At 70.7% G+C, this 57,671-nt stretch carries 49 protein-coding genes (2 of these 49 cut by a window edge); 26 read left to right on the top strand and 23 right to left on the bottom strand.

Annotated elements, in window-relative coordinates; translation table 11 throughout:
• A protein-coding gene (dnaJ, locus tag ACFOY2_RS00510; protein WP_357810567.1) for a molecular chaperone DnaJ crosses the window boundary here: on the bottom strand, window positions 1-662 show its 5' portion. 481 nt of this gene lie to the left of the window's left edge; 662 of the gene's 1,143 nt are visible here — the first part of the coding sequence; it begins with the start codon at window positions 660-662; its stop codon lies beyond the left edge, outside the window.
• Between the two features lie 11 nt (window positions 663-673).
• On the bottom strand, window positions 674-1,687 hold the full coding sequence (gene hrcA, locus ACFOY2_RS00505) for a heat-inducible transcriptional repressor HrcA (RefSeq protein ID WP_379525870.1): 1,014 nt from the start codon (window positions 1,685-1,687) through the stop codon (window positions 674-676).
• A 157-nt stretch (window positions 1,688-1,844) separates the two neighbouring features.
• Here hrcA and ACFOY2_RS00500 point away from each other — a divergent pair, with 157 nt between their 5' ends.
• Genes ACFOY2_RS00500 through ACFOY2_RS00490 form a run of 3 tightly spaced genes read left to right on the top strand, consistent with a single transcriptional unit; the run spans window position 1,845 to window position 4,167 of the window.
• Window positions 1,845-2,678: a hypothetical protein gene (locus ACFOY2_RS00500; RefSeq protein ID WP_379525869.1), complete on the top strand. Its 834-nt coding sequence runs from the start codon at window positions 1,845-1,847 to the stop codon at window positions 2,676-2,678.
• Between the two features lie 17 nt (window positions 2,679-2,695).
• Window positions 2,696-3,502 (top strand): DUF3097 domain-containing protein, encoded by an 807-nt coding sequence (locus ACFOY2_RS00495; protein WP_379525868.1) that lies wholly within the window; start codon window positions 2,696-2,698, stop codon window positions 3,500-3,502.
• Complete coding sequence (locus tag ACFOY2_RS00490; protein ID WP_379525867.1) at window positions 3,499-4,167, top strand: DUF4870 domain-containing protein; 669 nt, start codon at window positions 3,499-3,501, stop codon at window positions 4,165-4,167. The genes ACFOY2_RS00495 and ACFOY2_RS00490 overlap by 4 nt, the downstream gene beginning before the upstream one ends.
• Here the strand turns inward: ACFOY2_RS00490 and hemW are convergent.
• Both hemW and ACFOY2_RS00480 read right to left on the bottom strand, forming a co-directional pair.
• The gene (hemW, locus tag ACFOY2_RS00485; RefSeq protein WP_379525866.1) at window positions 4,164-5,384 is read right to left on the bottom strand and encodes a radical SAM family heme chaperone HemW; all 1,221 of its coding nucleotides are present in this window, start codon (window positions 5,382-5,384) and stop codon (window positions 4,164-4,166) included. The two genes, ACFOY2_RS00490 and hemW, sit on opposite strands and share 4 nt — an antisense overlap.
• A gap of 49 nt (window positions 5,385-5,433) precedes the next feature.
• Window positions 5,434-5,733, bottom strand: a complete 300-nt coding sequence (locus ACFOY2_RS00480) for a hypothetical protein (protein ID WP_379525865.1) — start codon at window positions 5,731-5,733, stop codon at window positions 5,434-5,436.
• A gap of 116 nt (window positions 5,734-5,849) precedes the next feature.
• On the opposite strand from ACFOY2_RS00480, the gene ccmA reads away from it, so the two are divergent.
• Entirely contained in the window at window positions 5,850-6,473 is a 624-nt protein-coding gene (ccmA, locus tag ACFOY2_RS00475) for a heme ABC exporter ATP-binding protein CcmA (protein ID WP_379525864.1), read from the top strand.
• 85 nt (window positions 6,474-6,558) lie between these two features.
• Window positions 6,559-8,061, top strand: coding sequence for a DUF6297 family protein (locus ACFOY2_RS00470; RefSeq protein ID WP_379525863.1), 1,503 nt, complete (start codon window positions 6,559-6,561; stop codon window positions 8,059-8,061).
• Here ACFOY2_RS00470 and ACFOY2_RS00465 read toward each other — a convergent pair.
• Together ACFOY2_RS00465 and lepA are read right to left on the bottom strand one after the other, a co-directional pair.
• Window positions 8,025-8,558 carry a GNAT family N-acetyltransferase gene (locus tag ACFOY2_RS00465; RefSeq protein ID WP_379525862.1) on the bottom strand — a complete coding sequence of 178 codons (534 nt, stop codon included), beginning with the start codon at window positions 8,556-8,558 and terminating at the stop codon, window positions 8,025-8,027. The genes ACFOY2_RS00470 and ACFOY2_RS00465 overlap by 37 nt on opposite strands.
• 115 nt (window positions 8,559-8,673) lie before the next feature.
• A complete protein-coding gene (lepA, locus tag ACFOY2_RS00460; protein WP_379525861.1) occupies window positions 8,674-10,500 on the bottom strand; it encodes a translation elongation factor 4 in 1,827 nt (608 codons plus the stop codon).
• Window positions 10,501-10,556: 56 nt separating this feature from the next.
• Between lepA and ACFOY2_RS00455 the strand changes: the two genes are divergently transcribed.
• The 7 genes from ACFOY2_RS00455 to ACFOY2_RS00425 all read left to right on the top strand — a co-directional run bounded on the left by ACFOY2_RS00455 (window position 10,557) and on the right by ACFOY2_RS00425 (window position 20,032).
• The gene (locus ACFOY2_RS00455) at window positions 10,557-11,546 is read left to right on the top strand and encodes a glycoside hydrolase family 18 protein (RefSeq protein WP_379525860.1); all 990 of its coding nucleotides are present in this window, start codon (window positions 10,557-10,559) and stop codon (window positions 11,544-11,546) included.
• Window positions 11,547-11,677: 131 nt separating this feature from the next.
• Window positions 11,678-11,947, top strand: a complete 270-nt coding sequence (rpsT, locus tag ACFOY2_RS00450) for a 30S ribosomal protein S20 (protein ID WP_357810599.1) — start codon at window positions 11,678-11,680, stop codon at window positions 11,945-11,947.
• A gap of 184 nt (window positions 11,948-12,131) precedes the next feature.
• Entirely contained in the window at window positions 12,132-15,137 is a 3,006-nt protein-coding gene (locus ACFOY2_RS00445; RefSeq protein WP_379525859.1) for an FtsX-like permease family protein, read from the top strand.
• Complete coding sequence (locus ACFOY2_RS00440) at window positions 15,134-17,707, top strand: FtsX-like permease family protein (RefSeq protein WP_379525858.1); 2,574 nt, start codon at window positions 15,134-15,136, stop codon at window positions 17,705-17,707. The genes ACFOY2_RS00445 and ACFOY2_RS00440 overlap by 4 nt, the downstream gene beginning before the upstream one ends.
• Complete coding sequence (locus ACFOY2_RS00435) at window positions 17,704-18,630, top strand: ABC transporter ATP-binding protein (protein WP_379525857.1); 927 nt, start codon at window positions 17,704-17,706, stop codon at window positions 18,628-18,630. Before ACFOY2_RS00440 ends, ACFOY2_RS00435 begins: the two co-directional genes overlap by 4 nt.
• Window positions 18,623-19,315 (top strand): ABC transporter ATP-binding protein, encoded by a 693-nt coding sequence (locus ACFOY2_RS00430; protein WP_379525856.1) that lies wholly within the window; start codon window positions 18,623-18,625, stop codon window positions 19,313-19,315. The genes ACFOY2_RS00435 and ACFOY2_RS00430 overlap by 8 nt, the downstream gene beginning before the upstream one ends.
• Before the next feature lie 327 nt (window positions 19,316-19,642).
• Complete coding sequence (locus tag ACFOY2_RS00425; RefSeq protein ID WP_379525855.1) at window positions 19,643-20,032, top strand: DUF7144 family membrane protein; 390 nt, start codon at window positions 19,643-19,645, stop codon at window positions 20,030-20,032.
• Window positions 20,033-20,281: 249 nt separating this feature from the next.
• On the opposite strand, the gene holA is transcribed toward ACFOY2_RS00425, so the two are convergent.
• Together holA and ACFOY2_RS00415 are read right to left on the bottom strand one after the other, a co-directional pair.
• Complete coding sequence (holA, locus tag ACFOY2_RS00420; RefSeq protein WP_379525854.1) at window positions 20,282-21,253, bottom strand: DNA polymerase III subunit delta; 972 nt, start codon at window positions 21,251-21,253, stop codon at window positions 20,282-20,284.
• Window positions 21,254-21,575: 322 nt separating this feature from the next.
• Entirely contained in the window at window positions 21,576-22,226 is a 651-nt protein-coding gene (locus ACFOY2_RS00415; RefSeq protein ID WP_379525853.1) for a TetR family transcriptional regulator, read from the bottom strand.
• Window positions 22,227-22,317: 91 nt separating this feature from the next.
• Here ACFOY2_RS00415 and ACFOY2_RS00410 point away from each other — a divergent pair, with 91 nt between their 5' ends.
• Window positions 22,318-23,247 carry a zinc-binding dehydrogenase gene (locus tag ACFOY2_RS00410; protein ID WP_379525852.1) on the top strand — a complete coding sequence of 310 codons (930 nt, stop codon included), beginning with the start codon at window positions 22,318-22,320 and terminating at the stop codon, window positions 23,245-23,247.
• A 392-nt stretch (window positions 23,248-23,639) separates the two neighbouring features.
• On the opposite strand, the gene ACFOY2_RS00405 is transcribed toward ACFOY2_RS00410, so the two are convergent.
• Together ACFOY2_RS00405 and ACFOY2_RS00400 are read right to left on the bottom strand one after the other, a co-directional pair.
• Window positions 23,640-26,057 (bottom strand): ComEC/Rec2 family competence protein, encoded by a 2,418-nt coding sequence (locus ACFOY2_RS00405; RefSeq protein WP_379525851.1) that lies wholly within the window; start codon window positions 26,055-26,057, stop codon window positions 23,640-23,642.
• A 415-nt stretch (window positions 26,058-26,472) separates the two neighbouring features.
• Window positions 26,473-26,886: a helix-hairpin-helix domain-containing protein gene (locus tag ACFOY2_RS00400; RefSeq protein WP_379525850.1), complete on the bottom strand. Its 414-nt coding sequence runs from the start codon at window positions 26,884-26,886 to the stop codon at window positions 26,473-26,475.
• 1,236 nt (window positions 26,887-28,122) lie between these two features.
• On the opposite strand from ACFOY2_RS00400, the gene ACFOY2_RS00395 reads away from it, so the two are divergent.
• On the top strand, window positions 28,123-29,547 hold the full coding sequence (locus ACFOY2_RS00395) for a serine hydrolase domain-containing protein (protein ID WP_379525849.1): 1,425 nt from the start codon (window positions 28,123-28,125) through the stop codon (window positions 29,545-29,547).
• A 23-nt stretch (window positions 29,548-29,570) separates the two neighbouring features.
• A complete protein-coding gene (locus ACFOY2_RS00390) occupies window positions 29,571-30,299 on the top strand; it encodes a MerR family transcriptional regulator (protein ID WP_379525848.1) in 729 nt (242 codons plus the stop codon).
• Here the strand turns inward: ACFOY2_RS00390 and ACFOY2_RS00385 are convergent.
• From ACFOY2_RS00385 to ACFOY2_RS00370, 4 genes are all read right to left on the bottom strand, one after another.
• Window positions 30,286-30,459 carry a hypothetical protein gene (locus tag ACFOY2_RS00385; protein ID WP_379525847.1) on the bottom strand — a complete coding sequence of 58 codons (174 nt, stop codon included), beginning with the start codon at window positions 30,457-30,459 and terminating at the stop codon, window positions 30,286-30,288. The two genes, ACFOY2_RS00390 and ACFOY2_RS00385, sit on opposite strands and share 14 nt — an antisense overlap.
• Window positions 30,460-30,721: 262 nt before the next feature.
• Window positions 30,722-31,930 carry an amidohydrolase family protein gene (locus ACFOY2_RS00380; RefSeq protein ID WP_357810644.1) on the bottom strand — a complete coding sequence of 403 codons (1,209 nt, stop codon included), beginning with the start codon at window positions 31,928-31,930 and terminating at the stop codon, window positions 30,722-30,724.
• Window positions 31,931-32,428: 498 nt separating this feature from the next.
• Window positions 32,429-33,841: a GTPase HflX gene (hflX, locus tag ACFOY2_RS00375; RefSeq protein WP_379526434.1), complete on the bottom strand. Its 1,413-nt coding sequence runs from the start codon at window positions 33,839-33,841 to the stop codon at window positions 32,429-32,431.
• 84 nt (window positions 33,842-33,925) lie between these two features.
• Window positions 33,926-34,618 (bottom strand): DUF4097 family beta strand repeat-containing protein, encoded by a 693-nt coding sequence (locus ACFOY2_RS00370; RefSeq protein WP_379525846.1) that lies wholly within the window; start codon window positions 34,616-34,618, stop codon window positions 33,926-33,928.
• 154 nt (window positions 34,619-34,772) lie between these two features.
• Here ACFOY2_RS00370 and aceB point away from each other — a divergent pair, with 154 nt between their 5' ends.
• The 7 genes from aceB to ACFOY2_RS00335 are packed head-to-tail and all read left to right on the top strand — an operon-like array spanning window position 34,773 to window position 42,003.
• The gene (gene aceB, locus ACFOY2_RS00365) at window positions 34,773-36,350 is read left to right on the top strand and encodes a malate synthase A (RefSeq protein ID WP_379525845.1); all 1,578 of its coding nucleotides are present in this window, start codon (window positions 34,773-34,775) and stop codon (window positions 36,348-36,350) included.
• 40 nt (window positions 36,351-36,390) lie between these two features.
• Window positions 36,391-37,839, top strand: a complete 1,449-nt coding sequence (locus tag ACFOY2_RS00360) for an FAD-linked oxidase C-terminal domain-containing protein (RefSeq protein ID WP_379525844.1) — start codon at window positions 36,391-36,393, stop codon at window positions 37,837-37,839.
• 8 nt (window positions 37,840-37,847) lie between these two features.
• The gene (locus ACFOY2_RS00355) at window positions 37,848-39,014 is read left to right on the top strand and encodes an FAD-binding oxidoreductase (protein ID WP_379525843.1); all 1,167 of its coding nucleotides are present in this window, start codon (window positions 37,848-37,850) and stop codon (window positions 39,012-39,014) included.
• Window position 39,015: 1 nt separating this feature from the next.
• Window positions 39,016-40,218, top strand: coding sequence for a (Fe-S)-binding protein (locus tag ACFOY2_RS00350; RefSeq protein ID WP_379525842.1), 1,203 nt, complete (start codon window positions 39,016-39,018; stop codon window positions 40,216-40,218).
• 2 nt (window positions 40,219-40,220) lie between these two features.
• Complete coding sequence (locus tag ACFOY2_RS00345; protein WP_379526433.1) at window positions 40,221-40,985, top strand: IclR family transcriptional regulator; 765 nt, start codon at window positions 40,221-40,223, stop codon at window positions 40,983-40,985.
• A gap of 60 nt (window positions 40,986-41,045) precedes the next feature.
• Entirely contained in the window at window positions 41,046-41,786 is a 741-nt protein-coding gene (locus tag ACFOY2_RS00340) for an IclR family transcriptional regulator (RefSeq protein WP_379525841.1), read from the top strand.
• Window positions 41,787-41,790: 4 nt separating this feature from the next.
• Window positions 41,791-42,003 (top strand): DUF2277 domain-containing protein, encoded by a 213-nt coding sequence (locus ACFOY2_RS00335; protein WP_132596886.1) that lies wholly within the window; start codon window positions 41,791-41,793, stop codon window positions 42,001-42,003.
• Between the two features lie 464 nt (window positions 42,004-42,467).
• Here the strand turns inward: ACFOY2_RS00335 and ACFOY2_RS00330 are convergent, their stop codons facing one another.
• A complete protein-coding gene (locus tag ACFOY2_RS00330; protein ID WP_379525840.1) occupies window positions 42,468-42,956 on the bottom strand; it encodes a hypothetical protein in 489 nt (162 codons plus the stop codon).
• A 93-nt stretch (window positions 42,957-43,049) separates the two neighbouring features.
• Here ACFOY2_RS00330 and ACFOY2_RS00325 point away from each other — a divergent pair, with 93 nt between their 5' ends.
• From ACFOY2_RS00325 to ACFOY2_RS00315, 3 genes are all read left to right on the top strand, one after another.
• Complete coding sequence (locus ACFOY2_RS00325) at window positions 43,050-43,727, top strand: response regulator transcription factor (RefSeq protein WP_357810670.1); 678 nt, start codon at window positions 43,050-43,052, stop codon at window positions 43,725-43,727.
• Window positions 43,724-44,962 (top strand): sensor histidine kinase, encoded by a 1,239-nt coding sequence (locus tag ACFOY2_RS00320; RefSeq protein ID WP_379525839.1) that lies wholly within the window; start codon window positions 43,724-43,726, stop codon window positions 44,960-44,962. Before ACFOY2_RS00325 ends, ACFOY2_RS00320 begins: the two co-directional genes overlap by 4 nt.
• A gap of 63 nt (window positions 44,963-45,025) precedes the next feature.
• A complete protein-coding gene (locus ACFOY2_RS00315; protein ID WP_379525838.1) occupies window positions 45,026-45,391 on the top strand; it encodes a PepSY domain-containing protein in 366 nt (121 codons plus the stop codon).
• A 52-nt stretch (window positions 45,392-45,443) separates the two neighbouring features.
• On the opposite strand, the gene ACFOY2_RS00310 is transcribed toward ACFOY2_RS00315, so the two are convergent.
• From ACFOY2_RS00310 to ACFOY2_RS00285, 6 genes are read right to left on the bottom strand one after another with little or no spacing between them, the layout of a single operon-like run.
• Window positions 45,444-46,214 carry an endonuclease/exonuclease/phosphatase family protein gene (locus ACFOY2_RS00310; RefSeq protein WP_379525837.1) on the bottom strand — a complete coding sequence of 257 codons (771 nt, stop codon included), beginning with the start codon at window positions 46,212-46,214 and terminating at the stop codon, window positions 45,444-45,446.
• A gap of 38 nt (window positions 46,215-46,252) precedes the next feature.
• Window positions 46,253-46,921, bottom strand: a complete 669-nt coding sequence (locus ACFOY2_RS00305) for an HNH endonuclease family protein (protein WP_379525836.1) — start codon at window positions 46,919-46,921, stop codon at window positions 46,253-46,255.
• A gap of 60 nt (window positions 46,922-46,981) precedes the next feature.
• Window positions 46,982-50,239 (bottom strand): 2Fe-2S iron-sulfur cluster-binding protein, encoded by a 3,258-nt coding sequence (locus ACFOY2_RS00300; RefSeq protein WP_379525835.1) that lies wholly within the window; start codon window positions 50,237-50,239, stop codon window positions 46,982-46,984.
• Window positions 50,236-50,478, bottom strand: a complete 243-nt coding sequence (locus ACFOY2_RS00295) for a sarcosine oxidase subunit delta (RefSeq protein WP_379525834.1) — start codon at window positions 50,476-50,478, stop codon at window positions 50,236-50,238. Before ACFOY2_RS00295 ends, ACFOY2_RS00300 begins: the two co-directional genes overlap by 4 nt.
• A complete protein-coding gene (locus tag ACFOY2_RS00290) occupies window positions 50,478-51,683 on the bottom strand; it encodes a sarcosine oxidase subunit beta family protein (RefSeq protein ID WP_379525833.1) in 1,206 nt (401 codons plus the stop codon). Before ACFOY2_RS00290 ends, ACFOY2_RS00295 begins: the two co-directional genes overlap by 1 nt.
• Window positions 51,677-54,073, bottom strand: a complete 2,397-nt coding sequence (locus ACFOY2_RS00285) for a GcvT family protein (protein ID WP_379525832.1) — start codon at window positions 54,071-54,073, stop codon at window positions 51,677-51,679. The genes ACFOY2_RS00290 and ACFOY2_RS00285 overlap by 7 nt, the downstream gene beginning before the upstream one ends.
• Window positions 54,074-54,246: 173 nt before the next feature.
• On the opposite strand from ACFOY2_RS00285, the gene ACFOY2_RS00280 reads away from it, so the two are divergent.
• Window positions 54,247-55,233: a winged helix-turn-helix transcriptional regulator gene (locus tag ACFOY2_RS00280; RefSeq protein ID WP_379525831.1), complete on the top strand. Its 987-nt coding sequence runs from the start codon at window positions 54,247-54,249 to the stop codon at window positions 55,231-55,233.
• 1 nt (window position 55,234) lies between these two features.
• On the opposite strand, the gene ACFOY2_RS00275 is transcribed toward ACFOY2_RS00280, so the two are convergent.
• Window positions 55,235-55,993: an SDR family NAD(P)-dependent oxidoreductase gene (locus tag ACFOY2_RS00275; RefSeq protein ID WP_379525830.1), complete on the bottom strand. Its 759-nt coding sequence runs from the start codon at window positions 55,991-55,993 to the stop codon at window positions 55,235-55,237.
• A 2-nt stretch (window positions 55,994-55,995) separates the two neighbouring features.
• Window positions 55,996-57,671 carry the 3' portion of a tetratricopeptide repeat protein gene (locus ACFOY2_RS00270; RefSeq protein WP_379525829.1) on the bottom strand. Its footprint extends 601 nt past the window's final position, so 1,676 of the gene's 2,277 nt are visible here — the last part of the coding sequence; the start codon falls outside the window, past its right edge; its stop codon occupies window positions 55,996-55,998.

Below are 57,671 nucleotides of genomic sequence, written 5' to 3'. Positions count from 1 at the left end.
ATGCGGACCTTGATCGTGCGGCGGGTGCGTACGCGTCCGTCGCCGGAGCATTCCTGGCACGGGTTGCGGATGATCGTGCCGAATCCGCCGCACTGCGGGCACGGCCGCGAGGTCATGACCTGGCCCAGGAACGACCGGGTGACCTGGGAGATCTCGCCGCGGCCGCTGCACATGTCGCAGGTGTCGGGGTGGGTGCCGGCGGCGGCGCCTGCCCCGTGGCAGACCTCGCAGAGCACGGCGGTGTCGACGACCAGTTCGCGTGTGGTGCCGAACGCCGTCTCGCGCAGGTCGAGTTCGACCCGGATGGTGGCGTTGCGGCCTCGGCGTGCCCGTGAGCGGGGCCCTCTTGTGGCGCCGCCGGCGGTGCCGAAGAAGGCGTCCATGATGTCGCTGAACGGGAAGCCCGCGCCGAATCCGCCGGCTCCCGCGCCCGCACCCGCGCCGGCGAAGGGGTCGCCGCCCAGGTCGTACATCTGGCGCTTGTTCGGGTCGGACAGCACCTCGTAAGCCTGCGTGATCTCCTTGAACCGCTCTTGGGTCTCAGGATCGGGGTTCACGTCTGGGTGCAGCTCACGGGCGAGTCGGCGGTATGCCTTTTTGATCTCGTCCTGACTGGCGTCACGGCGCACCCCGAGGGTGGCGTAGTAGTCGCTGTTTGCCACTTATCGACCTCTTATGATGCAGCCAGGATCTGGCTGACGTAGCGTGCCACCGCTCGTACCGCTCCCATCGTCACGGGGTAGTCCATCCTCGTGGGGCCCAGCACGCCGAGCCGGGCCAGTTGATTATCGCCGGAACCGTATCCGGTGGCGACGACGGACGTGCCGCGCAGGTAGGGATTTTCCGAGCCGATGCGCACGGTGAGCGCGGACGGGGTGTCTGTGGAAGTCTCGCCGAGCAGCCGCATGAGCACGACCTGCTCCTCCAGGGCCTCGAGCACGTCGCGCAGGCCGACGGAGAAGTCGGCGCCCGCGAGGTTGGCGGCGCCGGCGAACACGATCTTCTCGTCGTGCCGTTCGACCAGCGTCTCGAGCAGCACCGACAGGATCGTGGCCACGACGGGCCGGTCTTCGATGGGCAGCCGCTCGGGCAGGTCGGCGACCTGCTCGGGCACGCTGCTCAGGCCGCAGCCGTCGAGGCAGGCGTTGAGCACCGCGCGCAGGTGCGCGATGCGGGTGTCGTCGACCGCCTCGGGCAGCTCGATCACGCGCTGCTCGACGCGGCCGGTGTTGGTGATGAGCACGAGCATGACCCTGCGGTCGTTGAGCGGCACGAGCTCGACGTGCCTGACCGTCGAGCGTGTGAGGGTCGGGTATTGCACGACCGCCACCTGCCTGGTCAGCTGCGCGAGCAGCCGGACGGTGCGGGTGACCACGTCGTCGAGGTCGACCGCGCCGGCCAGGAAGGTCTCGATCGCCCTGCGCTCGGCGCCCGAGAGGGGTTTGACCTGCGAGAGCCGGTCGACGAACAGCCGATAGCCCTTGTCGGTCGGCACGCGGCCGGCGCTGGTGTGCGGCTGCGTGATGTAGCCCTCCTCCTCCAGCGCGGCCATGTCGTTCCTGACCGTCGCGGGGGAGACCCTCAGGTTGTGGCGCTCGGCCAGCGCCTTGGAGCCCACCGGTTCGTTGGTGGACACGTAGTCTTCGACAATGGCGCGGAGCACTGCCAGTTTCCGATCGTCGAGCACGTGCTCACCTCCTGCCTCTGCCCTTTCGGGGAACGCGACGTCTAGCACTCTGTGTTCCCGAGTGCCAAGTGTACGGCTCTCGCCTACAAGGTGCGATAACACTGACTGTCATCCTGCTGCTAGCGACTTACAAGCGACAGGGTTCACACTTGCGCACATGACCGACGATTCACAGCCCCGGCCGTATGATCCGCCGCCCGGGCAGGGCCCTCACCACGGTCAGCCCCAGCCTCCTCCTCCGCCTCCCCAGTACGGCCGGCAACCCGGTTCCCAGCCGCAGCACGGCCCGCAACCGGGTTCCCAGCCTGGCTGGGGGCCTGCGCCGTCGCCCTATGGGCCGCCCGCCGGCTACGGGCCGCCGCCCGAGCAGGGCCAGAGCCCGTACGGGCCGCCGCCCCAGTACGGCCAGTATGGCCAGCAACCCTCGTACCCGCCACGGATCGACGCCAAGGCGGTCAGGCCCAGTCTGTGGTGGGTCGCGCTGGCCTGGGGCATCGCCGTGGTGTGCGGCGTCGCCGGCGTGGTCGTGTTCGTCACCGGCGTGGCCGGCAGCGTGTCCGACCTGGTCCCGACCAAGACGTTCGCGTCTGGACAGACCGTGACGGTGCCGATCGACCCGGCGAACAAGCCCGCCGTCTACGTCGCCAGCGACCAGGCCGTCAACTACCAGTGCGAGGTGTCCGGCGGGGCCAGGCTGGCCAAGACCTCGGGCTCGCAGACGGTCACGGCGGGCAGCTCGGTCTGGGAGCAGATCCTCGTGATCAACGCGCCTGCCAAAGGTGATTACCAGCTCACCTGCACCAACCAGGAGGGCCCCACCGCGGTCTACGGCGTCGGCCGCGAGTTGTCCTCGGCCGCGGGCGGTGTCGCCGGCGGGGTGGTGTCGCTGATGGTGATCGCCGGAATCGGGGTGCTCATCGGGATCGCCGGTACCGTCGTCGTCCTGGTACGCCGGAGCGGCGCCCGCAAGCGCCTTGCGGTCACGGGGTGATTTGCTACGGTCCCCGTGTGTACGAGGGCGATGTACTGGCGGGGAATTGGCGGCGGCCGGGCAAGGGAAAGATCCCGAAAGTGCCCGCCGAGCTGGACCTCGTCGTGGAGGACGCCGACAGCGGCTTCTGCGGCGCGGTGGTGGCCTGTGACAAGGAGGCCGTCACGCTCGAAGACCGGTTCGGCAAGCGCCGGTTGTTCCCGCTCGCGCCCGCCGCGTTCCTGCTGGAGGGCAGGCCCGTGACCTTGGTGCGCCCGGTCGCCGCCCCGGCGGGGCCCCGGCTCAGCGCGTCGGGCTCGATCGCCGTGGAGGGCCTGCGGGCGCGGGTGGCCAGGGAGAGCCGGATCTACGTGGAGGGTGTGCACGACGCCGCCCTCGTGGAGAAGATCTGGGGCCACGACCTGCGGGTCGAGGGGGTCGTGGTCGAATATCTGGAAGGTGTGGACGATCTGCCCGCCATCGTGGCGGAGTTCGGCCCTGAGCCGGGACGGCGGCTGGGCGTGCTGGTCGACCATCTCGTCCCCGGCTCCAAGGAGAGCCGGATCGCCGCCGAGATCACCTCGCCGGACGTCCTGGTGGTGGGCCATCCGTTCATCGACATCTGGCAGGCGGTCAAACCCTCCGTGCTGCGCATCCCGGCCTGGCCCGACGTGCCGCGCGGGGTGCCGTGGAAGGAGGGCGTGATCGCCGCCCTGGGGTGGCGCATGGAGCCCGCGCAGGCCTGGCGGCGGATCCTTGGCGCCGTCTCGACGTACACCGACCTGGAGCCGGAGTTGCTCGGCCGGGTCGAGGAACTGATCGACTTCGTTACGGAGGCATCATGAGTCAGGATCCGCCGCAGACGCAGCCTGACGACGACCAGACACGGCATGTGTCACGTCCTGATATTCCGCCCGGCCAGCCGGACTCGGGTGCCCAGCCGCTCTCGTACGGGCAGCAACCCGGCTCCCAGCCCGGCTACGGCTACGGCTACCAGCAGTCCGGCCCTCAGCAGCCCGGTTACCAGCAGCCTGGCTACCAACAGCCCGGTTACCAGCAGCAGCAGCCGAGCTACGGTCAGCAGCAGGGCTACGGCGGGGCTCAGGGGTACGGTCAGCAGCCCGGCTACGGCCACGGTTACGCCGCCCATCCGGGAGAGCCCTACGTCCCCGGCCGGTTCGGCCCCCGCCCCGGCACCGACGACACCACGATGGCGATGCTCTCGCACCTGCTGGGCCTGCTGGTGTCCTGGCTCGGCCCGCTGATCATCTACCTGATGAAGAAGGACGAGTCCCCCTACGTCAGGGACCAGGCGGCCGAGGCGCTCAACTTCCAGATCACGATGTTCATCGGCTACATCGTGTCGGGGATCCTGGTGGTGGTCTTCATCGGCATCCTGCTCCTGCCGGTGGTCTGGGTCCTGTCGCTGATCTTCCACATCCAGGCGGCCATAGCCACCAACAAGGGCCAGCCCTACCGTTACCCGTTCGCCATCCGCCTGATCACCTAGACCAGGAGGTCGCGGATGAGGGCGTCGGCGAGCAGCCGCCCCTTGAGGGTGAGCACCATCCGGCCGGACCTGAACGCCTCGGGCTCCAGCAGCCCGCGCCCGAGGGCGCCCGCCACGGACGTACGCGCGGCGGGCGCCACCTCGGCGACCGGATAGCCGGACACCAGCCGCAACTCCAGCATCAGCCGCTCTGCCTCGCGGTCGTCGCCGGACAGGACCTCGCGGGCGTGGGCCGGGGAGGCGCCCGATGCCAGCCGCTGGGCGTAGGCGGCCGGGTGTTTGACGTTCCACCAGCGGGTGCCGCCGACGTGGCTGTGGGCGCCCGGTCCTGCGGCCCACCAGTCGCCGCCGGTCCAGTAGAGCAGGTTGTGGCGGCAGCGGGCCGCCTCGGACACGGCCCAGTTGGACACCTCGTACCAGTGGAGCCCGGCCCCGGTCAGCATCTCGTCGGCGATCTGGTAGCGGTCGGCGGCCACGTCGTCGTCGGGCATCGGGAGTTCGCCGCGCTTGATCCTGGCGGCGAGCCTGGTGCCGTCCTCGACGATCAGCGAGTACGCCGAGACGTGGTCGGGCCCGGCCTCGATCGCGGCGGCCAGCGAGGCCCGCCAGTCGTCGTCGCTCTCGCCCGGCGTGCTGTAGATGAGGTCGAGGTTCACGTGTTCGAACCCGGCCTCCTTCGCTTCCCGCACGGCTTGTGCCGCCCTGCCCGGTGTGTGGCGGCGGTCGAGGACCTGCAGGACGTGCTCGCGTGCGCTCTGCATGCCGAAGCTGATCCGGTTGAAGCCGCCGTGCAGGAGTTTGTCCAGGTAGGAGGGGTCGACCGATTCGGGGTTGGCCTCGGTCGTCACTTCGGCGTCCGGCCGCAGCCCGAACTCGGAGTCGATCGCGGTCAGGATCCTGGCCAGGTCTTCCGGGGGCAGCAGGGTGGGTGTGCCGCCGCCGAAGAACACCGTCTCGACCGGCAGGTGGGCCTGGCCCAGGACGCGGCGCGCCAGGCGTATCTCCTCGACGACCGTGTCGGCGTAGTCGCGGTGGGAGGCGCCTGGGCCCAGTTCGGCGGCGGTGTAGGTGTTGAAGTCGCAGTAGCCGCAGCGGGTCACGCAGAACGGCACGTGCACGTAGAAGCCGAACGGGCGCTCGCCGAGGCCGCTCAGGGCGCTGTCGGGCAGTTCGCCGGAGGCGGGTGCGGGATCGCCGTCGGGCAGGGTGGATGGCACGCTTCCAGTTTGCCCGGCTCACAAGAGTGCTCCAGTCCGGGCGTGGCTTCTACCGCCCCGGCCTGAGTTGGGATTCTTCGTGGAAATCGGCCAGTTTCAGCAATGTCTCCAGCGCCGCCTGCCGGGTTTCCTCGACCGAGTCGCCCTGTTCGCCGAAGCATTCGGCCGCCACGTCCAGCAGCGCCGTCACCACCGCGGCGTCGGGGTAGGGGACGTCGACGAGCACCGTCCCGTCGCCGGCCGCCTCCCCTTCCGCTTCCGCGAGGTGGAGGCGGAGCAGCCGCCGAGTCTCCTCGGCCACGGCGACCCCCAACACGGCAGCACGCTCGAATCGCTCAGAAGCACTCACGTCACCCTCCAGTCGCACTGGTGTTCGGGAGTAACAGTAGGCGGCGGCACCGACAGAATCCCCTTGCCCGTCGGGGATCCCGCGCAATATGTCATGAGATGACTAGACTTCGGGCGGTGGAAGAGCTGATCGTCAGCATTGAAGGTCTCGCCGTCGAACTCGGTGGCAATCCGGTGTTGCGGGGGATGGACCTGAGCGTCGCCCCGGGCGAGATCGTGGCCGTGGTCGGTCCGAACGGTTGCGGCAAGTCGACGCTCCTGCGCTGCCTCGCCGGGCTGCAACCCGTCTCCTCGGGCGAGATCCGGGTGTTCGGGCAGCCGCCGGCCGACAACGCCGCCTTCTGGCGGCGCGTGGCGCTGCTGGGCGACGAGCCCGCCTGGTACCCGGGGCTGACCGCCCGCGAACACCTGGAGCTGATGGGAGCCGTGCACACACGCCCCCGGATGGGCGTGGAGGCGGCGCTGGAGGTGTTCTCCCTGGTGGAACGGGCCGACGCCGCCCCGCTGAACCTGTCGACCGGCCAGCGCCAGCGGCTCTCCCTGGCCTGCGCCCTCCTGCGGCCGAGCACGCTGTTGCTGCTCGACGAACCGGAACGCGGGCTCGACGCCGGCTTCCGCGCCCGCCTGTCGGGCCTGCTCGCGGAGTACACCGCCGAGGGCGGCACCGTGATCACGGCCACGCACGACCAGGACCTGGCCACCCACGCCCGCCGGATCGCCCCATCGGGCGTCCCCGCATGAGCCTTCGCATGAGGCGCAGAAACCCAGCGCATGACCGAGCTTGCCGAGGTCATCATGAATGGACAGCGTCTCTCGGAGGCCAGGCGTGACCGGAATTGAAGGCAGTGTGCGGCCGGTACGGGCGTACCTCCGCTCCCGTGGCCGCACCCGGGCGAGCCTGCTCGACCGGTACGTCTCCGGCTTCGGGCTGGCGATGCTCGCAGCCGTGCTGGGCCAGCCGTTCTCCACCGTGATCTCCGGGCTGGCCGGGCCGGTCGAGCCGGGCCGCATGGGTGCGGGGGCCGCGTTGCTCGCGTTGGCGCTGGCCGGCTTCCTGGCCGCCGCCCGCGCCGCGGGGCCGGTGATGGTGCCCGGTTCCGACGCCTCCTGGCTGGTCCTGTCGCCGCTGAACCGGCGCGGCCTGCTCGGGCGTACCGGACGGGTGCTCCTCATGGTCGCGGTCGTGGCGGGCGTGCTGCTGGGGGTTGGGCTGGTGGCGGCGCTCGGCGCGCCCGACCAGCTCGTGTGGCGGCTGCTCGGCGCGCTGGCGCTGGGTGTGTCGGCGAGCGTGGGCGGGATGGCGCTGGCGGTGGTCGGCCAGGCGTCCCAGTCGTGGCAGGTCTGGTTGACGGCCGCGATGGTGGCGCTGCTGGTGCTGGCGGTGGTGTTCGTGACGGGCCAGGCGCGTACGGTGCTGGCCATCGCCGCCGCCGCGCCTCTGACGACGGTGGCCGCCGCCGCATCCGGCGCCGTGCTGGCCTCCGCCCTGCTGGTACGGCAGGCGTGGACGTCGCTGGACCGCATCCCCGCCCATGCCCTCCTGAAAAGCTCCACCCGGGCCGGACACCTGGCCACGGCGACCGTGGGGCTCGATCCCAGCGTGCTGACCTGGGTCGTCGAGGACAACCACTGGAGAGCCAGGACGCTCACGTCGCGGCCGTGGCCTTCGCTGCCCGCGCCTCTCGCGCAGGCCTGGCAGGACTGGCGCCGCGCGGGGCGGCGGCCGGGACGTCTGGCGGTCGTGTTCGGGTCGGCCGCGTTGCCGGCCGTCCTGGCGCAGGCGGGCGGGTCTCCCGTGCAGTTGGGGTTCGCGGTGCTGGTGGGGGCGCTGGCCGTGGCGGTCGCGAACGCCTCCGGGGCGCGCAGGGATCAGGACAACCCGGCGCTGGCGCGGCTGCTCGGAGTGGGCCACCGACCGGCGCTGGCGGCCCGCGCGGTGCTCCCCGCCGTGCTGAGCGGCGCCTGGGCGGCCACGGCCCTGGCCGCCCTGATCCTGACGGGCGCTCTTGCCGCGGGGTCTGGATTGTGGTGGTTGTTCGGGCCGCTGGTCGCTCCGGCGCTGACCGCCGCCGCGTTGCGGATGGCCAGGCGGGACCCGATCGACCATGCGATGCCGGTCATCGACACGCCCGGCGGCGCGATCCCGACCGGCCCGTTGCTCTGGGCGGCCACCGGTGTGGATCTGGCCCTGATCGGGTGTCTGCCGGCCGGGTTGGCGCTGGCGACCCAGCCGGGTGATCTCGGCCCGTATCTGGTGGCCCAGGCGGTGTCCGGTCTGGCGGTCCTGGCCGCCTACATCGTGCGCGCGCGTCCGGGCAAGGCCGGGTAGGGCCGCGCCACGTACACGCCGCTGGGCACGCCCCCGTACGGAATCGAGCGGTCCTTGCGCATTCCGGCCCGCTCGGCCACCTTCCGCGAGCGCTCGTTGGCATCGCCGATGACCGCCACGACGGTCCGGCCGAGCCCTTCCCCGACGTGCAGGGCGGCCTGCGCGAGTTCCAGCGCGTACCCGTGTCCCCACGCCGAGGGACGGAACCGGTAGTACAGGTTGAGCACCTCGTCCCGTTCGACGATCGCGCGCCGCAGCCCGCCGAAGCCGATCACCCGCGACTCGCCCGTCTGCCGCGCGGCCCAGTAGCCGAGCCCGCGTTCGGCCCAGTCGGCCAGCCACAGGTCCAGCATGGCGCGGCTCGATTCCAGGTCAGGGGAAGGACCGGCGGGGTTGTGGACGCTCGTGCGCGGGTCGGAGTGAATCTCGTGGACGGCGATGAGATCATCAGCGGTGACCCGAGATAGCACCATTCGCGCCGTCTGCACCACTTCCATGCTTTCAGGGTAATCGCCAGCATCGGTAGGCAAACGGTATCGATTGGTGGGTATATCGAAGATCCACCCCGCGTCGCGGCTCAGGCCCGAAGAGCCGGCCGGAGCCGCCGCGGCGTCACTTCTTCTTGTCGGTGCCCGAATCGGTGGACAGCGCGGCGACGAAGGCCTCCTGGGGCACCTCCACCCGCCCCACCATCTTCATCCGCTTCTTGCCTTCCTTCTGCTTCTCCAGCAGTTTGCGCTTACGCGAGATGTCACCGCCGTAACACTTGGCCAGGACGTCCTTGCGGATGGCCCGGATGTTCTCGCGGGCGATGACCCGCGCCCCGATGGCGGCCTGGATCGGCACCTCGAACTGCTGCCGCGGGATCAGCTCGCGCAGCTTCTTGGCCATGTCGACGCCGTAGGTGTAGGCCTTGTCCTTGTGGACGATGGCGCTGAAGGCGTCGACGGCCTCCCCCTGCAGCAGGATGTCGACCTTGACGAGGTCGGCCTCCTGCTCCCCCGCGGGCTCGTAGTCGAGCGAGGCGTAACCGCGGGTGCGCGACTTGAGCTGGTCGAAGAAGTCGAAGATGATCTCGCCGAGCGGCAGCGTGTAGCGGATCTCGACCCGGTCCTCCGACAGGTAGTCCATGCCGAGGAGCTGACCGCGGCGCCCCTGGCAGATCTCCATGATCGCCCCGATGAACTCGGCCGGCGCCAGGATCGTGGACTTGGTCACCGGCTCGAAGACCTGCGCGATCTTGCCGCCTGCCGGGAACTCCGACGGGTTGGTGACCGTGAACTCGGTGCCGTCCTCCATGACGACCCGGTAGACCACATTGGGCGCGGTGGAGATCAGCGACAGCCCGAACTCGCGCTCCAGCCGCTCGCGCACGATCTCCATGTGCAGCAGCCCGAGGAAGCCGACCCGGAAGCCGAAGCCGAGCGCGGCCGAGGTCTCCGGCTCGTAGACCAGCGCGGCGTCGTTGAGCTGCAGCTTGTCGAGGGCCTCGCGCAGCTCCGGGTACTCGTCTCCGTCGATCGGGTAGAGCCCCGAGAACACCATCGGCTTCGGGTGCTCGTAACCGGCCAGCATCTGACCGGCGGGCCTGACCGCGGAGGTGACCGTGTCACCTACGCGCGACTGGCGCACGTCCTTGACGCCGGTGATCAGGTAGCCCACCTCGCCGACGCCCAGCCCCAGCTCGGACACCTTGGGCTCGGGCGAGATGACACCGATCTCCAGCGTCTCGTGGGTGGCGTCGGTCGACATCATCCTGATGCGCTCGCGCTTGCCCAGGTGGCCGTCCACGACCCTGACGTAGGTGACCACGCCGCGGTAGGTGTCGTAGACCGAGTCGAAGATCAGCGCACGGGCGGCCGCGTCGGCCACGCCCACGGGCGCGGGCACGCTGGCCACCACGTGGTCGAGCAGCTCGCGTACGCCCTCGCCGGTCTTGCCCGACACCTTGAGCACGTCGGAGGGGTCGCAGCCGATCAGCCCCGCCAGCTCGACGGCGAACTTCTCCGGCTGCGCCGCCGGCAGGTCGATCTTGTTGAGGACGGGGATGATGTGCAGGTCGGCGCTCATGGCCAGGTAGAGGTTGGCCAGCGTCTGCGCCTCGATGCCCTGGGCGGCGTCGACGAGCAGGATCGCGCCCTCGCACGCCTGCAGCGACCTGGACACCTCGTAGGTGAAGTCGACGTGCCCGGGGGTGTCGATCATGTTGAGCACGTGGCCGTCCCACGGCAGCCGCACGGCCTGCGACTTGATCGTGATGCCGCGTTCGCGCTCGATGTCCATCCTGTCGAGGTACTGAGCACGCATGGAACGTTCGTCGACCACGCCGGTGATCTGCAGCATCCGGTCGGCAAGGGTCGACTTGCCATGGTCGATGTGCGCGATGATGCAGAAGTTGCGGATCAACGCGGGGTCGGTCTGGCCAGGCTGAGTGCGCACCGAAGTCCGTTTCGACAGGGTTGAGGTCGAGCAGTCTTTCATGGTGACATGCCCGGGTGATTGCCCGGACCGTCATCCGCCGCGGCCTGCGCCTGCTCGCGCTTGCCTTGGCCATCGTGGTGGCGCTGGTCGGCCTGCTCGCCGCCGCGCTCCGCCTTCAGTTTACCGGTGCCCCGGCCGCCTGGGCGAAGAGCACGGGCAACGATGCCTTGTGGCTCGGCCATGCCTGGGTGGACGGCCGCCGTACCGAGCGTGACGTCGAGCAGCTCGCGGTGCGGCTGCGCGCCACGGGCGTCAAGGACGTGTACGTGCACTCCGGCCCCTTCGACTGGGACGGCCGATTAAATCCCGCCAAATACCCCAACGCCGGAAATTTCGTGAAGTGGATGCGGAAGCATCTCCCTGCCATCCGCATCTCCGCCTGGCTCGGCCAGTCCGTCGACAACGCCCTCGACCTCGACGACCCCCGCTCCCGCGCGAACGTCCTGTCCGGCGTGGCCGCGATCATGCGGCAGGGCTACGACGGCATCCACTACAACTTCGAGCCCATCGGCGACGGCGACACGGAGTTCCTGGACCTCCTCGAACGAACCAGGCAGCACACGAGACTGCTGTCCACCTCCACCCCGCAGATCGAGCCCTACCCGGGCCTGCGCCTGGCCGCCAGGGCCGTCCTGGCGCATGACAAGTACTGGTCGCAGGGCTACTTCACGCAGGTCGTCGACCGCGTCGACCAGGTCGCGATCATGACGTACGACTCCTTCACCCCGCTGCAGTCGATCTACGGCGGCCACGTCGCCCGCCAGGCCAGGCTGGCCCTGGACCTGGTCCCGGACGCCAAGGCCCTCTACATCGGCGCCCCCGCCTACCACGATCACGGCGTACCCTGGGCCGACGCCGCCGAGAGCGTCGCGATGGCGGCCGAGGGAACCCGGCTGGCCCTGTCGGACCACGGCCGCCGCGAACGATTCGGCCTGGCCCTCTACGTGGACTTCGCCGCCACGGAGGAGGACTGGCGCGAGTACACCACCCGGTGGCTAAGGTGAATCCCTGCTGTCGGAGCGTTGATTTGAGTGCCCGCCTGGATTATTGGTAACCTGTACAACTGCGTGTGGCGCGCCCTCTCTCGAGCCCGCGCGCCCCGTCCATCACCTTTGACTTTCACCGAGGCTTCTTCGTGGCGAACATCAAGTCCCAGATCAAGCGCAACAAGCAGAACGAGAAGGCTCGTCTGCGCAACAAGGCGGTCAAGTCCTCTCTGAAGACGGCCGTCCGCAAGTTCCGCGAGGCCGCCGAGCAGGGCGACGTCGAGCAGGCCACGACGCTGCAGCGGGTTGCCGCCCGCCAGCTCGACAAGGCCGTCTCCAAGGGCGTCATCCACAAGAACCAGGCTGCCAACCGCAAGTCCGCGATCGCCAAGCAGGTCGCGGCGCTGGCCGCCAAGTAAGACCGGCGACCCCGGCAGCGAAATGCCGCACCCTCTATGGGGGTGCGGCTTTCTCGTTTTGCGCACCCTTTTGTCACGATTTCGATATCACACCGCCGTATCGGGTGCGTCACCGTTGCAGAGATCGCCTTGCCCTCCGTCTCCGCTCTGCCTGAAGGTGCACTAAACAGGCAAGGGGGCGCATATGCGGGGGCCGTTGGTCGTCAAGAGGGCGTTCAGCGAACCGCTGCTCCTCCTGGCGGCGTTCGGCTCCATCCTGCTGGCCACGACCACGCTCGTCGCGCTGACCATGTACGCCTCCTCGATCGCCGACGCGGGCGTGCGCAGGACGATGGAGACGGCCTCCTACCGCCAGACCGCCGCCACGATCAGCGCGCCCGTGACGGCCGAGACGTTCCCCCGCTTCGACCAGTCGATACGCGCCGAGCTCACCAGGGCCTACGCCGCCCCGCCCGCCGTCACCGTCAGCTTCCGCTCCGACTCCTTCGCCATGCCGGGCCAGGAGGACGAGGAGCGGCCCGAACTGCTCAGGTTCGGCAGCTATGACGGGCTCGACCGGCACGCCAGGCTCGTCTCGGGCCGGTGGCCGAAGACCGGCGGCGACCGCGTGGAGACCGCGATCTCGCTGTCGGCCGCCTCGGCCACGGGGTTCAAGGCGGGCCAGGAGTTCACCACGAAGGGCCGACTCGATCCGCGCCCCGTCCAGGTCCGCGTCGTCGGCGTCTTCCAGCTCGACGACCCGTTCGGCGAGCGGTGGACCGACGAGCACCTGCTCAGCCGGGGCGTGGAGCGCGGCGAGTTCACCACGTACGGGCCGCTCATGGTGGCCCGCGAGACGTTCGTGGGCCGCTTCGCGACCAGCGTCAACGCGACCTGGACCGCCGTTCCCGACCTGCGCGCGCTGACGCCGGAGCGGCTGCGCCCGCTGGCCGGCGCGGTCGACCAGGTGGGCGAGCGGCTCAAGGCCGCCGGGTGCACGAGCTGCGTGACCGCCGGCCACCTGCCCGAGATCCTCACCCAGCTCGACACCGCCTCCCTGGTCGCCCGCTCCACGATGCTGATCCCGGTGCTGCAACTGCTGTTGCTGGCCGCGTACGCGCTGATGCTCACCGCGCGGCTGCTGGCCGACCACCGCCGCATGGAGGTGGCGCTGCTGCGCTCGCGGGGCGCGGGCACGGCTCGGCTGGCGGCGCTGGCCGGGGGCGAGGCGCTGCTGGTGGCGATCCCGTGCGCGGTGGCGGCGCCGTTCCTGGGGCCGCCGCTGCTCGCCCTGATCAACCAGATCCCCTGGATCAGGGCCTCGGGGGTGCGGCTGGCGCCCTCGGCCGACCTCGGCTCCTTCCTCGTGTCGTTCGGCGTGGCCCTGGCCTCGGCCGTCCTGCTGGTGTTGCCGGCTCTGGCGGGCGCGCGGCGTACCTATGTGGAGGAGCAGTCGGCGCGCGGCCGGGGCGGCGGGCGCGGGCTGATGGAACGGGCGGGCGCGGACCTGGCGCTGCTGGTCGTGGCCGGGCTGGCGATCTGGCAGCTCCAGCGCTACGGCGCGCCCGTGACGGCCACGGCAGGGGGCGGGCTGGGCATCGACCCGCTGATCATCTCCGGCCCCGCGCTGGCGTTGCTCACGGGCGGCATGCTGGGGCTGCGGCTGGTGCCGCGCGTCTCGAAGCTGGCCGAGCGGGTGACGTCCGGACGTCCCACGCTCGCCCCCGCGCTCGGCGCCTGGCAGGTGAGCAGGCGGCCGCTCAGGTACGCCGGGCCCGCGCTGCTGCTGACCATGGCGATCGCGATCGGCATCGTGTCCATGGCGACCGCGTCCACCTGGCGGGCCTCCCAGCTCGACCAGGCCCGCCACCAGGCGGGCGCGGATCTGCGGCTGTCGGGGCCGCCTGACGGGCCCGAGCTGGGGGCGTTCGGGCGCGGGAGCGCGTTCACCGCGCTGCCCGGCGTCACGGCGGCCTCCCCCGGCTTCCGCGGGCAGATGGAGGTGGGCGGTGAGAACGCGATGCTGCTCGCCATGGACGCCGGCAAGCTCGGCGAGCTGTTCCACCTGCGTCCCGACCTGTCGGCGCAGCCGCTCGCGCGGCTGTCGCGCGCTCTGCCCGGAGGGCAGGCGGGCCAGGTGGAGCTGCCCGGCCAGCCGGCGACGCTGACCGTGGGGGTGCGGGTGGACGCCGAGCTGCCGTTGCGGGTGGTGCTGTCCGACGCGCTCGGGGTGTGGCGCGAGGTGTCGCTCGGCGTGCTTCGGCCTGGCGCCCACGAGGTCGACCTCGACCTGCGCGCGCTGGCCGGGCGGAACGGGACGATCACCTACCCGCTGTCGCTGCGCGGCCTCGTCGCGGGCTCGCCGCAGGAAAGGGCACGTGTGGAGGTGACCGCTCTGCGCGCCGACGGCCGGCAGGTCGCGGCGCCGCCACCCGCCGTGCCGGCTCTCGCGCCGCTGCCCGTGGTGCTCACCGCGGACCTGTCGGCCGCGCTCAAACTGGACACGGGACAAACCGGGCGGGTCGGGATCGACGGCCGGGTCCTCGAGGTCACGGTGGTGGGCGTCGTCGACACCATGCCGACGACCGCCGCCGGGCAGCGCGCCGTACTCGTCGATTGGGGGACGCTGCAGGCCCACGAGCTGGCCGAGGCGCGACCGCCCAGGCCTGCCACGGAGTGGTGGCTGGCCTCGGCCGACACCGCGCCCGCGATCCGGCAACTCGCGAACCACCCCGAATGGGACGTCACCGCGCTCGACCGGCGGGAGCTGGAGACCAGACTGCAGGACGACCCGCTGGCCAGCGGGCTGCAGGGGGCGCTGATGCTGGGGTTCCTGGCGGCGCTGGTGTTCGCGGCGCTCGGGTTCCTGGTGAACGCGGCGGTCGCGGCGCGCGAGCGGAAGGGCGAGTTCGCGATCCTGCGGGCGCTCGGCGTGAGCTCCCGGCAGGTGCTGGGGCTGCTGGCGGTCGAGCAGGCGTTCGTCATCGGCCTGTCGCTGGCGGCGGGAACCGGGCTCGCCGTGGTCGTCGGCGTGCTGGTGGTGCCGCACATCGTCCTGACCGGGCAGGCGTCGGCGGTCACGCCTGGCGTGCTGCTGGACATCCCGTGGGCGGCCACCGCGGCGATGCTGGCGGCGGTGGCCGCGGTGCTGTTCGCCATCGTGGCCGGGCTGGCGCGCACCACGCGCGGGCAGATCGTGGAGGAACGATGAGGGTCGCCCTGCTCGCCCGCGTGCACCTGGGCACGGTGGCCGTGCTTTTCGCGCTCACGCTGGTCGCCTGCCTGCTGGTCGCCGGGCTGCCCAGGGCGATGCAGGGGGCGTTCGACGACGCGCTGCGCCGCTCCCTCGCGACGGCCTCCGCCGCGCAGGCCGACCTGACCGTGACCGTGACGTCGAGCTCGCGCGAGCAGGACCTGCGCGAACGCAGCCAGTTCGACTCCCTCGACCACCAGTGGCGGCGCATCACGCCTGCGGCGCTGCGCTCGGTGATCGCGAGCACCAGCCAAATGAGCGCCAAGACCTCCCTGACGCCGGTGACCGGGACCGGCGGCAAGCAGTATGTGAACCTCGGCTGGCTGTCCGACGCCGACCGGCGCGTGGACTGGGTGCGAGGGCGGGCTCCCGGCGACCCCGGCACGACGCGCTACAAGGGGCAGACGATCCCGCTGCTGGAGGTCGGCGTCGTCGAGGAGGCCCTGAGCGAGATGGGCCTGCGGATCGGGCAGACCACGACGCTCGGCGAGAGCGGCCACGCCGCCGTGAAGATCGTCGGCACGTTCAAGGCCAAGGATCCTGGCGACCGCTATTGGCAGCGCAATGCCGACATCCTGCACGTCAGACGCATACTGCCGCAGGGCGCACTCGACTTCGAACGCCACATCACCACCCTGACGTCCGACGCCGGGCTGAGCGCGATCAGCGGCGAGGGGCGCAACCTGTCCTACCACTGGATCCTGCCGATCGCCGCCGGGTCCGCGAACGCGCAGGCCGCGCCCGCCGTCAAGACGGCGATCACCGACTTCGGACGGGTCGCGGCGGTCCAGCGCACGCGCGGCGTCCTGCAGACCGGGCTGACCAAGCTGCTCGACGACTTCCTCGCCGCCCTCGCCTCCGCGCAGACCGTCATGTACCTGGTGCTGGGCGGGCTGCTGGCGGTGGCGCTCGGCGTGATCGTGCTGACGACGCGGCTGCTGACCGACCGCATGGACCACACCCTCGCCCTGGCGCGAGCGCGCGGCGGGTCGCTGCGGCAGGTGGCGGGCGCGGCGGCGGCCCTGACGGCGCTCGCGGTGGCGCCCTCGGCCGTGGCGGGGTACGCGCTGTCGTTCCTGGTGCCCGGCCCCGTGCTGCCGATCGTGCACGTCGGGCCGGTGCTCGTGGTGGTCGCCGGCGTCGGCTTCGCCGCCGCGCGGACGGCGCTCGCCCATCGCACGCCGCTGCACGAGCGCCGCGACGACGTGGCCTCGGCCCGGCCAACGGCGCGGCGGATCACGCTGGAGGCGCTGGTCATCGTGCTGGCGCTGGCGGGGGCCTACCTGCTGCGGGCCCGCGGCCTCGACGCCGCCGCGGGGCAGGATCCGTTCCTGCTGCTGGTGCCCGTCGCGCTCACGCTCGCCGCCGCGCTGATCACCCTGCGCTGCTATCCGTACCCGTTGCGGCTGTTCGTCCGGCTGGCCGCGCGCGGGCGGGCGGCCGTACCGTTCCTGGGGCTGACCAGGGCGGCCAGGGCGCGCTCCGCGAACGTGCTGCCGGTGCTGATCCTGCTGCCCGCGCTGGGCGTGTCGGTGTTCGCCGCGGTGATCTCCGACGGCATCGCCGGCACGCAGCGGCTGGCGTCCTGGCAGCAGGTCGGGGCGCCGGTCAAGGTGACGTCGGAGGCCGAGATCCCCGCCGCCGCCATCGCGCGGGTCCGCGCGATGGCGGGCGTGGAGCAGGTGGTGCCCGCGCAGACCGGCCGGGTCCAGGTCGGCTACAGCTCCGAACGGGCCGAGGCCGTCGCCGTGGACGTGGCGCAGTGGCGGCGGGTCCTGGCCGGCGCCCCCGTCGGCCTGCCCGCCCTGCCGGACGGCACCGCGCTGGTCTCCCCCGAACTGCGGGGGCGCGGGACGATCGACGTCGGCTGGCAGTCGCGGATGAAACTCGGCACCCAGGGCGTGATCGAGTCGGTGCCCGGCTTCCACGACAAGGGCAAGTTCATGATCGTGCCGCTGAGCGCGCTGGTGCGGCCGGCCGTGAACGTCCTGCTGATCAAGGGGGACGTCTCGCTCGACACACTGGCCCGGCTGCTGCCCTCGGCCACGCTGGAGTCGCAGGAGGGGGCGCTGGCCGCCATCCGCGACGACCCGCTCACCAGCACGGTCCGTTGGACGCTGCTCGTGGTGACCGTGGCCCTGGCCGGGTACGCGCTGGTCGCCGTCGTGCTGTCGCTGGTGATCGGGGCGGCCGACCGGGCCGTGGCGGTGTCGTACCTGCGTACCCTCGGGCTGTCGGACCGGCAGGCGCAGCGGCTGACCGTACTGGAGATCCTTCCCATGATCCTCGTCACCGCCCTGGTCGGGCTCGGGCTGGGCCTCGGCCTGCCGTCGGCGCTCGGGCCCGGCGTGGACCTGTCCTCCTACGCCGGCGACCTGCCCGTCGGCGACTACTCCCTCGATCTCCTCACGCCGAGCGCGCTGGCGGCCGGGCTGAGCGCCGCCGCCGTGCTCGGCGCGTACGCGCACACCGCCATCAGCCGCCGTCGCGGCCTCGGCGCCGTCCTCCGAGTGGGTGACCTGTCATGAACCCGACCCTGTCCGAGCTGGAAGCCGACGCCACGCGGGAGAAGGCCGCGTTCGGGGGTGACGCGCACATCGTGTGCGACAACCTCGTCCGCATCTACAAGACCGAGGGCGTCGAGGTCGTCGCCCTGCAGGGGCTGGACCTGGTGATCGACAAGGGCGAGCTGGTCGCCATCGTCGGGGCTTCGGGGTCCGGCAAGTCGACGCTGCTCAACGTGCTGTCGGGGCTGGACGTGCCGACCGCGGGCGTGGCCAGAGTGGCGGGCATGGACCTGCTGTCGATGAGCGCCCGCGACCGGCTGCGGTACCGGCGCTCCGTGGTGGGCTTCATCTGGCAGCAGACCGCGCGCAACCTGCTGCCGTACCTGACCGCCAAGGAGAACGTCGAGTTGCCGGCGAAGCTGGCGGGCGGTCGGCGGCGGGGGCAGGGGCGGTCGGTGGAACTGCTGGAGCTGCTCGGGGTCGGCCACTGCGCCAACCACAAGGTTTCCGAAATGTCGGGCGGGGAGCAGCAGCGGGTGGCCATCGCCGTCGCCCTCGCCAACGCCCCGCAACTCATCCTCGCCGACGAGCCGACCGGCGAACTGGACAGCGAGACGTCGGAGCAGGTGTTCGACGCGCTGCGCAAGGCCAACAGGGAACTGGGGGTGACCGTGGTCATCGTGACACACGACCCGCTGGTGTCGGAGCAGGTGGACCGGACCGTCGGCATCCGCGACGGGCGCACCAGCAGCGAGACCCTGCGGCGAGAGGACCCAGAGGGGCAGATCATCGCCGAGGAGTACGCCGTCCTCGACCGCGTGGGACGCCTGCAACTGCCCCGCGACTTCATGAACACCCTGCGGATGGAGCGGCGGGTGCGGCTCGAACTCGAGTCCGACCACATCGGGGTGTGGCCCGCCAGAGAGGAGCCATCGGATGACTGACTCGCCCCTGGTCGAGGTGGACGGGCTGCGCAAGGTCTACAGAAACGGGGCCAAGGAGGTCGTGGCGCTGCGGGACGTGTCGTTCTCCGTGCGTCCCGGTGAACTGGTCGCCATCAGGGGCCGGTCGGGCTCGGGCAAGACCACCCTGCTCAACCAGATCGGCGGCCTGGACCGTCCGGACGCGGGGCGCGTCGTCGTGGCCGGGCACGAGGTCACGGCCATGTCGGAGGACGACCTGCTGTCACTGCGCAGGGACGTGGTCGGGTTCGTGTTCCAGTCGTTCGGACTGATCCCCGTGCTGTCGGCGGCCGAGAACGTGGGCGTGCCGATGCGCCTGCTGCGGACGCCCGCCGCGGACCGGGAGGCGCGGGCACGGATGCTGCTCGCGCTCGTGGGGCTGGAACAGCAGGCCAACCAGCGGCCTTACGAACTGTCCGGAGGGCAGCGGCAGCGGGTGGCGATCGCCCGCGCCCTGGCGAACCGGCCCCGGCTGGTCGTGGCGGATGAGCCGACGGGGCAACTCGACTCGCAGACCGGGCGGCAGATCATGGAGCTGTTGCGGGCGCTCGTGCGGAGTGAAGGGGTCACCGTGCTGGTGACGACGCATGATCCTGGGTTGATCACGTTGGCGGATCGGGTGCTGGAGATCAGCGATGGGGCCGTACGGGAGGCGGCGCTGACATAACACCGCGGGTCCGCCGGGAAGACGTCCTTGAGACCGCACCTCTGCCCCACCCAAAGGAAATCCCTCACCGCCCGCACCCTCCAAGCGAAACACTCCACCGTCCGGCAGAGGCACCTCGGCTCAATCCCCGGCACTCACCCCAAGCCCAAACGCCCCCAAAAATCGCAAAAGCTCCGTCCCATTTCGGTTCGACCGATTCGGTGGTCTGCTGGCGGGGAGGGAGAACGTGAGAAAAGCGACATACGGCTTGAGCCGAGGAGGCGAGCCAAGATGTCCCATGCGCCCCACTATCAGATGCCGGGGCCCCATCAACCAGCATCCGCCTGGGTGGTGGGATTGGCCTACTTCGCCGGAAGCATCATGGTGCTGGTCGGCGTGTTCAGCGTAGTCGCGGGGATCGCCGCCATCTTCAAGAGCAACGTCTATGTCTTCCGCGGAAACTACATCTTCATGTGGAACGTGACCGGATGGGGCTGGGTCCACCTCATCCTCGGCATCCTCGTCTTCCTGGCCGGTCTGGCCGTCTTCTCCGGCCAGCCGTGGGCACGCGCGATCGGCATCGTCCTCGCCGTACTGAGCGCCATCGTGAACTTCATGTTCCTGCCGTACTACCCGATCTGGACCGTGCTGATCATCCTGCTGGACGTCATGATCATCTGCGCCCTGACGATGTACAACCGCGAGGCCGCAGGCTCCAGACGTCCCCCAGTGACATAGAGATCCCGAACGCCCGCGAAAGGAGGGACCGTCAACACTTCAACCAGGACTTTCACCACGGATCCGGGACCTCGATCTGACTCCCCCGCGCACGCCATCCCACAACGCCCAGCCACCCCGCCGAGGCCGTTCCACTAAGGCGGGCCCGGCAAATGCAGCAGACCCGGCAGCGCCCGCACTACCGCAGCCGCCCGACCTGACCCGGCGGCAGCCCGGCCTGGCCCGCGTCCAAAGCCGGCCGCAGCCCCATCAGCGCCCTGTGCGGCTGGCCACGATGACCTGAACCGTGTGCTCCAGCGCGTACGCGGGGTCGGCTCCCCCACCCTTGACCTGCTCATCCGCGCTGGCCACGGCCTGAATCGCCCTCGAAAGCCCTTCCGGCCCCCACCCGTTCAACTGCCGCTTCACCCGATCGACCTTCCACGGCGGCATGCCCACGTGGCTCGCCAACTGCCCGCCCCGGAGGTTACGCGGCGCGCTGCCGACCTTGGCCAGTGACCGCAGCCCACCGGCCAGCGCGCTCACCAGCAGCACGGGAGCGACCCCCGTGCCGAGCGCCCACCGCAACTGCTCCAGTGCCTCGGCCAGCCGCCCCTCGACGGCGGAGTCCGCCACGTTGAACCCGGTGACCTCAGCCCGCCCCTTGTGATAGCGGGCCACGGCTGCCGCGTTGACCGTCTTGTCCTCGGTGTCGAAGACGAGTTGGTTGCAGGCCGCTGCCAACTCCCGCAGGTCGTTCCCCACGGCGTCGAGCAACGCCTGCGCCGCGTCACCCGAGATGTTCCGGCCGGCGCGCTTGAACTCCCCCTTGATGAAGTCGAGCCGTTCCCCAGCCTTGGTGACCTTGTTGACCGTGACCACCTTGGCCCCGGCCTTCTTCACCCCGTCGACCAGCGCCTTGCCCTTCACCCCACCCGGATGCGCCAGCACGAGCACGGTGTCGTCGGACGGCTGCTTGGCATAGGTCACGACCTCGGCGATCACGTCTTTCACCAGGTCCTGCGCCGACCGGATCACCACCACGGACCGGTCGCCGAAGAGCGAGGGCGAGGTCATCTGCGTCAACTCACCGACCGCGACCTTGCCCCCGACCAGGTCATGCACCTCAGCCTGTGGATCGGCCGCCCGCGCCGCCGCGACGACACCACTCACCGTCCGCTCAACCAGCAATTCCTCATCGCCGACGACCAAGGTCACGAGTGCTGGATCGGTTCCCGCCATGTCAGGCAGCATGCCATGCGCCACCGACAACCCGGTACTCAACGAACCATCACCCCGGATCGTTGAGGCCCCCTCCTTCCTGGCAACTCTTGGCCTCGGTCCCAGCCATGCATGCTGGACCGACAGCGTCCGGAGGGACGTGCCACGCGGGCCGGAGGCTTTGCCCACCGATAGCAGGACACGAAGATTATTGGTGCATTTCCTGCCACCGCATCCTCTTGACCTAACACACCGCCACCATCGAAAGGGGATAAAGCGGGACAGGGCCGTTGTTCTTACCGTCCTACACCCGGAACGAAGTGACGGGCCGGCCATCCGTTCGTCAGGTCACGCTGAAGGCGAGCGCATCGGGGAGGGCCGCGAAGACCGACCGCAGCTCGGCCACGAGACCCGCGTGGGTCAGCGCGCCGGGCTTGGCCATCCAGGCCCGTAGCGCGGCGTGGAACGACGCGATCACCAGATCCAGCGCCAGCCTCGGGCGCGGGTCAGCAGGGTCCGTGCCCAGCCTGCGCTGCAGGGTCGCCTCGATGGCCGCGCTGGTGTGGTCGCAGTACTGAAGCCCGTACGCGGCGATCGACGGCGTGCGCTCGGCCAGCTTCCGGCTCTGTCGTACGCGGGCCACCCAGGCTCCGCCGTCGTCCATCCGGGCGAGCGCCGCGAGCAACGCCTCCTGCAGTACTTCCAGGACGGGTACGCCGCCGAACGGCAGGTGCTCGACGTCGTCCCGCAGACCGTTCCACAGAGCCTCCAGGGGAGCGGAGGCGACCTGCTCCTTGCTGGCGAAATTCCGGAAGAAGGTGCGCTTGGAGACCTCGACGGCTTCGCACAACTCGTCAAGGGTCACCTCGTCAAAGCCGCGCTCGGTGAAGAGCACGAGGGCCGTCTCGACCAGCGCGGCCCTGGTCCTGAGCTTCTTACGCTCCCGCAGCGAGAGCGTTCCCGGCGCGGAGGTGGAAGAAAGGTCAGCAGTCATCGCTCCCAGTGTAACTGGAACGCAGATGCCCCCAATAGGCTTATGCTCCTGAGTGGCACTTTGAGTGGATGTCTGAGGAGAGGATCACACCATGCGCGCCCTGATCGTTGATCGTTCCGTCTCCGGTGGCCTGCGGGTGGGGGAGGTACCCGAACCCGTGCCCGCCCCCAACCAGGCGCTGGTCCGGGTCACGGCCACCTCGCTCAACTACGGCGAGGTCAAGCACGGCATCGAGACGGCCGCGGAGGGGACGGTGCTCGGCTGGGATGCCGCCGGAGTCGTCGTCCAGGCGGCGGCGGACGGGTCAGGACCGGCCGTGGGCACCCCCGTCGTGACCCTCGAGGAGAACGGCGGTTGGGCCGAGGTCCGCGCCGTGCGCACCGACTGGATCGGCGTGGCACCCGAGCGCGCGGAGCCGAGCGCGATCAGCACCATCCCGGTCGCGGCCGGCACCGCGCTGCGTGTGCTCCACCGGATTGGGCCCATTCTGGGGCGCAGGATCCTCGTGACCGGCGCCACCGGCGGCGTCGGGCGCTACGCCGTCCAACTCGCCCGACTCGGCGGCGCACATGTGATCGCCTCCACCGGCGACCCCGCCAAGTATGGCGAGGCGTTGCGCGCTCTGGGCGCCCATGAGGTGGTGTCCGGTCCTGCGCAAGCGGGCGGCGGCCTCGACGGCGTGCTCGACATGGTGGGCGGCCCGCAACTCGTGGAGGCATTCGATCAGCTCGGCGAGGGGGGCACGCTGGTGGCAGTCGGGCACTCCTCGGGTGACGGCGAGAGCTTCCCGTTCGGGGCCATGTTCAGCGGACCAGGACGTGACGACCGCTCGATCGTCACGTTCATGCTGCTGTTCTGCGACGGCCTGGGCCGAGATTTGACCTGGCTGGCCCAGCAGGTCGCGGACGGTGTGCTGAGCCCTCAGATCACTTGGCGTGGCAGCTGGAACGACGTGTCCGAGGCGGTGAGCGCCCTCGTCGAACGCCGCCTGCACGGCAAAGCGGTACTCGACCTCACCTGACGGCCCTGCCGGTCTCAGGAGCCGCCTCCCAACAGGTCAGCTCTACGTGATGCGGTCGGCGCCGATCGAAGCAGGTCACGAATGGAGTTGCCCCGGTTCGATGGACCCATCGCGGCTTGTGGCTACGCGGCAGCGTAGTCGGGATCTTGAGCTTTCCTGGATGTGAAGCGGCGTTCGTATTCAGCTGGGCTGAGCTGGCTCGTGGCAACACATCTACCTTGTGGCGGCTTACGGTCAACGGCCAAGTGTGTTGGTGGGTCTGGCCCACTTTTACATGGCCACGGACACTTACCGCACCCACACAAGCGGAGAGCCTGATGCGCACCAGCGTCGCTCGTGGCCAACGCTCGTCCACAGCCACAATCGTCTCCGCGTTCCCCACCCCAGGAGCGTTACGGTCCGCGTGAAACGATCGCCATTCCTCCTTCGCCTTCCACAACCGCCAGATCTCCGGCCTGGTCCGTGCGGTAGATGTCGAGCCCGAGCCGGCGGAGAAGGGAGAGCGTCGACAGGGCCGGGTGGCCGTAGTCGTTGTCGGCGCCCACGCTGATCAGCGCCGCGCGTGCCCCGAGGGACGACAGGAAGGCCGGAGACTGCCTGTTCGAGCCGTGGTGTGGGGTCTTGAGGATGTCGGCCCGTATGGGGATCTGGCGCAGGAGGTCCTCTTGCGCCTCCGTTTCCAGGTCGCCGCTGAGGAGGGCCGAGCCGGCGCGCCAGCGTACGTGGAGGACCACGCTGGAGTTGTTGATCGCGCTGCCCTCCCCGTGCCCGTTCAGTTCGCTCTGGGCGGGGTCGGGAGCGAGCACGGTCAGTTCTGACGGGCCGAATCTCCAGCGGGTGCCGGGTTGCGCCGTCCATTCGGGTATCCGTCGTTGCGCCAGGTTGGCCGAAATGTGGGCGGCGGAGCCGGCTCCGGTTCGCTGCGGGCTGACGAGCACGGCTCCGACGCGTCGGTTCCTGAAGACTCCCGGAAGGCCGCCCACATGGTCGGCGTGCGGGTGAGTGAGGATGAGCAGGGGGACGTCGTCGACGCCGATTCTGCGTAGGCACCTGTCCATGGCTACGGGATCGGGCCCCGTGTCCACCACGACGCCGCTGCCCGGTCCTGCCGCGACGACGAGGCCGTCTCCCTGACCCACGTCGCACATCACCATCAACCACCCCTTGGGCGGCCATGGGCCGGCGATCGGTCGCACGACCAGTACCGCCACCAGGGCGGCACCGGCCGCCGTCATGGCCAGCGCTCGCCAGGCACGACGTCGCAGGATCGGAACCGCGATGGCCACCGTGAGGGCGAGCAGGCCGAGGCCCGGAAGGCCGCCTGGCCATGGCACGGTGGCGAACGGGAGGTTGACGGCCCAGCGGGCGACCATGATGATCCACCCGACGGCGTAACCGGCCGGGACGACCAGCAGGCGCGCGGCATCCGGCCACAGGGGCGCCACCAGAGCCGCTCCGAAGCCGAGCAGGGTCGCGGGGGCCACCGCCGGTGCCACGAGCAGGTTGGCGATCAGCGCGATGGGGGTGAGCTGGCCGGACATCAACACCAGCACCGGGGTCACGGCCACCTGCGCTGCGGCCGGCACGGCGACCGCCTCCGCCATCCAGCGCGGGAGTTTGGCGCGGCGGGTCTTCTGGGCTTGAGGCGCGACTTGATCGAGCCCATCCCGTTCACCACAGTTGCCACGATCTGGATGGCCTGCCGTTTGGGGGTGAACGACCGTCTCTGATGCGTTGTTCTGGTCTCGCGTTGCCGACAGCTTGTCGCGCCAGCGTGGAGCCAGGATGAGGATGCCTGCGGTGGCGGTGACCGAAAGGGCGAAACCGTAGGAGCGGGCCAACTCGGGGACGAACAACACCAGGAAGAGGACGGTCGCCGACAGAGCGGCGAGGCCGTCCTTGGCACGGCCTGTTCCCAAGGCTATGGCGGCGGCCAAACCCATGAGGAGGGCTCGCAGGACGCTCGGGGATGGGCGGGCGACCACGGCGAACGCGAGCATCGCGATGGCGGCGAAGCAGGCCCTCAAGGGCAGGGAGAGGCCGAACAGGCGGGAGAGTGCGAGCGCTGCGCCTGCGACTATCGCCAGGTTCGCGCCGCTAACAGCGTTCAAGTGGCTCAGGCCGGCTTCCTTGAGGTCGGCAGAGACCTGGGGGTCCATGTGTGACACGTCGCCCACCACCAAGCCCGGAAGGAGGCCGCGTTGGTCGGGAGGGAGAGTGCTGGCGGCAGTACGGAGGCCTGATCTGATGGTGCCTGCTGCTTCTTGGAGGTCGGACGGGGGTGTGAGGACTCGTGGCGGGCCTCGCACCAGAAGGAGGGCTGCCACGAGGTCGCCCGGGGTTGGTTTCGCCAGGCGGCCGGTTACTTCGAGGCGTTGGCTCGGGAGAAGGGCACCCCAGCTACGACCGTTGGCGAACACGGTGACGGGGACGTTGACGGATTGGCGGTTGTTGGGCGTCTGGATGGTTGTGAGGGTGGCTGGGGTCACGTAGCTGTCTTGGTCGAAGTGGCGACCTCTGCTGGGGCGGCGTTTGGGATCGTCGGTAAGGACGATCTGGGCGGTGATGTGGGCGTTCTTTTCGGCCAACTCGGCTACTGGACCAGTGGTCAGGGCGTGAACGCGGAAGGCCACCGAGGCTGAGGCGGCAGAGGCGCAGATGAGCGTGGCCACGGCGATATTGCGCCACCTGGTGGGTTTGGGCGGGCGATGGCGTTGGGCGTGAGAGCTCTTCGTGGTGCGACCGACAGTCGTGCGTGTGCGCCAGGCCAGGACTGAGGCGGCGAGGGCTGCTGAAACGGCGACCAGCATGCCTACCGGAGCGGGGCAGATGAACAGGGTAAGGGCGCTGGCCCAGGCGGCAACGGCCGGAAGGATAAGAGGCCAGGCGTAGTCTCGCCGCTCGTTGTCCTGGCTTGAGTCCCAGGCCAGATCGGCATGCGGGTGCGGGCTCGGGCTCGGGTCCAGACCTGGGCTCGAGTGCAGATCCGGGACCGAGCCCTGGTGCGGGTGCGGGACGGGAGCCGAGCGCGGGTCCGGGTCCGGGCACGGGTGTAGGTGTGAGTCCGGGTGCGAACGCAGATCCGGATCCGGGTGCGGGTGTGAGTCCCGGTCCGGGCTCGGGTGTGGGTGTGGGCTCAAGGTCGGGGCTGGGTTTGGTTGCAGGTTTGGGGTTGGGAGCGGGCGTGGGGATGGGTGTGCTCGGGGCGGGTTGGTGGGTTGCATGTCAGATGCGGACTCTTGATTTGATCTCGTCGAACTTTCGTGGGCCTATGCCGCTTACCTCCCGGAGTTGGTCGATGGTGGTGAAGCCGCCGTGGGTGGTTCGGTACTCGGCTATGCGTGCTGCGAGGACCTCCCCCACACCGGGAAGTTGTTCGAGCTCGGTGGTTGTGGCGGAGTTCAGGTCGATGATCGCGGTGGCTGGGTCTGCGGCGGGCGAGCCCGGAGGGGCTGGTGCGGGGGTGGTTCCCACGACGATCTGTTCGCCGTCGATCAGGCGTCTGGCGAGGTTGAGAGAGCCGGTGGATGCGCCGCGTGACACACCTCCGGCCGCTGTTACGGCGTCTGTGACTCGGGCGCCCGAGGGGAGGAGGTAGACACCTGGTTTGCGGATCTTTCCTGCCACATGGACGGTCACTTTGGTGGTGGGAGATGGGGTTGAGGTCGGGGTCGGAATCTGGGTGGGAGTTGGAGGCAAGGGGTGAGGGGTGGGTTGGGAACGCCAGGCGAAGAAGGCTGCGACGGCTATGGCGAGCGCGCCTACCGCAAGGATGACGCGGAGGCCGGGCTTGCCGGGATCGAGGGCTTTGGCAAGGGATGGTGACGCCTGGTGGGAGGTGAGGGCCTTGCGGAATGCCTGGAAGGTGGGTGGAACGGGAGCTGGACCGGCGGATACGGGGAGCTCGGTGGATGCGGCAAATCCGGTGCGGTCGGTGTAGCCAGCGGATCCGCCGGTGGTTCCGCCGTAGCCCCCGTAGTCAGTGGTTCCGCCAGAGCCCGTAGTTCCGCCATGGCCAGTGGATCCGCCGTAACCGGTGGAGGTGGGGACGGCGGCGGGTCCTGGGGCAAGGGGCATGGACTCGTCTGGAGGGGAAGGTACGGGCGGCTCCGGGTGGCGGGATACGGGCGGTTCCAAAGGGGAGGGGATGGCCGGTTCCTGGTCGCGTGTGACTGAGACTCGGCTGGGTGCAGTAGAGGCGTGGCCGGGGGCAGAGAAGGAGTGATGGGGTGTAGCGGGGTCAACGTGGGGTGGTGTGAGGGCTGGGCCGGGTGACGTGGAGGTGTTGTCGGTGAGGGGTGGCAGGGCGGGGGTGAGGGGGTTGCGGGTCGGGTCGTCTTCGAGGTGGAGGTGAGTGGTAGGCGTCGGGGATGCGTTGTTGGTGTTCGGTGCGAGGTTGAAAGGGCTGTGGAGGCTCTCGCGGAGGGCGACAGGGTTGTTGATGCCAACGTCAGGCCGGCCGAGGAGTCGACGGGGTCGCCGGACAGGGATGGTGGTGAGCCTTCGTAGGCGGGACTGCGCTATGGCTCGCTCTGCCGTTGGATCGGGGGTTCGCACGTCAGCGAACGTAGGGCTTCGGCTGGTGTCCGAAGCGTTCCGAGTGAGGTTCTGTGGACGGAGGCGGGTGGAAGGTAAGCCGCTGTGGATAACTTCGGGGCGAGCGGACCGCTTATGGAGAGCGGGCTTGGTTCGGATGCCTGGCGGTGCCTCGGGTTGCCCCGGGTTCGGCCCTCTATCCGCCGAGGTGGCCCCGGTGCATCGCCGCATTGGGACGGCGCTGTCGTCAGCGTTCGCATTGACGGCCAAAGAAGCTCATCGATTCTCCGCGTTCCGGGCTTGACCTTGCCCCAGGGTCAAGCTCCGACGATGGTCCGCATGAACAACAACGCACGGCACACCGTCGAAGCACAGATCCGCGAGCAGGCCACCGCCTACTGCGAGTCCAACAACGTCCCCGGGTTCGTCGCCGGCGTCTACCACGCCGGAGAGCAGACCGTCGTCGCCTACGGCACCGCGAACGTCGCCACCGGCGCGCCGATGCTGGAAGACACCGGATTCCTCTTCGGCTCCGTCACCAAGGTCCTGACCACCACGCTGGTCCTGCGGCAGGTCGACCGTGGACTGCTGGACCTCGACACGCCGGTGGTGAAGTACCTTCCCGACTTCGCCCTGACCGCACCGGGCGCGGCGGACAAGATCCTGGTCCGGCACCTGATCGGCCACACCAACGGCATCGACGCGGACCTGTACTTCCCCGACGACAAGGGCCGCGACGCCCTGAAGACCTACGTCCACGGCCTCGCGAACGAGTGCGGCACCCTGTTCGAACCCGGCGAGCAGCTCAGCTACTCCAACGGCGGCATGATCGTCGCGGGCCGTCTGCTGGAAGTGGTGACCGGCACGCCCTTCCACGACCTGCTGGCACGCGAGATCTACGCCCCTGTCGGCATGAAGGACTCCAGCACCTCCGCCGAGCAGGCCATCCTGCGCAGCACGGCGATCGGCCATTTCCTGGACCCCGAGACCATGGCGGCCAAGCCCACGAACATGTTCACGCTGCCCGACACCTGGGGACCGGCCGGCGGCACGCCGATCGGGACCATCGCCGACCTGCTCGCCTTCGGACGCACCCACCTCGCGGGCGGTGTCTCCCCCTCCGGCACGCGCGTTCTGTCGGCCGAGTCGACCGCCCTGATGCAGCAGGTCTCGTACGACATGGAGAGCCCGAACACCCCGCCGGTCGGCCTGGGCTGGGTGCTGTACCCGTTCGGCGACACGACCGTCCTGGCCATGTCGGGTGCTTCACCCGGCGGTGTCTCCCTCCTGTGCGTCCTCCCCGAGCACGACCTGGTCTTCGCCGCCTACGGCAACAACCCGGGGGCCATCATGCTGCAGGACCAGTTCCTGCAATGGCTGCTGAGCGAGCACCTCGGCGTCCAGATCCCCAAGCTGGTCACAGAACTGGAGCAGGGCGTCGACCTGACCCCCTACGTGGGCACCTACCGCTCCAACCAGCTCCGCATCGACGTCAGCATCGTCGACGGCCAGCTCGAGGAGCGCACGACCTACGAACCGGCGGACGAGTCGCAGGAGCGGATCTTCACCGAGTTCGCCGGCGGCACGACCTCCGCCCCGCCGCAGCGCTACGTGCCGATCCGGCCGGGCCTCTTCGCACCCGCCGGCTACCCGCTGGAGGTGTTCGACGGGTACCTGCGGCTGCTGCTCGTCTCCTACCACGACCTCCGCGACGGCCAGGCGCGCTTCCGCAACGGCGGTGGCCGCCTGACCCGCCGGGCCTGACCGCTCCCCGCCGGAGTGGAAGGATGTCCAGCATGCTCACGATTGGCCAGCTCGCGGACTACGCCGGAGTGACCATCAAAGCCATCCGCCACTATCACGAGCGCGGTCTGCTCACCGAGCCCGGCCGCGACTCGTCCGGCTACCGGCGCTACACCGCCGAGCATGCCATCAAGCTCGTCAAGATCAGGACCCTGGCGCACGCGGGCGTGCCACTGGCCCGCGTCAAAGGCCTCCTCGACGCCGACCCGGACACGCTCACGGCAGCCATCGCCGAGATCGACCACAACCTCCAAGACCGCATCGCGCAGCTACGGCGAACCCGCGATCAACTCGCCCAGCTGCGCGGCGACGACCGGCTTTTCGTTTCCGCGGAAGTCGCCGACTATCTCGACGATCTGCGCGAACTCGGCGTCAGCGAGCGCCAGATGCACCTGGAACGCGACGGCTGGATCCTCATGCAAACAGCCTCACCCGAGGACGCCCACCTGTGGATCACCGAAAAACGCGAGCTCATGACCAGTCCTGAGTTCCGCGCCCTTTACCTCGAACATGACGCCGCTTACGACTGGTCGCCGAGCGATCCCCGCCTCCCCGCCCTCGCCGACCGTACCCGGAACTGGTTCGCCAAGCACCACAGCCGATCCGAGAGCCGCCCCGTCCACAATCCGACCATCGCGCGATTGGCCGCGCAATCCCAGCCCGGAGCCTCATCCCCGGCTTGGGACCGCCTCGCCCAACTCATGGAAGGCTGACGAGCCTCGAATTCGCGCGCTGCTGATGCTGGACCGCCAGTTCCACCGGCCCCTGGCCCGCCGCCTGTACGGCCAGGTCTTCCAGGCGGGCGATGGCGCGGGACGACGTACGGACCTTCTCCAGGCGGCCGTCCGCGATGTGGAGGAGGGGTTTGATCACGAGGAGGGAGGCCGCTGAGGCGGACTTGGTCGAGAGCGTCGACGGAGAAGACCGTCCGCGTGGTGTTCATGCAGCGGCGGGCGGCCACAGCCACCGCCTCGACGGGCGCGCCGGTGCGGGCTGCTGCCAGGACCGGGGTAGCCGAGGCCCATCGCGATCGAACGGCTGTCGATCACCTGTACCGGCACGACCACGACCCCGCCCATGGAGGGCAGGGACGCGGTCGAGTCCGTGACGACGGCGACCGAGGACGGAATCAGCGCTACTGAACGGGGGTGCCACCCCGCCACACCCGGCGCGGCTTGAGGCCGAAGGACCAGGCGAAGGCGCCCTCGTGGTCGGCGTCCCACTGGACGATGTCGGCCAGCCGGCCGGGGGCCAGGACGCCGCGGTCGGGGGCGCCCAGGACGGTGGCTCCGCCGAGCGTGGCGGCGCGCAGGGCGTCGTTGACGCTCATCCCGAACGCCGAGACCGCCATGGCGATGACTAAGGACATCGAGGTGATGCCGCAGTAGCCGGGGTTGTGGTCGCTGCCGAGCGCGATCTGCACGCCGTGCTTGATCATCTGCCGGACGGGCGGCAGGTGGCCGCGCTGCAGGGCCGTGGCCGGGCAGACGACGGCGGGCACGCCGTAGCGGGACATGATGGCGATGTCCTCGTCGGACATGTGGTGCAGGCCGTCGGCGGAGGCGCAGCCGAGTTCGGCGGCCAGTTGGACGGCGCCGCGGCGGCTGTAGAGGCCGGCGTGGATACGCGGCAGGAGCCCGACGTTGCGGCCGGAGGCGAGGACCCAGCGGGACTCTTCTGTGGTGAAGTGGCCCTCGTCGCAGTAGACGTCGACGCTGTCGGCGCCGGCCGCGGCCGCGTCGGCGCACCAGGCGCCCACGGCCTCGACGTATTCGCGCTGCCTGCCGAAGTACTCGGGAGGCACCACCTGGGCCGCCAGGAACGTGACGTGCACCCGCGGCATCTGCGGCTCTTTCTCCAGCTCGCGCAGGAGCCGCACGTCGGCCAGTTCGCCGTCGCGGGTGAGGTGGTAGCCGGTCTTGGCCTCGACCGTGGTGGTGCCGCTGAGCAGCCAGGAGCGCAGCCGCTCGCGTACGCCGTTGCAGAGGGTCCACGGGTCGGTGCCGCGCGTCACGGTGACGGTGGAGCCCACGCCGCCGCCCGCCGCGGTGATCGAGGCGGCGCTGGAGCCGCCGGTGCGGATGGCCAGTTCGGCGTAGCGGTTGCCGGCGTAGACCGGGTGCGTGTGGGCGTCGATGAGACCGGGCGTGACCAGGGCGCCGCCCAGGTTTTCCACGTGGTCGACGTCGACGATGTCGTCGACGACTCCGGGCACGCTCTGCGGCAGGTCGGGCGCGCGCCCGACCCACGCGATGCGGTCGTTGTGGACGAGGATGGCGGCGTTGCTGAGGACCTCGTTGCCGGTCCAGAGGCGGCCGATGTTGGTCAGCAGTCGAACGGTCACCGCATCACCGCCCCGCACGAGCCCCGATTCGCACACCGGCGTGGAGGCAGCGCCCAGCGCACGGCCTGTGCCGCGCCCACTGAGCCCGCTCCGGGTCCGGACGACATGGGGGGTCTCCTGCTCTCATCCGCATCGTGTTGTGCGGTGACCGTATCGCCAGGGCATGATCCCGGCGATTTCAGTTCAGTTACGTTATTTCACAGCCGGGCTTGCTGTACAGGGTTATTCGGAAGAAAGACCACTGATCCCAACCGTCACCCAGCCCTGCCTTGTCCCCATGGCCCCCGCTGACGACTTCGACACCAAGAGTCATCATCCGAAACCCAGAACTCAAACCTAAAGAGCAGACCAACGTTAGGTCTGGTCAATCCTAGCAATCCCGGGGTTCGGGGACCACTGCCGCTTTTGGGGATGTCTGCGCGCTTTGCGGCAAGAGATGTGGGCGCGTCACACTAGGTGACGGCCTGTCCACACCAGGCCGTCACCAGAGCCCCAGGGCTAGGAGACGCGCTCGACCGGCTTGCCCACCCGCTCCAGCTCCTTCGACAGGCTGGACAGCACGCGGGCGTGCAGGATGGTCCCGTCCTCCACGTGGTCCAGCGAGAGCACCTCGCCCTCCTTGTGGGCCCGCGAGATCAGGTCTCCCCTGTCGTAGGGCACCAGCAGCTGCACCTCGTGATCCAGCCGCGGCAACTCCCGCTCGATGAGCGACATCAGCTCGGGGATGCCCTGGCCGGTCCGCGCCGAGACCACGACGCTGTCGCGCTCGCGCCGCATGATGCGGTCGATCACGTCCTGCGTGGCGGCGTCGGCCTTGTTGATCACGATGATCTCGCGGATGCCGGAGGCGCCCTCGATGTCGGCGACCACCTCGCGCACCGCCGCGATCTGGCCTTCGGGGTCGGGGTGCGAGCCGTCGACCACGTGCAGGATCAGGTCGGCGTCGGCGACCTCCTCCAGCGTGGAGCGGAACGCCTCGACGAGCTGGTGGGGCAGGTGCCGCACGAAACCGACGGTGTCGGCGATCGTGAAGAGCCTGCCTTCCGGCGTGCGCCCCCTGCGTATGGTCGGGTCGAGGGTGGCGAACAGCGCGTCCTCGACCAGCACGCCCGCGCCGGTGACGCGGTTGAGCAGCGAGGACTTGCCCGCGTTGGTGTAGCCGGCGATGGCCACGGCCGGGACCTCGCGCCGCTGGCGCCGGTGGCGCATGGTGTCGCGCGAGGCGGACATGCCGCTGATCTGGCGGCGCAGCTTGGACATCCGCTCGCGGATGCGCCGGCGGTCAAGCTCGATCTTGGTCTCACCGGGGCCGCGGCCGCCGATGCCGACGCCGCCCGCGGCGCGACCGCCGACCTGCCTGGACAGGTTGCCACCCCAGCCGCGCAGGCGGGGCAGCAGGTATTGGAGCTGGGCCAGCTCGACCTGGGCCTTGCCCTCGCGGCTCTTGGCGTGCTGGGCGAAGATGTCGAGGATCAGCGCGGTGCGGTCGATCACCTTGACCTTGACCGTGTCCTCGAGCTGACGGAGCTGACCGGGGGCCAGCTCGCCGTCGCAGATCACGGTGTCGGCGCCGCTGGACTCGACCACGTCGCGCAGTTCCAGGGCCTTGCCCGAGCCGATGTAGGTGGCCGGGTCGGGCTTCTGGCGGCGCTGGATGAGCCCGTCGAGCACCTGCGAGCCCGCGGTCTCGGCCAGGAGCTTGAGCTCCAGGAGGGAGTTCTCCGCATCCTCGGAGGTGCCGGAGGTCCAGACGCCGACGAGGACGACCCGCTCGAGCCGCAACTGCCGGTACTCGACCTCGGAGACATCTTGGAGTTCGGTGGACAGGCCCGCCACGCGGCGCAGCGCCTGGCGCTCCTCAAGGTCCATGTCGCCGGTCTCGAACTCGTCGAGCGCGGTGTATTCGTGCATTCGTGTCATCTCTATTAGGGAACGTCTGGACACCTCGGTGTCTTCCCACGATGGTGGCATGACATCCATCAGGCAATCACCTGGTTATCCAGGTAGCACGCTGACGTTGCCGGACCCCGAGGTCAGCGAGATCTTGTGCTGGGAGGACGCGTCGTTCTTCACCGAGATCTTGGCGTCACCGGATCCCACGTCGGTCTTCACGTCGTATGCCCCGTCGGGCACGTTCAGCGTGACGTCGCCTGAGCCCGTCTTCACCTCCGCGCTGTCGGGAGGTGAACTGTACTTGAGCTCGGTCTGCCCCGACCCCACGTCGGCGAACATCTTCTTGCCCGCCAGCCCGGTCGCGTCGACGTCGCCGGACCCGGCGTGCAGGTTGACCGGCCCGGTCAGCCCTCTGAGCGTGAGGTTGCCCGAGCCGCTGTCGAGGTCGACGGCCAGCCCTTTGGGAACCTCGATCTTGTAGTCGACGCCGCAGCTCCCCCAGTTCGAGGGGCAGTCGTAGGTGACGAACAGCGCCTGCCCCTCCACCTTGTGCTCAGGACGGGGCTTGTCGTCGCCCCGCCAGCGCAGGGTCTCGGTGACCCGGATCGCGCCGCCGTCGGTCTCGGTGATCAACGCCTCGCCGGAGTTGCTCTTGAGCTGCAGCTTCGTGACCTTCTCCGTCACCTCGTAGGAAACGGTGTCCTGGCTGCTGGACACGGCGACGTTCGCGAGCCCGCATCCGGAGAGCAGCAGCGCGGAGGCGAGCAGCCCGCCTGCGATGACCATCGTCTTCATGTTGTTCATCGTTTCCCACAGCGGGCAGCGTTCACATCGGGGATCACCCCGACGACTCCCCGGCGTAACCCCAGCTTTGACCGGGGATACGGCGCCGGAGTAGCTTCGATTCCACAATCCAGAACCCGTTTTCCACAGAGCGGAAAGAGATCCCATGGAGATCACCGGCCCGATGCTCGACAGGTTCGACGAGATCCTCACGCCGCGGGCGCTCGAATTCGTGGCGGCGCTCCAGCGGGAGTTCGGCCAGCGACGGCTGGAGCTGCTGGAGGTCCGCCAGGCGCGGCAGGCCGAGCTGTCGGCGGGCGGCGCGCTCGACTTCCTGCCGGAGACCAAGGGGGTCAGGGAGAGCGAGTGGCAGGTCGCCTCCCCCGCGCCCGGCCTGGAGGACCGCCGCGTCGAGATCACCGGTCCCGTCGACAAGAAGATGACGGTCAACGCGCTCAACTCCGGCGCCAAGGTCTGGCTCGCGGACTTCGAGGACGCCAACTCTCCGCTCTGGGAGAACTGCGTGGGCGGCCACCTCAACCTGCGCGACGCGCTCGAGCGCACGATCGACTTCGAGACCGGCGGCAAGACGTACGCGCTCAAGCCCGACTCCGAACTGGCCACGGTCGTGGTCCGGCCGCGCGGCTGGCACCTGGACGAGAAGCACGCGCGGGTCGACGGCCACCCGGTGTCGGGGTCGCTGTTCGACTTCGGGCTCTACTTCTTCCACTGCGCCCAGCGGCAGATCGACAAGGGCAAGGGCCCGTACTTCTACCTGCCCAAGATCGAGTCGTACCTTGAGGCGCGCCTGTGGAACGAGGTCTTCACCCGGGCGCAGGAGCTCCTCGGCATCCCCCACGGCACGATCCGCGCGACCGTGCTCATCGAGACCTATCCGGCGGCGTTCGAGATGGAGGAGATCCTCTACGAGCTGCGCGACCACTCGGCCGGGCTCAACGCGGGCCGCTGGGACTACCTGTTCAGCGTGATCAAGAAGTTCCGCACCAGGGGCCGCGAGTTCCTGCTGCCCGAACGGAACGCGGTGACGATGACGGCGCCGTTCATGCGCGCCTACACCGAGCTGCTCGTGCGCACGTGTCACAAGCGCGGCGCGCACGCGATCGGCGGGATGGCGGCCTTCATCCCCTCCCGCAGGGACCCCGAGGTCAACGCGGTGGCGCTGGAGAAGGTGCGGGCGGACAAGACGCGTGAGTCCGGCGACGGGTTCGACGGCTCGTGGGTGGCCCACCCCGACCTGGTGCCGGTCTGCCGCGAGGTGTTCGACGGGGTGCTGGGCTCGCGGCCCAACCAGCTCGGACGGCTGCGCGAGGACGTCGGCGTGTCGGCCGCCGACCTGCTGGCCGTCTCCGAGACCCCCGGCGAGATCACCGAGGCGGGGCTGCGCAACAACGTGGACGTGGCGCTGCGCTACCTGGCCGCCTGGATGGGCGGGCTGGGCGCGGTGGCGATCCACAACCTCATGGAGGACGCCGCCACGGCCGAGATCTCGCGTTCGCAGATCTGGCAGTGGATCCACAACGACATCACGCTCGCCGACACCGGCGCGCGGGTGACGAAGGAGCTGGTCGAGCGGATCATCTCCGAGGAACTCGACAAGATCGCCGCGGAGCCCGGGTACGACGAGAAGCTCTTCGCGCAGGCCACCGCCCTGTTCAAGGAAGTGGCGCTGGACGACGACTTCGCGGAGTTTTTGACCCTTCCGGCTTACGCTCGAATGCCGTAAAACCCTAAAAGGGCCGTAAATCCTAAAAAGGGGGGACAAAGTGGGAGCTGTGCTGGAGACCTTGACGGCAGCCCTGCGCTCGCTGCTGCCCCACGATTCGGTGATCACCGATCCGGTGCGCCTGCGCACCTACGAGTGCGACGGCCTGACCTACCACCGGGCGACCCCCGGCGTGGTCGTGCTGCCGGACACGGCCGACCAGGTCGCCCGCGTGGTCCGATTGTGCAACGACTTCGGCGTGCCGTTCGTCGCCAGGGGCTCGGGCACGGGCCTGTCGGGCGGCGCGCTGCCCCGCGAGGACGGCGTGCTCATCGTCACCTCCAAGATGCGCGCGATCCTGGAGATCGACCTGGCCGACCGCAGGGCCGTGGTCGAGCCCGGCGTCACGAACCTGGCCATCACCGAGGCCGTGCGCGCCCAGGGCTACTACTACGCGCCCGACCCCTCCAGCCAGCAGATCTGCTCCATCGGCGGCAACGTCGCCGAGAACTCCGGCGGCGCCCACTGCCTCAAGTACGGCTTCACGGTCAACCACGTCGAAGCGTGCGAGATCGTCACCCCGGACGGCGACCTGGTCACGCTCGACCGCATGGACCCGGGCTACGACCTGCTGGGGGCGTTCATCGGCTCGGAGGGCACACTGGGCATCGCCACCAAGATCACGGTTCGGCTCTGCCGCGCGCCCGAGTCCGTCACCACGGTGCTGGCCGCGTTCGAGAGCATCGAGCAGGGCGGCCAGGCCGTGTCGGCGATCATCGGGGCGGGCATCGTGCCGGCCGCGATCGAGATGATGGACGCGCTGGCCATCGAGGCGGCCGAGGCCGCGGTGGCCTGCTCCTACCCGCGGGGTGCGGGCGCCGTGCTGATCGTGGAGCTGGACGGGCCCACCCCGGAGGTGGAACGGCAGTTCGCCCAGCTCAGACAGATCTGCTCGGGCGCGTTCGAGCTGCGCGTGGCGGCCGACCCGGCCGAGCGGGCGGCGATCTGGAAGGGGCGCAAGTCGGCGTTCGCGGCCGTGGGGCGCATCAGCCCGGCCTACATCGTCCAGGACGGCGTGGTTCCGCGCACGTCGCTGCCCGGCGTGCTGGCGGCCATCGACCGGCTCTCGCGCGAGCACCACATCAGGGTGGCCAACGTCTTCCACGCCGGTGACGGCAACCTGCATCCGCTGGTGCTGTTCGACGATGCGGAGCCGGGGGCGGGCGAGCGGGCCGAGGTGGTGTCGGGCGCGATTCTTGACCTGTGCATCGAGCACGGCGGCTCCATCACGGGCGAGCATGGGGTTGGGGTGGATAAATCGCGTTATATGCCGAAGATGTTTACCGAAGACGACCTGGACACCATGCAGCTCGTCCGCTGCGCGTTCGACCCCCGGGGCCTGGCCAACCCCGGCAAGGTGTTCCCCACACCGAGGCTGTGCGGCGAGGTGCCGGGGATGCGCAAGGGCGTGCACCCGCTGGTGGAGTCGGGGAAGGCGGAGCAGTTTTGATCGGCGGGGTGACGGTCAGGCAGGCGGACGCCGACGACGCGGTCGGCGGCGTGCGGCCTCGCTGGGTCGCGCTGCCTGAGAGCGTCGAGGAGATCGCGGCCGTGCTGCGGGGCTGCGCCGAGCGTGACCTGGCGGTGGTGCCCGCGGGCGGCGGCACGAAGCTGCACTGGGGGCGCCCGCCCGAGCGCTGCGACGTGCTCCTCGACCTGTGCTGCATGAACGAGATCATCGAACACGCCGCGGGCGACCTCGTGGTGCGCGCGCAGGCCGGGGTGACGATGGACGCCCTGGCCGCCGCACTCGCGGACAAGGGGCAGGAACTGGCGCTCGACGTGCCGTTCGCCGAGGGCGCGACCGTCGGCGGCACGCTGGCCGCCGCGCTGCCCGGACCGCGGGCCTTCCGCTACGGCACGGCCCGCGACCTGCTCATCGGCATCACCGTCGTGCTCCCCGACGGCACGATCGCCAAGTCGGGCGGCAAGGTCGTCAAGAACGTCGCCGGCTACGACCTGGGCAAGCTCTTCACCGGCTCGTACGGCACGCTGGGCGTCATTGCCGAGGCCACGTTCCGCCTGCATCCGCTCCCGGCCGAGCGCCGCTGGATCACCGCGCGGCTCGATCGCGCCGCGCTGCCGCCGATCGCCGCCGCGCTGGCGGCCTCGCAGGCCGAGCCGAGCGCGGTCGAGGTCGACTGGCCCAGGCCCGACGGCCCGCTGACCCTGGCCGTGCTGGTCGAGGGCACGGCGGCGCAAGCCAGGGCCGAGGCGCTGCGCCAGGTGATCGGCGCGGGCACGGTCGGCGCGGAGCGGCCCGCGTGGTGGGGGCTGATCGAGCGCGACGACGTGCTGGTGGAGGTGCGCTTCCCGCCGTCGGCCACGGCGGCGGTGCTCGACGCGGCGGCAGCGACGGGGATGGCGCTGCGGGGCTCGCCGGTCTCCGGACGGGTGCTGCTGGAGTCGTGGCGGGCGATCGAGGAGGACGAACTGGCCGCCGCGGTGTCCGGGCTGCGCGAGCGGGTCGAGGAGGCGGGGGGACGGGTGAACGTGCTGGCCGCGCCGTACGCGGGCGTCGAGCGGTGGGGCCAGGTGAGCGGGCTGCCGTTGATGCGGCGGGTCAAGGAACGCTTCGATCCCGGGCGCATGATGTCCCCCGGACGGTTCTTGGGAGGCATCTGACGTGGACCCGAACCTGATCAACGACTGCGTGCACTGCGGGTTCTGCCTGCCGACCTGCCCGACGTACGCGCTGTGGGGCGAGGAGATGGACTCGCCGCGCGGACGCATCCACCTGATGAAACAGCACGTCGAGGGCACGCCGATCACGCCGGAGATGGCCGGGCACTTCGACGCATGCCTGGGCTGCATGGCCTGCGTGACGGCCTGCCCGTCCGGGGTCCAGTACGACCGGCTGATCGAGCAGACCCGCGTGGAGGTGGAGCGGGAGCACGTTCGCGAGCCGCAGGAGCGGGCCGTACGCGAGATCGTCTTCCAGCTCTTCCCCTACCCGCGCAGGCTGCGGCTGCTGCGGCCGACGATGTGGCTGGCGGAGCGGATGGCGCCGTTCCTGCGCCGGGCGAACCCCAGCCTCGGCGCCATGGCCGCCCTGGCGCCCCGCGTGGAGCACAGGCAGCGGCTGCCGCGCCTGGTCAGGGCCAGGGGCGAGCGCAGGGCCGTGGTCGGGATGCTGATGGGCTGCGTGCAGCGGGAGTTCTTCCCCCAGGTCAACGCGGCGACCGCGCGGGTGCTGGCGCTGGAGGGCTGCGACGTGGTCATCCCGCCCGAGCAGGGCTGCTGCGGGGCGCTCAGCGTGCACGCCGGGCGCGGGGAGCAGGCCAGGCGGCTGGCGGGCCAGGTGGTCAGGACGTTCGAGCGGGCCGGGGTCGACACCGTCGTGGTGAACGCGGCCGGCTGCGGCTCCTCCATGAAGGAGTACGCCGAGTTGCTCGGCCGCGAGCCTGGTTTCAGGGTCGTGGACCTGTCGGAGTACCTGGCCGAGCTGGGTCCCGTCGCCAAGCGCCACCCGCTGCCGCTGACCGTGGCCTACCACGACGCCTGCCACCTGGCCCACGCCCAGGGCGTGCGCTCGCAGCCGCGCGAACTGCTGAGCGGCATCCCCGACCTTGAGGTGCGTGAGATCCCCGAGTCGGCGATCTGCTGCGGCTCGGCGGGCACCTACAACCTGTTCCAGCCGCAAGCTGCCCACGACCTCGGTGACAGGAAGGCCGCCGCCCTCCGCACGACGGGCGCCGAGCTGCTGGTCTCCGCCAACCCGGGCTGCACCATGCAGATCGCCTCCGCCATGCGGCGCGCCGGCGCCGGCATCAGGGTGGCGCACACGGCCGAGGTCCTCGACGCCTCCCTGCGCGGGGTTCAACTGTGAGCGTGCAGTCGGTCGAGCGGGCGCTTGACGTGCTGGAAGCGCTGGCCGAACACGGGGGCGAGGCCGGCCTGTCGGAGATCGCCGCCAGGACCGGGCTGCCGTACGGGACCATCCACCGGCTGCTGCAGACCCTGCTGGCCCGCGGCTACGTCCGGCAGGAATCGGACAGGAGGTACGCGCTGGGCGGCGGCCTCGTGCGCCTGGGCGGCATCGCCGAGAGCATGGTCGGCGTGTGGGCGCGGCCCTACCTGGCCCAGATGGTCGAGCTGTCGGGCGAGACCGCGAACCTGGCCGTGCTCGAAGGCGACTTCGTCGTCTACGTGGCGCAGGTGCTCTCGCCGCGCAGGCTGCGGATGTTCGCCGAGGTCGGCAGGCGGGTGCTGCCGCACAGCACGGCCGTGGGCAAGGTGCTGCTGTCGGGGCGGGCCCCGGCCGACGCGATGGCCGTCTTCGAGCGCACGGGCATGCCCCGCCGCACCCCCAACACGATCACCGACTTGGCGGCCATGCTCGACGAGCTCGACCTCGTCAAGTCCCGCGGTTACGCCATGGACCTGGGCGAGGAGGAGCTCGGCGTGCACTGCCTGGCCGTGCCGGTGTGGGACGGCGGGCGGGTGGTGGCCGCGATGTCGGTCTCGGGGCCCGCCGAGCGGATCGACGCGCTCGACCGCGACGACCTGGCCGGCCGCCTGCGCAGGATCGCCCTCGACTTCGGCGGCGAACTCGGCCCCTCGGCCGACGGCGAAGGCGCCCGCACCGGCCGCTGAGCACACGCCTCGGAGACGGGACCCGCCCCCGGGGCCGACACCCACGTATGCTGTTGCGCTATGAGCAACACCACGACGGTCCAATCGGTCGATCGTGCGATCGCGATCCTGGAGATCCTCGCCCGCGACGGCGCGACCCGGGTGACGGATCTCGCGGTGGAGCTGGAGGTGCACAAGTCCACGGCGTTCCGGCTGCTGGCGGCCCTGGAGCAGGGCGGGCTCGTGGAGCAGAGCGGCGACCGGGGGCGCTACCGGCTGGGGTTCGGCGTGGTGCGGCTGGCCGGGGCGGCCACGGCCCAGCTCGACCTGTCGCGCGAGAGCAGGCCGGTGTGCCTGCGCCTGGCGGAGGAGATCGGCGAGACCGTCAACATCGCGGTGCCGCAGGACGGCGACGCGGTCAACATCACCCAGGCGCGCGGCCCCTCGGCGATCTCCGGGCACAACTGGGTCGGCCAGCGCACCCCCTCCCACGCCACCTCCAGCGGGAAGGTGCTGCTGGCCTTCGGCGCCCTGCGGCTGCCCGCCGAGCTGACGCGCTACACGCCCCACACGATCACCTCGGCCGCGGCGCTGCGGCTCGACGAGATCAGGGAGCGCGGCTGGGCGGCCGCCGTGGAGGAGCTGGAGGTGGGGCTGAACGCGGTGGCGGCCCCGATCATGGGCGGCGACGGCTCGGTGGTGGCCGCGCTCAGCGCCTCCGGACCGTCCTACCGGCTGACGAAGGAGCGGCTGGCGCAGGTAGGCGAACTGGTGGCCGACGGCGCCAGGGAGGTAAGCCAGCGCATCGGCTATTACCGTTGAGCGCATGTGTAGAAGCATCAAGACGCTGCGCCCCCCGTACACCGAGAGCGTGACAGAGGAGGACGTGCGGGCGGCGGCGCTGCAGTACGTCAGGAAGATCTCCGGCTTCCGCGCGCCCGCCGCGCACAACGCCGAAGCGTTCGACCGGGCCGTGGAGACGATCACGAGGGCGTCCGAGGAGCTCCTGGGGGCGTTGCAAGTTCGCGGATCGCGTTGACACAGCACCGAAGCGGGCCGGCCGGTTCTGATGCGTCCCCCGGACCGCCGTCGCCCCATGAGGTCGCGCAGGTTCTCCGGCGCCACTTGGGGGTAGATCGGTGAACATGTGCACGAGGGCGTCGTGTCGGGAGGACGACATGACACTCATTGTTACACATCGAATGCGCAAAGTAACGAAGATTTGATCGAATGAGGCGGCTCGCTCTTGGCGGAGGCTCGGCTGTACCTGGTGCGTGGCGTGCCGCTGGTGAGTTTCATGGCTTCGACGTCCACCGGGGAGAACCGCCGCTCGCGACCGACCCAGGCGACCGGAATCTTCCCCGAATCAGCCTGAAGACGAAGCGCCACAGGTGGATGCCGAGACGTTTCGCAGCCCTTGAGAGCCGAAGAAGTTCCGCAGCGGTCATTTCACTACGATCGTTCAGGATCATTAATCAAGCTGATGAGCCTGACGGGCCCCATTCAGTGGTGGAGTGTGACGGGCTGGCCGCCCGAGCAGCCGAGCTTCAGCTCGACCTCCTCGCCCTCGGCGGGCTCGAACTCGACCTTGGCCTCGCGGGCGGGCCCCCGCTCGACGTCGTCCACGGAGTAGTCCTGGGCGGGCGTCCACGAGCGCAGCGTGATGAGGTCGCCCTCGCAGGAGGCGATCACCGTGCCGCCGGCGCTGCGGATGAGCTTGCCCTGCGCGGGCGAGGCGCCGGGGGTGGCGCCTGCACTGGACGTGGCACTGGACGTGGCACTGGACGTGGCACTGGACGTGGCGCTGGGTGTGGCGCTGGGCTGGGCGGCGGCGCGGGTGGTGGCCGTGGCCAGGGCGCCGCGGACCTCCGCCTGGCTGAGCACGTGGCTGGGGGCGCCTGTCAGGCCGGTGCCGATGAGGCCGAGCATGGCCACGGACGCGCCGGTCGCGGCGACGGCGGTGGCGGCCCAGGCCAGCACGAGTTTCTTCATCGCCCTCCACCTTCCCCCATGTCGTGCTAAGCCGGGGTTAAGACGACGATAAGGCCGCGCGTGGCATCGCCACGGAGCGTTTACGTTCTTGATATGGCTGACATCCTGCTCATCGAGGACGACGTGGCGATTCGCACAGCGCTCAGCCGCGGACTGCGGGAGCTCGGCCATGCCGTCTCCTCCTCGCCGACGGCGCTGGAGGGGCTGCGCCTGGCCGTCCAGGACCGTCCCGACCTGATCGTGCTCGACCTGGGGCTGCCGGACCTCGACGGCGTGGAGCTGCTGCGGATGTTGCGGGCGGTCAGCCGGGTGCCGGTGATCGTGGCGACCGCCCGCGACGGTGACGCCGAGATGGTGCCGGTGCTGGACGCGGGGGCCGACGACTACGTGGTCAAGCCGTTCAGCGCGGCGCAGCTCGACGCCCGTATCAGGGCCGTGCTGCGGCGGGCGGGCGGCACGGCGCCCGAGCCGCTGGCGGTGGGGGCGCTGCGGGTGGACCCGCGGGCGCGCACCGCCACGCTCGACGGGGCGTCGCTGGATCTGACGCCGCGCGAGTTCGACGTGCTGCACTATCTCGCCGCGCGTCCTGGCGAGGTGGTGACCAAGCGGGAGCTGCTGACGGAGGTGTGGCAGTTGCCCTACGGCGGGGCGGACAAGACCGTGGACGTGCACCTGTCGTGGTTGCGCAGGAAGCTCGGCGAGACCGCGTCGGAGCCCCGCTACCTGCACACGGTGCGCGGCGTCGGGGTCAAGCTCGTGGAACCCTCGTGAGGCGCTGGCTGGCGCTGCTGGTGGCGGCGACGACGTCGCTGGTGCTGATCGCGCTGCTGGTGCCGATGGCGTTGCTGATCCGCGACGTGGCCGAGAACGGCGCGTTGAGCAGGGCCACGGTCGCCGCAGAGTCCGTGTCCGTCGCGGTGGGCACGCCGGACCTGGCGCTGGCCGTGGCGCAGGTGGCGCGCCCTGTGACGGTGTTCCTGCCCGACGGCCGGACGATCGGCGCGCCCGCCACCCGTTCCGACGCGGTACGCCTGGCCGCCACCGGGCGCAGCGTCACCGCCGCCGCCCCCGGGGGCAGCGAGGTCCTCGTCTCGGCGCAGTCGTCGGGCGGCACGGCCGTGATCAGGGTGCTCGTGCCGGACGACGAGCTGATGAGGGGCGTGCGCGAGGCCTGGCTGGCGCTGCTGGTGCTCGGGCTGGCGCTGGTGGTGCTGGGCATCGTGCTGGCCGACCGGCTGGCGCTGGCCGTGACCCGGCCGGTGGACGGCCTGGCGCGGGTCTCGCACCGGCTCGCGGGAGGCGACCTGAGCGCCCGCGCGGAGCTGGGCGGGCCGCCCGAGGTGCGGTCGGTGGCGATGGCGCTCAACCATCTCGCGGGCCGGATCGACGAGCTGCTGGTGGCCGAGCGGGAGTCGGTGGCGGACCTGTCGCACCGCCTGCGCACGCCCCTGACGGGCCTCAGGCTCGACGCGGAGTCGCTGCGCGACCCGGAGGAGGCGGCGCGCATGCAGGCCCGCGTGGACGCGTTGCAGCGGGCGGTGAGCACGGTCATCACCGAGGCCCGCCGCCGCTCGGCCGGGCGCGAGTCGTGCGACGCGGCGGCGGTGGTGCGCGAGCGGGTGCGGTTCTGGTCGGTGCTGGCCGAGGACCAGGGGCGGGAGGTGGAGGTGGTCCTGCCGCCCGCGCCGCTGCCGGTCGCCGTGGGGGCCGAGGAGCTCGCGGCCTGTGTGGACGCGCTGCTCGGCAACGTCTTCGCGCACACCCCGGAAGGGGCGTCGATGGCGGTACGGCTGACGCCCCACGAGGAGGGCGCGCTGCTGGCGGTCGAGGACGCGGGGCCGGGAATCGACCCCGCGCTGCTGGAGCGGGGCAACAGCGGCGGTGGCTCGACCGGGCTCGGGCTGGACATCGCCCGGCGCACCGCCGAGTCGTCAGGCGGCACGCTGGTCGTCTCCTCGCCGCCCGGGGGCGGGGCGCGGGTGGAGATCGTGCTGAGCGCCCCATGACCGGGAGACGCCCTTAACCACGGCTTAGCGCGCGGTTACCGGGGATCGCGGTTTCGTGGAGTCATGCAGATCACGAAGAAGTTCATCATCGTCGGTGCCGGTGTCCTCACGCTCGTCGCGGGCGGTGGCGTCGCGTACGCGGCCACCTCCTCCTCCGCGGCGGCGCCCAGGATCACGGCGGAGCGGGCCATGCAGATCGCGCACCAGCGGGTGCCGGGAGCCTGGGTGAGCGAGGTCGACTACGACGGGCGCGGCACGCGGGCCGACGTCTGGGAGATCGAGCTGACCAAGGGCTCCATGCACCACGAGCTGGACGTGGACGCGGCCACGGGCAGAATCCTCAAGTACGAGACCGAGCGCGCCGACCGGGACGACCACGGCGACGACGACCGGCGCGGCCGGGGCCACGACGACCGCGACGACGACTGACCCGATCCGAATGCCGGCCCACCGTCACGAAGGCGGTGGGCCGGCCCGCGTTTCAGCGCGTCATCCGCATGACGATCGGGCGGTGGTCGGACAGGGTCGTGGGCAGCACGGAGCCGCTGGTCGTGGTGATTCCCCTGGTGTAGACGTAGTCGATGCGGGCGCTGCCGTGGGTCGGCTGGTCGGCGTACCTGGCGCCGGTGTCCACCCAGCCCGCGCTCACGAACCTCTTGGACAGCGCGTCCGTGGGCGGGGCGTTGAAGTCGCCGGTGAGGATCAGGCCGGTCCGCGAGCCGAAGTAGTTCAGGACCTTGCTCGCCTGGGCCTCGCGGCGGGCCACCGAGGTCGCCGACAGGCCGGGCGACAGGTGGGTGCTGAACACCGTGACCGTCGCGCCGCCGCCGAGGTCGAGCTTGGCGCCGGCCATGGAGCGGTTGACGGGGCAGGTGGCGAAGTCCGTGAGCGGGATCGTCACCCGTTCGACGATCTTGAAAGAGGACAGGATCGCGTTGCCCGCCTTGCCCGGCTGCGGGTCGTCGCACGGGCCCACGTCGTCGCCCGCGCCGAAGTGGGCGTTGGCGGTGATGTCCCAGCCGAGCTCCTCGGCCAGCTCACGCACCTGGTCGGCGTCCGGCCTGCGGTGGATCTCCTGGAGGGTGACGACGTTGGCGCCGCTGTCGCGGATCACCTGGGCGATGGCCTTGGTGTCGGCGCTCTCGCCCTGGATGTTCCAGTCGAGGACGACCAGGTTGGTCGCGGCCGTGGCGGGGGTCGTGGTGGCGGTGAGGGTGATGAGGGCGGCTACGGCGATCATGATCACACGCATGCCCTGGATCCTAGGGACCTCGCCACCGCCCGTACAGGTCAGCAACCATCCAGAACGGTCTTCATCGCGTCCTTCTCCGCCGAGGTCACCCAGACCCCGTACTTGGACTTCACCTCGATCTGGCGGGCGATGTAGGTGCACCGGTACTCCTTGCGCGGCGGCAGCCAGGTTGCCGCGTCGGAGTCGCTCTTCTGGCCGTTCAGCGGGCCGTCCACGGCCATGAGGTTCAGCGGGTCGTTGGCGAACTCCTTGCGCTTGGTCGCCGGCCACTGCTGGGCGCCCTTCTGCCAGGCGTCCGACAGTGGTATCAGGTGGTCGATCTGGACGGCGGTGCTGGTGTTCTGGCCGCGCTTGAACTGGATGGTCTTGCCGCTGTACGGGTCGTTCAGCGTGCCGGTCAGCACGATGCAGTCGCGACTGCCCGACTTGAACGTCTCGTTCTCCAGGTCGCGTTTGAGGATGTCGTTGCGGGTGTCGCAGCCGTTGTGGTCGACGTCCGCCCAGGCCGGGCCGAACTCGTCGCGGTCGAAGCCGGTCTTCGGGGCCCGGCCTTTGACCGTGAGCTTCGCCAGCTTGTCGCGGGCCTGCGACACCGAGGCCGAGTCGGGCTTCGAGGCGTTGGAGGCGTTCGACTGTGCTTCGAGTCCTCCGCAGCCGGTCAACATCGTGATGGCGGCCAGACCGGCCATGAACGCGCGAACCCGCACGTGTACCCCCAGACCTCGTTTTTCGTAAAGTCTAGGGAAAGAATGTGCCGATAAATGTCCTTATAACGCCATGGTTGCGTCTATCAGCCACTCTGCCAGGTATTTCGCGTACGACGATCGCACGTAGACGCGGTAGGTGTCGGGGCCGCGCCGTTCGAGGATGACCGAGGTCCTGCCGAGCAGGGTCTGGGCGTGGCCGGGGAAAACGGACGGGTGCAGGTCGATCGGGCAGCCGGTGATCAGCACGTCGTGGGCCGAGGGGCCGGAGAGCTCCAGGATCGTCCGCTGGCCCGACACGTCCACCCAGCCCGGCCGCGCGGCGACGTCCCCGCCGACGAACCACCAGGACGGGCCCAGCCGCAGGCCCGTGCCCGGGTCCGCGTCGCGTACCTCCCACATGGGCTCGAACGGGACCTCGCGCAGCCGCACGGCCGGGCCGCTCACGGCCTCGAAGCGGGCGGCGAACGCCGCGGCGGGGCTCTGCGCCTGCGGCACCCGCTCGCTGGGCGGGACCACCCTGGTCAGCGGCTCGCCCTCGCGGCGGGTGTTGTCCGGGTCGTAGAAGACGGGCGGCACCACCGTCACGGCGTGCCGCGCCCCTCCCGACACCGCCACCAGCCTGTCGCCGGACGCGACCCCCCTGACCATGGCGAGACTGAACGTGCGTCCGAGCGCCGCACTGGCGTAACTGGAGGTCACGTGCCCAAGCATCGGCACCGGCGAACGTGCCGCCGCGTCGTCCTGCGCGGCCCGTGCGAGCGGATCGGTTGCCGTGTCGTCGAGCGCGTCCTGCGTGACGAGTTGCGCGCCCTCCTCCACCAGCGCGGCCGGGTCGTCCGGCAGCAGGCCGACCAGGCGTTTGCGGTCGTCTCGCGCGGTGTCCACGCGCGCGTGGGAGCGCTTGCCGACGAAGTCCGGCTTGCGGCGGGAGACGATCCACGACATGCCGAGGTCCTGCGGGGTGACGGTCCCGTCGGTCTCCTGGCCGACGATCGCGAAGCCCTTCTCGGCCCGCAGCACGTGCATGGTCTCGGTCCCGTACGGCACCGCCCCGAGCTCCAGCACCGCCTCCCACAGCGCCCTGCCGTACGCCCACGGCACGTTGACCTCGTAGGCCAGCTCGCCGGAGAAGCTGATCCGAAACACCCGCCCCGGCACGCCGAGCACGTGGACGGCCGCGTACCGCATGAAGGCCAGCTCCACCGCGCCGGGCGCGACGGCGGCGACGACCTCCCGCGCGCGGGGCCCGACGACGGCGACCGTCGCCCAGTGGTCCGTGACCGAGGTGAACGACACCTCCAGCTCCGGCCACTCCGTCTGCCGCCACTCCTCCAGCCAGTCGAGCACGGCGGCGGCGTTGCCCGTGGTCGTGGTCATCAGGAAGTGGTCGTCGGCCAGCCTGGTGGTGGTGCCGTCGTCGAACACCATCCCGTCGGCCCCGCACATCAGCCCGTAGCGGCAGGCGCCGACGGGCAGGGTCGAGTACATGTTGGTGTAGACGCGGTCCAGGAACGCGCCCGCGTCGGCGCCCCTGACGTCGATCTTGCCGAGGGTGGAGGCGTCCATGGCGGCCACGGCGGTGCGGGCCGCGCGGCACTCGCGCAGCACGGCGGCCTCCATCGGCTCGCCGTCCTTGGGGAAGTACCAGGGGCGCTTCCACTGGCCGACGTCCTCGAACACGGCTCCCCTGGCGACGTGGGCGTCGTGCATGGCGGTGGTCCTGACGGGGTCGGACAGCGCGCCGCGATCGCCTCCCGCCAGGGTGGCGAAGGACACCGGCGTGTACGGCGGGCGGAACGTGGTGGTGCCGACCTGGCCAGGCGCGGCGCCGAGGAGCGCCGACATGACGCCCACGACGACGGCGCCCGACGTCTTGCCCTGGTCGGCGCCGGTGCCCGCGGTGGTGTAGCGCTTGACGTGCTCCACCGAGCGCATCCCCGTCCCGGTGGCTCTGGCCAGGTCGGCCACGGTCACGTCCCGCTGCAGGTCGGCGAAGGCGGGCTCGGCGGAGTCTCCCTCGACCCACCACAGCGCCGCCGGGGGCCGCAACGGCCGCTCGTCACACTCGGGCACCCTGAACGCGCCCGCCGCGGGCCGGGCTTCGGCGATCGCCGGTTCGGCCGTCGCGGACCGGGCCTCGGTGAACGCCGCCCCACCCGCCGCCGACCGGGCCTTGGCGAGTGCCAGTTCCGCCGCCTCCGCCCCGGCCGCGTACCCGTCCGCGATGGCCTCGCGTGTCCCGTACAGCCCTCTGCACGCCCCGGCGGAGCGCTCGCCCTGCGCCGACGTGCCCGGCACGAACGCCTGCAGGCCCTCGTCGAAGCGGACCCTTCCCTGCGACTGGCTGAACAGGTGCACGGCCGGGTTCCACCCGCCTGCCACGGCCAGCAGGTCGGCCGCGAAGTGCCGCTCCCCCACCTGGACGCCGACCAGCACGCCGGAGGCGTCGCCCGTGGTGCCGGTCACCACCCGCCCCGCCAGCGCCTCCGGCGTGAGCGCCGAGGGGCGGGGATCGACGACGGCCACGATCTCCACCCCGGCCGCCGCGAGGTCGCGGGCCGCCTCGTACCCCGAGTCCGCGCACGCGAACACGACCGCCCGTCGCCCCGGCAGCACCCCGAACCGGTTGACGTAGGCGCGGGCGGCCGAGGCCAGCATCACGCCGGGCCGGTCGTTGCCGGGGAAGGCGAGCGAGCGTTCGTGCGCCCCCGTCGCCAGCACCACCCTGCGGGCCCTGATGTGCCACAGCCGTTCGCCGTGCGTCCGACGCTCCACGGCCACCACGTAGTTGTGGTCGTAGTAGCCGACGGCCGTGGTCCTGGTGAGCACCCGGGCGGGCAGCGCGAGCCCGTCGACCCAGTCCAGCGCCGGTGCGCCGTCCAGCAGGAGGCGGCCGCTGCGCAGGTCGCCGCCGAGGCGCGGCTGGTCGTCCACGAGGATCACGCGCGCGCCCGTCCGCCCGGCGGCCGAGTACGCGGTCAGCCCGGCGGGCCCGCCGCCGACGACCAGCACGTCGCAGTGCAGGTAGGACTTGTCGCAGCGCCGCTCGTCGGCCGCGTCGAGATCCACCCGCCCCTTGCCGCGCAGGCTCCAGGCCTCAAGGCCCTCGTAGAGCTCCACGGTCGTGGCCGCCAGCATCGGGTCGGCGCCGACCCGGACCAGGGCGTTCGGCTCCTCGGGGCCGGCGGTGAAGATTCCGCGCGGCCGTCCGAGCGTCACGCTGCGTCCCACCACTCGCACCCCGTTGCGCAGCAGCGCGGCGGCCAGCGTGTCGCCCGGCTCGCCGCGCAGCGCACGCCCGTCGAAGGTGAACCTCATGGAGCCTTCCTGATCTCGTGGGTGACGGTGTGGCGCTCGACGGCGAACCAGGTTCTGCACCCGTGGGTGTGGAACCAGCGTTCGCGGAACCAGCCCTTGGGGTTGTCGCGCATGAAGACGTAGGCGGCCCACTCCTCGTCCGACACCTCGCGGGTGGGGCAGGCGATGCCGGCCTGGCCGCCGTAGTGGAACTCGTTCTCGTCGCGTGGGCCGCACCAGGGGCACTCGATCGACAACATCAGTGCGCCACCGCCGCCGCGCCGTGCTCGTCGATGAGCGCCCCCGTCGTGAACCGCTCCAGCGCGAACGGCTCCGCCAGCGGATGCGGCCGTTCGCAGGCGAGAGTGTGGGCGTAGACCCAGCCGGAACCCGGGGTGGCCTTGAAGCCGCCGGTTCCCCATCCTGCGTTGATGTAGAGGCCGTCGACGGGCGTCGGGCCGATGATGGGCGAGGCGTCGGGCGAGACGTCCACGATCCCGGCCCACGTCCGCAGCACCCGTACCCGGCTGAAGATCGGGAACAGCTCCAGCGCCGCCGCCATCTGCGCCTCGATGACGTGCACGCCGCCGCGCTGCCCGTAGGAGTTGAAGGCGTCGATGCCCGCCCCCATGACGAGTTCGCCCTTGTCGGCCTGGCTGACGTACACGTGGACGGCGTTCGACATCACCACGCAGTCGAGCACCGGTTCCAGCAGCTCCGACACCAGCGCCTGCAGCGGGTGCGACTGCAGCGGCAGCCGGATCCCGGCCAGCTCGGCCAGGACGGAGGTGTGCCCGGCGGCGGCGAGCGCGACCTTGCCGGCCGCGATCGGCCCACGAGAGGTGCGCACGCCCGTGACGCGGTTGCCGGCGATCTCGAAGCCGGTGACCTCGCAGCCCTGGATCAGGTCGATCCCGCAGGCGTCCGCCTTGCGGGCCAGCGCCCACGCCACGTGGTCGTGCTTGGCGATCCCGCCCCGCCGTTGCAGCGTGGCCCCCATGACCGGGTAGCGGGCGCTGTCGGAGACGTTGATGATCGGGCAGAACTTCTTGACCTCGTCCGCGTCGAGCCATTCGGCGTCCACGCCGTTGAGCAGGTTGGCGTTGACCCTCCTGCGGCCCTCGCGCACGTCGCCCAGGTTGTGCGCCAGGTTGAGCACGCCGCGCTGGCTGAAGCGCAGGTCGTAGTCCAGTTCGTCGCTCAGCCCCTCCCACAGTTTCAGGGAGTGCTCGTAGATCGCGGCGCTCTCGTCCCAGAGGTAGTTGGAGCGGATGATCGTGGTGTTGCGGGCCATGTTGCCGCCGGCCAGCCAGCCCTTCTCCAGGACGGCGACGTTCGTCAGGCCGTGGTTCCTGGCCAGGTAGTAGGCGGTGGCCAGGCCGTGCCCGCCGCCACCGACGATCACCACGTCGTAGGAGGGTTTCGGGTCGGGGTTGCGCCAGAGGAAGTCGGGGTGGGTCAACATCTGATCTTCTCCATCCCGGGGTCGTACAGCGGCTCGGCGGCGACCTCCGCGGGGACGCGACGGCCGAAGTAGGAGATGTCGACAGGTGTTCCGGGCTCTGTGAGCTCGATCGGCAGCCAGGCGTAGGCGATGGGCCGCTGGATGGTGTGGCCGTAGGCGGCGCTCGTGACGTACCCGACCGTGCGGCCCGCGTGCCGTACCGGCTCCTTGCCCATGACGACCTCGGCGCTGAGCAGCGGCACCAGCTTGCGCGTGACGTCGCTGGACAGCGCGTCACGGCCGATGAAGTCCTTGTCGGTCCTGACGGCGAAGCCCAGCCCGGCCTCGTACGGGTTGTGCTCGGTGGTCATGTCGACGCCCCACAGCCGGTACCCCTTCTCCAGCCGCAGGCTGTTGAAGGCGGCCCGGCCGCCGGCCGTCGTCAGCCCCGGGTCCCACAGCGTGTCCCACAGCTTGAGCCCCATGTCGGCGCCGGTGTAGAGCTCCCAGCCCAGCTCGCCCACGTAGGAGACGCGCATCGCGAGCACCGGAACGTGCCCGATGTATCCGCTCTTGCAGGTGAAGTAGCGGAAGTTCTCGTTCGACACGTCCATGTCGGTGAGGTCCTCGATCAGCCCTCGTGCCCACGGGCCCCACACGCCGACGCAGCACGTGCCCGGCGTCAGGTCGCGCACCCGCACCCCGACGGGCGCGTGCCTGGTCAGCCAGTCGAGGTCGAGGTTGCCGTTCGCGCCGATCTGGAAGACGTCCTCCTCCAGCCGCGCCACCGTGAGGTCGGAGCGGATGCCGCCCTTGACGTCGAGCAGCAGCGTGTAGGTGACCGAGCCGGGCTTCTTGTCCACGTTGTTCGTGGTCATGCGCTGCAGGAACGCCGCGGCCTTCGGCCCGCTGACCTCGATCCGCTTGAGCGGGGTCATGTCGTAGAGCGCCACCCGCGCCCTGGTCGCGTACGACTCGGCGGCGGCGACCGGCGACCAGTAGCGGGAGGCCCATTCGTCGCGCTGCGCCACGCCGAGGGACTCGACGGCCTCCTGTTCCTCCAGCAGCGGCACGTTGGCCTCGAACCAGTGCGGCCGCTCCCACCCCGCCGACTCCAGGAAGTACCCGCCGAGCTCCCGCTGGCGCGGGTGGAACGGGCTGGTGCGCAGGGGCCGCGGCGATTCCATCGGCTGCAGCGGATGGATGATGTCGTAGACCTCGACGAAGTTCTGCCGGCCGCGCTCCTCGACGTAGGCCGGCGAGAGCTGCGCCTGCTCGAACCGGCTGAGCTCGCACTCGTGCAGGTCGTATCCGCTGCGCCCGTCCACGAGCACTTCGGCCAGCGCCCGCGCGACCCCGGCCGAGTGCGTCACCCAGACGGCCTCGGCCAGCCAGAACCCGTCGAGCTGGGGTGCTTCGCCGATCAGCGGGAAGCCGTCGGGCGTGAAGGAGAAGATCCCGTTGATGCCGTCCTGGTACTTGGATCCGGCCAGGGCCGGCAGCAGTTCGACCGCGTCCTGCCAGGCGGGCTCGAAGTCCTCCTCGGTGAACGCCTGCACCGAGGGCATCGTGGTGCCCTTGGGGGCGATCTCGTCCTGGGCGACCGGCATGGGGCGGTGCGCGTAGGAGCCGATGCCGATGCGGTCGCCGTGCTGGCGGAAGTACAGGTCGCGGTCCTGGTGGCGGAGGATGGGGCCCTGCGGCTGGGGCGGCAGGGGGCCGGACTTCGCGTACTGGTGGGCCAGCGGCAGCAGCGGCACGCTCAGCCCGACCAGCCTGCCGATCGAGGGCCCCCAGAAGCCCGCCGCGCACACCACCACGTCGGCGGGGATCGTCCGGTATTCGCCGCCGGTCAGCACCGAGACGCCGGTGACCCGACCGCCCTTCTGGTCGATGCCCACGACCGTGTGGCAGGGCAGGAACCTGGCGCCGCGTTCGACGGCCCGCGACGCCTGGGCCTGACCGCAGGCGACCGCGGCGGCCAGCCCGTCGCCCGGCACGTGGAACCCGCCGAGCACCTCGGCCCGGTCGAGCAGCGGCCACAGCCGCACGCACTCCTCGGTGTCCACCAGCCGCGCCTCGACCCCCCACGACTCGGCCCAGCCGTGTTTGCGGCGCAGATCGGTCCAGCGTTCTGGGGTGGTGGCCACTTCCAGGCCGCCGACCTGGCGGAAGCAGTCGCCGCCGAGGCTCGCGTACTTGCTCACGGTGTAGGCGGCGAACTCCGTCATCGTCTTCGACGGGTTGGTCTGGAAGACCAGGCCGGGCGCGTGCGAGCTGGAGCCTCCCGCGGCGAAGAGCGGCCCCTGGTCGACGACGGTGACGTCCGTCCACCCCCGCTCGGTGAGCTCGTCGGCGAGGGCGCAGCCCACGATCCCCGCCCCCACGATCACCAAACGGGGCCGACTCATGACGCCTCCGGTTGTTCCCTAATACGCAACACGTACCGGACTACGCAACGACCTTAAAGCCCTGCCCACCTCTGAACAAGACTGCCAAAAGGGCGTTTCGCGGGCCGTGTGGACCGCCGGACGCGGCCCGCCATACGCTGAGTCGGGATCATGGCATGTCAGGAAGAGGTGACATGGCGCAGCGGCGCTTACTTGAGGGGCTCGGCGTCACCGTGACAGAGGAGGGCGCCTACCGCGCGCTGCTCCGGCACGGCCCCGCCACGCTGAGCGAGCTCGCCGCAGAAACCGGCTCGTCCGTGACCGCCATCCGGCGCATGCTGCCCCGGCTGGAGGACCTCGGACTGATCTCGCGGGTGGCGGGCCGGCCGCTGCGGCTGATCGCCACGCCTCCGAACATCGCCATCGACATCCTCGTCGCCCGCCGCCAGGAGGAGCTGACCCACAGCAGGGCGGGGGCCGCGCTGCTGGCCACCGAGGTCGCCGAGCGCAGCGGGCCGCATCCGGAGGAGGTGCTGGAGGTGGTGACCGGGCGCGACGCCGTGGCCCGCCGCTATCTCCAGCTCGAACGCAACGCCTCCAGGGAGATGCTCGTGCTGGTGCATCCCCCCTACGCGGTGGACATCAGCGACGACCGGGAGAACCGGCGGCGAGCCGCCCGCAAGGGGGCGCCCACGCGCGGGATCTACAGCACGCAGGCCTTCGAGCACCCCGGCATGCTGGCCCACACCCGCCGCGCCATCGTCGACGGCGAACAGGCCAGACTCGGCCAGGTGCCGGTGAAGCTGGCCGTCGCCGACGCGCGCACCGCCATCCTGCCCCTGGTCTCCGACGCGGACCGGGCCGTGGAGAGCGCCCTGGTGGTGCACCCGTCGGCGCTGCTCGACGCGCTGGTCGGGCTGTTCGAGACGCTGTGGCGGGCCGCGGTGCCGCTCCGCCTGGCCGCGGAGGAGTCGCTGGAGCCGGAGGGGTGGCCGCAGGCGGCCGACACGGAGGTGCTGGCGCTGCTCGCGGCCGGCATGAAGGACGACGCCATCGCCCGGCAGCTCGGGCTCAGCCCGCGCACGGTGCAGCGCCGCGTCCAGGTGTTGTGTGAGCGCCTCGGCGCCAGGACCCGCTTCCACGCCGGTTTCCTGGCCGCCCGGCGCGACGTGCTGAAGTGAGTCAGGTGAGCAGCAGCCCGCCGTCGACCGGGAGGGTCACCCCGGTGATGTACGAGGCCGCGTCGCCGGCCAGGAACACCGCGGCGGCGACCAGCTCGGCCGCCTCCCCCGCCCGCTTCATGATCACCCGCGACTGCGTGATCTCCTCCACGTAACCGGGTTTGTACTGCTCGGTCATTTCCGAGGCGAAGAACCCCGGCTCAAGGCAGTTGACCCTGATGCCGCGCCGCCCGCTCCACTGCTGGGCCAGGTCGCGGGTGAGCCCGGCCACCGCCGCCTTGGAGGCGGTGTAGGCGGCCTGCGGCAGCCCCGCCGTGGTCTCGCCGAGCACGCTGCCGACGTTCACGATGGACGAGCCGGGACGCATCACCCGCGCGCACGCCTGCGCCATCCAGTACGTGCCATGGAGATTGACGTCGATGACCCGCCGGAACTCCTCGGGCGTCTCGCGCAGCGCGGGCACGGCCGTGCCGACGCCCGCGTTGTTGATCAGCACGTCGACGCCGCCCATGGCCTCGACGGCCGCGGCCACGAGCGCGTCGCACTCCTCCGGCCGCGACACGTCGGTCTGGACGGCCAGGCACCGGCGGCCGGTGCGCTCGACCAGCCGCCGTGTCTCCTCCAGCCGCTCCGCGCGCCGGGCGCCGATCACGACGTCGGCGCCCGCCTCGGCCAGGCCCTCGGCGAAGGCCACGCCCAGCCCCGAGGAGGCGCCGGTGACGATGGCGACCTTGCCCTCGAGGCCGAAGCGCGCCGGCACGGCTAGAGCCCGTATTCCTTGACGATGCGCTCGTGCCGCTCGACCTCGACGTCGATCTCGCGGGCCAGGTCGAGCCAGGCCAGCGGGTGCACCCACCGCTCGGTGGCGTCGTCGAGCAGCGCGTCGACCTCGGAGGGCGACACCTCGGGCGGCACCGCGACCCAGCCGAACACGCCCGGCAGCGACTCGCCGCTGGTGGGGTGGGTGACGGCGTAGTTCTCGTCGCTGTAGACCCACATGGGCCAGCCGCGCTCGGCCATGACCTCGGTGAACTCCGCCCAGTCCTCCTCGCTCGGCGCGGCGCCGTCGAAGAAGTAGCTGGCGTAGCCGCCGGGCCGCAGGATGCGCACGGCCGCGAACGGCGGCACGAAGTTCTGCTGCTCCTGCGGGTCTTCCGGGACGGGCTCCAGCAACTGCGGGTCGAAGACGACCAGGTCGCCGGCGTTGTAGTCCATCCCGCGCGGCTGCGGCAGGGCCAGCCTGGCCGTGGCGGGGCCGGTGCGGATCGACAGGACCTGACGCTGGCCGCCGTCGGGGGCGGGGAGGATGACCCTGATGAGGCCCATCTCCTCCTCGATCGGGCCCTCCTTCGACTTGATCGGCATGCCGATCTTGGCCGCGCCCTTGCGGACGGTCTCCCAGTCTTCCGCCGAGGTGGCCATGACGACCATGCGCCAGACGTCCTCGTCGGGGAGCTCGTCGAGCACCTCCAGCAGCACCTCGGCCGCCCTGGCGTTCTGGTCGATCTGCTGGGCGGCGCCCGACAGCAGGCGGCGGGCGTCGACCCCGGCACCGGCCGCGATGGCGTGCTCGGCGTTCTCGACGGTCTCCGTCCAGCGCTCGCGGGCGCTGTGGAGCCTGGCCAGCGTGAGGTACTGGGCGTCGTGCGGCAACATCGCGGCCATCTGCTCCAGCCGCTCGTCCTGGCGCGCCTCGATGAGCAGCGTGGTCAGGTAGGCGACGTCGTCGGAGTCGGCCGTGGCGATGTCGCCGCTGTCGACCAGCAACTTCCAGTAGATGTCGGCGCCGGTGGCGGGGTAGCCGAGGAAGCCGAGCGTGGTGGTGTGGCGGCGGGTGGACTCGAGGTCCTTGCCGGACAGCGGCGCCAGCCAGCCGACCCACTTCTCCGGGTCGGCGTTGAAGCCGTCGGCCGCGTCGAACAGGCCGACGCGCTCCTCCAGCGGGCCGGGGGCCTCGGACTCGGCGGTGGCGTCGGCGGTGGCGCGCAGCGCGGCGATGCGCTCGGCCAGCTCCTCGGCCTGGCGCAGCTCGGCGGCGCCCGACTCGGCCAGGTCGGCCAGCAGCCTGGCCTGCCACACGCCCTGCCTGGCGATGGCCAGGTCGCCGGCGACCAGCGCGAGCTCGACGCGGGCGCGGTAGCCGCCCATCATGCCGAAGTAGTCGACCCACTGGCGCAGCACGCGGCCGAGCTGCCAGGTGTTGGTGATCTGCGAGGAGCCCGCCAGCTTGGCCACGGCCTGCGACCACTCCGTGAACACCCGCGGGTGCTCGCCGACCACGTCGAGGTCGGGCAGCGCGTCGACGGCCTCGGCGGTGCGGCCGAGCGTGGCCAGGATCAGCGCCCTGCGCACGCCGTCGCGGTGCTCCTTGGCCACCGGGTCGTCGGCGGCGAACTCGGCCGCCGCCTGCAGCGCGGCGAGCGCGTCGTCGGCGCGGC

The sequence above is a fragment of the Nonomuraea purpurea genome, from assembly GCF_042650645.1.
Lineage (GTDB): Bacteria > Actinomycetota > Actinomycetes > Streptosporangiales > Streptosporangiaceae > Nonomuraea > Nonomuraea purpurea.
The sequence above is the reverse complement of the archived record's forward strand: the minus strand, read 5'-3'. Positions and strand labels throughout refer to the sequence as shown.

Coding starts and splice junctions, on each gene's coding strand:
- ACFOY2_RS00500 (WP_379525869.1), top strand. CDS start 1,845: ATGACCGACGATTCACAGCCCCGGCCGTATGATCCGCCGCCCGGGCAG.
- ACFOY2_RS00490 (WP_379525867.1), top strand. CDS start 3,499: ATGAGTCAGGATCCGCCGCAGACGCAGCCTGACGACGACCAGACACGG.
- ACFOY2_RS00465 (WP_379525862.1), bottom strand. CDS start 8,558: ATGGAAGTGGTGCAGACGGCGCGAATGGTGCTATCTCGGGTCACCGCT.
- ACFOY2_RS00445 (WP_379525859.1), top strand. CDS start 12,132: ATGCGGGGGCCGTTGGTCGTCAAGAGGGCGTTCAGCGAACCGCTGCTC.
- ACFOY2_RS00440 (WP_379525858.1), top strand. CDS start 15,134: ATGAGGGTCGCCCTGCTCGCCCGCGTGCACCTGGGCACGGTGGCCGTG.
- ACFOY2_RS00435 (WP_379525857.1), top strand. CDS start 17,704: ATGAACCCGACCCTGTCCGAGCTGGAAGCCGACGCCACGCGGGAGAAG.
- ACFOY2_RS00430 (WP_379525856.1), top strand. CDS start 18,623: ATGACTGACTCGCCCCTGGTCGAGGTGGACGGGCTGCGCAAGGTCTAC.
- holA (WP_379525854.1), bottom strand. CDS start 21,253: ATGGCGGGAACCGATCCAGCACTCGTGACCTTGGTCGTCGGCGATGAG.
- ACFOY2_RS00415 (WP_379525853.1), bottom strand. CDS start 22,226: ATGACTGCTGACCTTTCTTCCACCTCCGCGCCGGGAACGCTCTCGCTG.
- ACFOY2_RS00410 (WP_379525852.1), top strand. CDS start 22,318: ATGCGCGCCCTGATCGTTGATCGTTCCGTCTCCGGTGGCCTGCGGGTG.
- ACFOY2_RS00405 (WP_379525851.1), bottom strand. CDS start 26,057: ATGCTGGTCGCCGTTTCAGCAGCCCTCGCCGCCTCAGTCCTGGCCTGG.
- ACFOY2_RS00395 (WP_379525849.1), top strand. CDS start 28,123: ATGAACAACAACGCACGGCACACCGTCGAAGCACAGATCCGCGAGCAG.
- ACFOY2_RS00390 (WP_379525848.1), top strand. CDS start 29,571: ATGTCCAGCATGCTCACGATTGGCCAGCTCGCGGACTACGCCGGAGTG.
- hflX (WP_379526434.1), bottom strand. CDS start 33,841: ATGCACGAATACACCGCGCTCGACGAGTTCGAGACCGGCGACATGGAC.
- ACFOY2_RS00370 (WP_379525846.1), bottom strand. CDS start 34,618: ATGAAGACGATGGTCATCGCAGGCGGGCTGCTCGCCTCCGCGCTGCTG.
- aceB (WP_379525845.1), top strand. CDS start 34,773: ATGGAGATCACCGGCCCGATGCTCGACAGGTTCGACGAGATCCTCACG.
- ACFOY2_RS00340 (WP_379525841.1), top strand. CDS start 41,046: ATGAGCAACACCACGACGGTCCAATCGGTCGATCGTGCGATCGCGATC.
- ACFOY2_RS00335 (WP_132596886.1), top strand. CDS start 41,791: ATGTGTAGAAGCATCAAGACGCTGCGCCCCCCGTACACCGAGAGCGTG.
- ACFOY2_RS00330 (WP_379525840.1), bottom strand. CDS start 42,956: ATGAAGAAACTCGTGCTGGCCTGGGCCGCCACCGCCGTCGCCGCGACC.
- ACFOY2_RS00325 (WP_357810670.1), top strand. CDS start 43,050: ATGGCTGACATCCTGCTCATCGAGGACGACGTGGCGATTCGCACAGCG.
- ACFOY2_RS00315 (WP_379525838.1), top strand. CDS start 45,026: ATGCAGATCACGAAGAAGTTCATCATCGTCGGTGCCGGTGTCCTCACG.
- ACFOY2_RS00310 (WP_379525837.1), bottom strand. CDS start 46,214: ATGCGTGTGATCATGATCGCCGTAGCCGCCCTCATCACCCTCACCGCC.
- ACFOY2_RS00300 (WP_379525835.1), bottom strand. CDS start 50,239: ATGAGGTTCACCTTCGACGGGCGTGCGCTGCGCGGCGAGCCGGGCGAC.
- ACFOY2_RS00295 (WP_379525834.1), bottom strand. CDS start 50,478: ATGTTGTCGATCGAGTGCCCCTGGTGCGGCCCACGCGACGAGAACGAG.
- ACFOY2_RS00290 (WP_379525833.1), bottom strand. CDS start 51,683: ATGTTGACCCACCCCGACTTCCTCTGGCGCAACCCCGACCCGAAACCC.
- ACFOY2_RS00285 (WP_379525832.1), bottom strand. CDS start 54,073: ATGAGTCGGCCCCGTTTGGTGATCGTGGGGGCGGGGATCGTGGGCTGC.
- ACFOY2_RS00280 (WP_379525831.1), top strand. CDS start 54,247: ATGGCGCAGCGGCGCTTACTTGAGGGGCTCGGCGTCACCGTGACAGAG.